This is a genomic window from Sphingomonas pituitosa NBRC 102491, from assembly GCF_001598435.1.
Lineage (GTDB): Bacteria > Pseudomonadota > Alphaproteobacteria > Sphingomonadales > Sphingomonadaceae > Sphingomonas > Sphingomonas pituitosa.
In genome coordinates, this window is the sequence record NZ_BCYY01000009.1 from 1 (window position 1) to 57,671 (window position 57,671).

At 65.3% G+C, this 57,671-nt stretch carries 45 protein-coding genes and 5 pseudogenes (1 of these 50 running past the window's edge); 22 read left to right on the forward strand and 28 right to left on the reverse strand.

Translation table 11 applies throughout. From position 1 onward, the window contains the following. The first annotated feature begins 122 nt into the window (after positions 1-122). Positions 123-212 carry an Arm DNA-binding domain-containing protein gene (locus tag SPI01S_RS22870; RefSeq protein WP_218017591.1) on the forward strand — a complete coding sequence of 30 codons (90 nt, stop codon included), beginning with the start codon at positions 123-125 and terminating at the stop codon, positions 210-212. 207 nt (positions 213-419) lie between these two features. On the opposite strand, the gene SPI01S_RS09385 is transcribed toward SPI01S_RS22870, so the two are convergent. The 4 genes from SPI01S_RS09385 to SPI01S_RS09400 all read right to left on the reverse strand — a co-directional run bounded on the left by SPI01S_RS09385 (position 420) and on the right by SPI01S_RS09400 (position 7,993). Then, positions 420-2,369 (reverse strand): sialate O-acetylesterase, encoded by a 1,950-nt coding sequence (locus SPI01S_RS09385; protein WP_066721517.1) that lies wholly within the window; start codon positions 2,367-2,369, stop codon positions 420-422. Between the two features lie 17 nt (positions 2,370-2,386). Further along, positions 2,387-3,391 (reverse strand): glycosyl hydrolase, encoded by a 1,005-nt coding sequence (locus SPI01S_RS09390; protein ID WP_084253353.1) that lies wholly within the window; start codon positions 3,389-3,391, stop codon positions 2,387-2,389. Continuing rightward, on the reverse strand, positions 3,388-4,614 hold the full coding sequence (locus tag SPI01S_RS09395) for a glycoside hydrolase family 27 protein (RefSeq protein WP_066721519.1): 1,227 nt from the start codon (positions 4,612-4,614) through the stop codon (positions 3,388-3,390). The genes SPI01S_RS09390 and SPI01S_RS09395 overlap by 4 nt, the downstream gene beginning before the upstream one ends. Positions 4,615-4,717: 103 nt before the next feature. Next, positions 4,718-7,993: a TonB-dependent receptor gene (locus SPI01S_RS09400; RefSeq protein WP_066721521.1), complete on the reverse strand. Its 3,276-nt coding sequence runs from the start codon at positions 7,991-7,993 to the stop codon at positions 4,718-4,720. 203 nt (positions 7,994-8,196) lie between these two features. Between SPI01S_RS09400 and SPI01S_RS09405 the strand changes: the two genes are divergently transcribed. Next, on the forward strand, positions 8,197-9,711 hold the full coding sequence (locus SPI01S_RS09405) for a tryptophan halogenase family protein (protein ID WP_066721526.1): 1,515 nt from the start codon (positions 8,197-8,199) through the stop codon (positions 9,709-9,711). Continuing rightward, the gene (locus SPI01S_RS09410) at positions 9,704-11,098 is read left to right on the forward strand and encodes a tryptophan 7-halogenase (RefSeq protein WP_066721531.1); all 1,395 of its coding nucleotides are present in this window, start codon (positions 9,704-9,706) and stop codon (positions 11,096-11,098) included. Before SPI01S_RS09405 ends, SPI01S_RS09410 begins: the two co-directional genes overlap by 8 nt. 317 nt (positions 11,099-11,415) lie before the next feature. On the opposite strand, the gene SPI01S_RS09415 is transcribed toward SPI01S_RS09410, so the two are convergent. After that, a complete protein-coding gene (locus tag SPI01S_RS09415; RefSeq protein WP_084253355.1) occupies positions 11,416-12,378 on the reverse strand; it encodes a FecR family protein in 963 nt (320 codons plus the stop codon). Continuing rightward, entirely contained in the window at positions 12,375-12,875 is a 501-nt protein-coding gene (locus SPI01S_RS09420; protein ID WP_066721748.1) for an RNA polymerase sigma factor, read from the reverse strand. The genes SPI01S_RS09415 and SPI01S_RS09420 overlap by 4 nt, the downstream gene beginning before the upstream one ends. A gap of 216 nt (positions 12,876-13,091) precedes the next feature. On the opposite strand from SPI01S_RS09420, the gene SPI01S_RS09425 reads away from it, so the two are divergent. Genes SPI01S_RS09425 through SPI01S_RS09435 form a run of 3 tightly spaced genes read left to right on the forward strand, consistent with a single transcriptional unit; the run spans position 13,092 to position 19,683 of the window. After that, the gene (locus tag SPI01S_RS09425) at positions 13,092-16,457 is read left to right on the forward strand and encodes a TonB-dependent receptor domain-containing protein (protein WP_084253357.1); all 3,366 of its coding nucleotides are present in this window, start codon (positions 13,092-13,094) and stop codon (positions 16,455-16,457) included. Beyond that, on the forward strand, positions 16,457-18,196 hold the full coding sequence (ggt, locus tag SPI01S_RS09430; RefSeq protein ID WP_066721533.1) for a gamma-glutamyltransferase: 1,740 nt from the start codon (positions 16,457-16,459) through the stop codon (positions 18,194-18,196). Before SPI01S_RS09425 ends, ggt begins: the two co-directional genes overlap by 1 nt. Positions 18,197-18,210: 14 nt before the next feature. Next, positions 18,211-19,683, forward strand: coding sequence for an amidohydrolase (locus tag SPI01S_RS09435; protein WP_373278314.1), 1,473 nt, complete (start codon positions 18,211-18,213; stop codon positions 19,681-19,683). 237 nt (positions 19,684-19,920) lie between these two features. Here SPI01S_RS09435 and SPI01S_RS09440 read toward each other — a convergent pair whose 3' ends face one another. Both SPI01S_RS09440 and SPI01S_RS09445 read right to left on the reverse strand, forming a co-directional pair. After that, positions 19,921-20,721: a gamma-glutamyl-gamma-aminobutyrate hydrolase family protein gene (locus SPI01S_RS09440; RefSeq protein ID WP_066721537.1), complete on the reverse strand. Its 801-nt coding sequence runs from the start codon at positions 20,719-20,721 to the stop codon at positions 19,921-19,923. Between the two features lie 4 nt (positions 20,722-20,725). Then, positions 20,726-21,367, reverse strand: a complete 642-nt coding sequence (locus SPI01S_RS09445; protein WP_066721539.1) for a peroxiredoxin — start codon at positions 21,365-21,367, stop codon at positions 20,726-20,728. A gap of 275 nt (positions 21,368-21,642) precedes the next feature. Between SPI01S_RS09445 and SPI01S_RS09450 the strand changes: the two genes are divergently transcribed. Further along, complete coding sequence (locus SPI01S_RS09450) at positions 21,643-22,161, forward strand: thioredoxin family protein (RefSeq protein WP_066721540.1); 519 nt, start codon at positions 21,643-21,645, stop codon at positions 22,159-22,161. Positions 22,162-22,308: 147 nt separating this feature from the next. Here the strand turns inward: SPI01S_RS09450 and SPI01S_RS23245 are convergent. Then, positions 22,309-22,704, reverse strand: a pseudogene (locus SPI01S_RS23245) (cytochrome c); the annotation flags it as partial. Continuing rightward, positions 22,704-23,555: an FABP family protein gene (locus SPI01S_RS09455; protein ID WP_245653531.1), complete on the reverse strand. Its 852-nt coding sequence runs from the start codon at positions 23,553-23,555 to the stop codon at positions 22,704-22,706. The pseudogene SPI01S_RS23245 and the gene SPI01S_RS09455, both read right to left, overlap by 1 nt. A gap of 28 nt (positions 23,556-23,583) precedes the next feature. On the opposite strand from SPI01S_RS09455, the gene SPI01S_RS09460 reads away from it, so the two are divergent. The 6 genes and pseudogenes from SPI01S_RS09460 to SPI01S_RS23005 all read left to right on the forward strand — a co-directional run bounded on the left by SPI01S_RS09460 (position 23,584) and on the right by SPI01S_RS23005 (position 28,112). Continuing rightward, complete coding sequence (locus SPI01S_RS09460; RefSeq protein ID WP_066721544.1) at positions 23,584-24,246, forward strand: sensor histidine kinase; 663 nt, start codon at positions 23,584-23,586, stop codon at positions 24,244-24,246. Beyond that, positions 24,243-24,605, forward strand: a complete 363-nt coding sequence (locus SPI01S_RS09465) for a response regulator transcription factor (protein ID WP_066721546.1) — start codon at positions 24,243-24,245, stop codon at positions 24,603-24,605. The genes SPI01S_RS09460 and SPI01S_RS09465 overlap by 4 nt, the downstream gene beginning before the upstream one ends. Before the next feature lie 70 nt (positions 24,606-24,675). Continuing rightward, positions 24,676-25,911, forward strand: coding sequence for a carbohydrate porin (locus SPI01S_RS09470; RefSeq protein ID WP_084253358.1), 1,236 nt, complete (start codon positions 24,676-24,678; stop codon positions 25,909-25,911). A 62-nt stretch (positions 25,912-25,973) separates the two neighbouring features. Further along, positions 25,974-26,891 carry a cation diffusion facilitator family transporter gene (locus tag SPI01S_RS09475; protein ID WP_066721550.1) on the forward strand — a complete coding sequence of 306 codons (918 nt, stop codon included), beginning with the start codon at positions 25,974-25,976 and terminating at the stop codon, positions 26,889-26,891. A gap of 199 nt (positions 26,892-27,090) precedes the next feature. Next, a pseudogene (locus tag SPI01S_RS21740) lies at positions 27,091-27,820 on the forward strand (hypothetical protein); the annotation flags it as partial. Further along, positions 27,813-28,112, forward strand: a complete 300-nt coding sequence (locus tag SPI01S_RS23005) for a hypothetical protein (RefSeq protein ID WP_066721553.1) — start codon at positions 27,813-27,815, stop codon at positions 28,110-28,112. The pseudogene SPI01S_RS21740 and the gene SPI01S_RS23005, both read left to right, overlap by 8 nt. A 69-nt stretch (positions 28,113-28,181) precedes the next feature. Here the strand turns inward: SPI01S_RS23005 and SPI01S_RS09490 are convergent, their stop codons facing one another. Then, positions 28,182-29,024, reverse strand: coding sequence for an alpha/beta fold hydrolase (locus tag SPI01S_RS09490; RefSeq protein WP_066721555.1), 843 nt, complete (start codon positions 29,022-29,024; stop codon positions 28,182-28,184). A gap of 421 nt (positions 29,025-29,445) precedes the next feature. On the opposite strand from SPI01S_RS09490, the gene SPI01S_RS09495 reads away from it, so the two are divergent. Together SPI01S_RS09495 and SPI01S_RS09500 are read left to right on the forward strand one after the other, a co-directional pair. Further along, complete coding sequence (locus SPI01S_RS09495; protein ID WP_066721557.1) at positions 29,446-30,168, forward strand: DsbA family oxidoreductase; 723 nt, start codon at positions 29,446-29,448, stop codon at positions 30,166-30,168. Continuing rightward, entirely contained in the window at positions 30,165-31,301 is a 1,137-nt protein-coding gene (locus SPI01S_RS09500; protein WP_066721559.1) for an FAD binding domain-containing protein, read from the forward strand. The genes SPI01S_RS09495 and SPI01S_RS09500 overlap by 4 nt, the downstream gene beginning before the upstream one ends. Positions 31,302-31,609: 308 nt before the next feature. Here the strand turns inward: SPI01S_RS09500 and SPI01S_RS09505 are convergent, their stop codons facing one another. Further along, positions 31,610-31,807 (reverse strand): hypothetical protein, encoded by a 198-nt coding sequence (locus SPI01S_RS09505; protein WP_066721561.1) that lies wholly within the window; start codon positions 31,805-31,807, stop codon positions 31,610-31,612. A gap of 536 nt (positions 31,808-32,343) precedes the next feature. Here SPI01S_RS09505 and SPI01S_RS09510 point away from each other — a divergent pair. Then, on the forward strand, positions 32,344-32,886 hold the full coding sequence (locus SPI01S_RS09510) for a cell wall hydrolase (protein ID WP_084253361.1): 543 nt from the start codon (positions 32,344-32,346) through the stop codon (positions 32,884-32,886). Position 32,887: 1 nt separating this feature from the next. Here the strand turns inward: SPI01S_RS09510 and SPI01S_RS09515 are convergent. The 3 genes and pseudogenes from SPI01S_RS09515 to SPI01S_RS23345 form a co-directional block, all read right to left on the reverse strand. Beyond that, positions 32,888-33,127, reverse strand: a pseudogene (locus SPI01S_RS09515) (integrase core domain-containing protein); the annotation flags it as partial. Between the two features lie 213 nt (positions 33,128-33,340). Then, a complete protein-coding gene (locus SPI01S_RS09520) occupies positions 33,341-35,536 on the reverse strand; it encodes a S9 family peptidase (protein ID WP_084253362.1) in 2,196 nt (731 codons plus the stop codon). A gap of 69 nt (positions 35,537-35,605) precedes the next feature. Then, positions 35,606-36,877, reverse strand: a pseudogene (locus SPI01S_RS23345) (helix-turn-helix domain-containing protein). A 753-nt stretch (positions 36,878-37,630) separates the two neighbouring features. Between SPI01S_RS23345 and SPI01S_RS09530 the strand changes: the two are divergent. Next, entirely contained in the window at positions 37,631-38,077 is a 447-nt protein-coding gene (locus tag SPI01S_RS09530) for a VOC family protein (protein WP_066721570.1), read from the forward strand. A gap of 19 nt (positions 38,078-38,096) precedes the next feature. Here SPI01S_RS09530 and SPI01S_RS09535 read toward each other — a convergent pair whose 3' ends face one another. Then, positions 38,097-38,399 carry a helix-turn-helix domain-containing protein gene (locus tag SPI01S_RS09535; protein ID WP_066721750.1) on the reverse strand — a complete coding sequence of 101 codons (303 nt, stop codon included), beginning with the start codon at positions 38,397-38,399 and terminating at the stop codon, positions 38,097-38,099. 62 nt (positions 38,400-38,461) lie between these two features. On the opposite strand from SPI01S_RS09535, the gene SPI01S_RS09540 reads away from it, so the two are divergent. Next, entirely contained in the window at positions 38,462-38,821 is a 360-nt protein-coding gene (locus tag SPI01S_RS09540) for a VOC family protein (RefSeq protein ID WP_066721572.1), read from the forward strand. A 276-nt stretch (positions 38,822-39,097) separates the two neighbouring features. Here the strand turns inward: SPI01S_RS09540 and SPI01S_RS09545 are convergent, their stop codons facing one another. Together SPI01S_RS09545 and SPI01S_RS09550 are read right to left on the reverse strand one after the other, a co-directional pair. Further along, positions 39,098-41,809, reverse strand: coding sequence for a PAS domain S-box protein (locus SPI01S_RS09545; RefSeq protein ID WP_084253363.1), 2,712 nt, complete (start codon positions 41,807-41,809; stop codon positions 39,098-39,100). Positions 41,810-42,009: 200 nt separating this feature from the next. After that, positions 42,010-42,771 (reverse strand): PEP-CTERM sorting domain-containing protein, encoded by a 762-nt coding sequence (locus SPI01S_RS09550; RefSeq protein ID WP_066721576.1) that lies wholly within the window; start codon positions 42,769-42,771, stop codon positions 42,010-42,012. 260 nt (positions 42,772-43,031) lie between these two features. Between SPI01S_RS09550 and SPI01S_RS09555 the strand changes: the two genes are divergently transcribed. Continuing rightward, a complete protein-coding gene (locus SPI01S_RS09555) occupies positions 43,032-44,021 on the forward strand; it encodes a sensor histidine kinase (RefSeq protein WP_066721577.1) in 990 nt (329 codons plus the stop codon). Between the two features lie 543 nt (positions 44,022-44,564). Then, positions 44,565-45,938 (forward strand): methyl-accepting chemotaxis protein, encoded by a 1,374-nt coding sequence (locus SPI01S_RS09560; protein WP_066721580.1) that lies wholly within the window; start codon positions 44,565-44,567, stop codon positions 45,936-45,938. 139 nt (positions 45,939-46,077) lie between these two features. Here the strand turns inward: SPI01S_RS09560 and SPI01S_RS23350 are convergent. The 7 genes and pseudogenes from SPI01S_RS23350 to SPI01S_RS09590 form a co-directional block, all read right to left on the reverse strand. Beyond that, positions 46,078-46,230 (reverse strand): annotated as a pseudogene (locus SPI01S_RS23350) (DUF6434 domain-containing protein); the annotation flags it as partial. Between the two features lie 234 nt (positions 46,231-46,464). Continuing rightward, positions 46,465-47,049, reverse strand: coding sequence for a recombinase family protein (locus SPI01S_RS09565; protein ID WP_066721582.1), 585 nt, complete (start codon positions 47,047-47,049; stop codon positions 46,465-46,467). Positions 47,050-47,326: 277 nt separating this feature from the next. Continuing rightward, positions 47,327-48,868: a DHA2 family efflux MFS transporter permease subunit gene (locus SPI01S_RS09570; protein ID WP_066721584.1), complete on the reverse strand. Its 1,542-nt coding sequence runs from the start codon at positions 48,866-48,868 to the stop codon at positions 47,327-47,329. Positions 48,869-48,881: 13 nt separating this feature from the next. Next, on the reverse strand, positions 48,882-50,033 hold the full coding sequence (locus SPI01S_RS09575; protein WP_066721586.1) for an HlyD family secretion protein: 1,152 nt from the start codon (positions 50,031-50,033) through the stop codon (positions 48,882-48,884). An 11-nt stretch (positions 50,034-50,044) separates the two neighbouring features. Beyond that, complete coding sequence (locus SPI01S_RS09580; RefSeq protein ID WP_066721589.1) at positions 50,045-51,460, reverse strand: efflux transporter outer membrane subunit; 1,416 nt, start codon at positions 51,458-51,460, stop codon at positions 50,045-50,047. Continuing rightward, positions 51,453-51,872, reverse strand: coding sequence for a hypothetical protein (locus tag SPI01S_RS09585; protein WP_066721591.1), 420 nt, complete (start codon positions 51,870-51,872; stop codon positions 51,453-51,455). The genes SPI01S_RS09580 and SPI01S_RS09585 overlap by 8 nt, the downstream gene beginning before the upstream one ends. A gap of 156 nt (positions 51,873-52,028) precedes the next feature. Next, complete coding sequence (locus tag SPI01S_RS09590; protein ID WP_245653535.1) at positions 52,029-52,877, reverse strand: AraC family transcriptional regulator; 849 nt, start codon at positions 52,875-52,877, stop codon at positions 52,029-52,031. 313 nt (positions 52,878-53,190) lie between these two features. On the opposite strand from SPI01S_RS09590, the gene SPI01S_RS09595 reads away from it, so the two are divergent. Both SPI01S_RS09595 and SPI01S_RS09600 read left to right on the forward strand, forming a co-directional pair. Further along, positions 53,191-53,589, forward strand: a complete 399-nt coding sequence (locus SPI01S_RS09595; RefSeq protein ID WP_066721594.1) for a hypothetical protein — start codon at positions 53,191-53,193, stop codon at positions 53,587-53,589. Positions 53,590-53,617: 28 nt separating this feature from the next. Then, positions 53,618-54,022 (forward strand): hypothetical protein, encoded by a 405-nt coding sequence (locus tag SPI01S_RS09600; RefSeq protein WP_066721596.1) that lies wholly within the window; start codon positions 53,618-53,620, stop codon positions 54,020-54,022. Positions 54,023-54,032: 10 nt separating this feature from the next. Here SPI01S_RS09600 and SPI01S_RS23250 read toward each other — a convergent pair whose 3' ends face one another. The 3 genes in view from SPI01S_RS23250 to SPI01S_RS09615 are tightly spaced (at most 5 nt apart) and all read right to left on the reverse strand, a layout consistent with a single transcriptional unit that may run on beyond the window. Continuing rightward, entirely contained in the window at positions 54,033-54,809 is a 777-nt protein-coding gene (locus tag SPI01S_RS23250) for an energy transducer TonB family protein (RefSeq protein ID WP_084253364.1), read from the reverse strand. A gap of 5 nt (positions 54,810-54,814) precedes the next feature. After that, complete coding sequence (locus tag SPI01S_RS09610; protein WP_066721600.1) at positions 54,815-55,498, reverse strand: Fe2+-dependent dioxygenase; 684 nt, start codon at positions 55,496-55,498, stop codon at positions 54,815-54,817. 4 nt (positions 55,499-55,502) lie between these two features. Continuing rightward, positions 55,503-57,671: the 3' portion of a TonB-dependent receptor gene (locus SPI01S_RS09615; RefSeq protein WP_066721602.1), read on the reverse strand. It continues 162 nt past the right edge of the window; 2,169 of the gene's 2,331 nt are visible here — the last part of the coding sequence; the start codon falls outside the window, past its right edge; its stop codon occupies positions 55,503-55,505.

A 57,671-nucleotide genomic window follows, 5' to 3' on the forward strand; every position in this document is an offset into this window, starting at 1 on the left:
CCCCACACACATACCAAACCGCTTCAGGAACGCCTGAGGCGGTTTTTTTGTGCCTGTCTTCCGCGGCGTCTCGGTTTGCTTCTGGGGGTATTCCCCGGGCTACTCTCCACAACCCCCAGCGGATGCAGTACCGCTTCGACGGCAAGGAGACGCTGATGGCCCTCGCCCGCTATCCCGACCTCAGCCTGTGGAGCCGCAACTGCCGGCGATAGACGAATAGCTGCCAGTCATCGCAGCCGATTGGAAAAAAGCTTTCGACCAGAACGCATCCTTAGCTGCACCGCCATTGCAAGGCTGCTTGTCTCGTAACCTGCTTGTGTTCGAGCAGTAGGTCAGAACAGTCCCCTACCATTTCCGCCGGTGGGCGCCGTCAACACCGCGCAAGACGGACATTCTGTTCCTTTTGCGACCGACGCGCCTCAGTCGGGACTGGTGACGGGCAGGTCGAACGGCATCGCCGGGAGGTCGTCGACGCTGTAAAGGTTGACGTAGGGCGCGTCCGACCAGGCATAGCGGACATGCGTCACGTCCTCGGCGCCAGCGCCTGGCAGAACGACACGCGATCTGTCGACGCTGCCAGGAACGAAGCGGCATCCAGTCTTGCCGCATGCCTCGAAGCCGATGGCGCTGCCAGCGCTGTATGTCTGCAGCCCGGCATCTGCGTAGCGAAAGTGCACGACGAGATCGCCCATTTCGCGCGTGACGCGGATCGCCTCGGGCCCGCTTGGCGCGACCGCGTCGCCATATACGATCGCCCGTGCAGCCCGCGCCAGCCGCTCCCCGACCAGCCGCTTCTGGGTCGGGTGGATGTCGAATCGGTCTCCCAGGTCGAGGGTAACGGCGAGCCCGGCATGGTCGTCGCTGCCGACCGCATCGGCCTGCGCTTTCCGCAATACGGCCCAGTCGGAATCCTGCGGCTTCGCAGACGGCGGGCCATAGGATGCCAGCTGCGCCACCAGGATCGGCAGCTGTGGCTGCCTCATGTGCCCTCGCCAGTCCTTGAACAGCAGCGAAAGGAGTTCGCCATACTCAGGTGCCTCGCCGACGTTCGATTCGCCCTGATACCAAGCACCCAGCTTGAAGCCGTAGCGGGCGATCGGCGCGATCATCGCATTGTACAGTGTCGAAAGGCTGGTCGGCACTTCCCAGGGCGGGATCGGCGGCTTCCTGTCCTTGAGTGGCGCGGCGAGCTGGTACGACCAGGGTCCGCCCAGCGGCACCGCCGATCCATCACGCAGCTTGAGCAGATGGTTCGCCTCCGCGCCCGTCGGCCCGCTGCCGCCCAGAACGCGGATTGCGATCACGTTGCGTCCGGCGTGCAGCGCCCCCGCCGGCACCGCATAGTCGCGCCAGAACCAATTGATGTTGTTCGAGCCCGTCCAGCGCCCGTTGATCCATACCGTGTCGCTGCTGTCGATCGGCCCCAGCTGCAGCCGATCGACCGCGGCGGCCTGCGCCTCGGTTAGCGTGACCATCTTGCGCAGCCACACAACTCCGTCGAACCCGGCAAGCGCAGGAATGCCCGCATCGCGCCAGCTGCCGCCGAGCGTCAGGGTTGGCCAGCGGCTGTCGTCGAACGCCGTGCTCGACCAACGCTGCGTGACCGACCAGCGCGGATCGTTGGCACGCCACCAGCGCTCGGTGCGCGCTTCTTCCAGCTTGCGAGCGGCCGCGGGGTCACTGGCGAGTGCGGCCAGCGAGCGCAGGCTCTCGGTATATTTTGGCAGCGTGCCCAGGCTTTCCGAGCTGATCCAGCTCTGGATCGTGGTGCCGCCCCAGTCGGAATCGATGAAACCCACCGGGATCTTCAGCTGCTGCTGCAGCGCGCGCGCCATGTAGAAGCACACTGCCGACGCCTCGCCCGCGCTGTCGCCGTCGATCACCCGCCAGCGCAGCGGCTGGGCGAGATCCTCGAGCGCGGCAGGCGCGCTGGCCTTTTCGACATGCGCGAAGCGGAGCATCGGCTGGGCCGCATGGGCAAGGCCTCCCCAGGCGCCGGTCGACAGCCGCGCGGGAAACTCCATGTTCGACTGGCCGCCGCACAGATAGACGTCGCCGAGCATCAGGTCGGAAAGCTGCTGCGTCCTGGCACCTGCGCGTACGGTGAGGGGGAAGGGGCCCCCGGCGGGCCGCGCCGGCAGCCGCAACTCCCAGCGGCCTTTGGTATCGGCCGTGGCCGAGCCGCTGTCGCTCCCCAGCGTCGCGGTCACCGTCTCGCCGGCGGGCGCATGGCCCCACAGCAGGATCGGGCGATCGCGCTGCAGCACCGCATGATCGGAGAACACCGTCGCAAGCAGCGGTGCGTCCTGCGCGGCGGCAGGCAGCGGCGCGCCGGCCAGGCAGAGTCCGAAGAGCCAGGGATGTTTCATGCGGTCCTCGCGGGGCGTTACTTGAACGGGGGCAGTTCGTCTTTGGTCAGATAGCGTGTCGAGGCGTAATAGGCCTTGAGCTGCTCGGGCGTGTTCTGCGACGGGTCGGTCAGCCAGCGCGTGTGCCAGGTCATGAAATACAGCCAGTCCGCGCTGGGGCCCAGCGTCATCGGATCGGGAATCGGGCCGTTCTCGTGCAGGCAGATCGGTACGCTGTCGCCGACGATGGCCTTCACCTGCGCATACATCGGCGCGAGATTGCCGTGATCCTCGACATAGAGGTCGGCGCCGGCGATATCGACCATGTCGCGCCCCGGCCAATAGGCGGGATCGACCTTCTGGCCTGCCCAGCCGAGCACCCAGATCAGGTTGTCGAGCCGGTAGCGATCGACATATTCGCGGTACATCAGCCGCCACAGCGCCTTGAATGCGTCGGGCCCGTGCTTGCCCCACCAGAACCAGTCGCCGCTGAATTCGTGGAACGGGCGCCACAGCACCGGCACACCGGCATCGCGCAGCACGGTGAGCAGCTTGGCCGTATGCGCCATCTGCGCCATCATTGCGGTGTTCTGCGGCGTGCCCGGAACCAGCGCCTTAGCGACGTCGAAATCCTTCTTCGCATTCTCGTAGCCGGTGCCGATGTCGGGTGCCCCCCAGTGCCAGCAGATCGTGACGATCCCGCCCGAGCGGTGCCAGGCGGTGGCGCGGGCGTTCACCCCGGCCTCGTCGTGGGGCTCGATATAGTCGAAGCCGACCAGCGCCGGCTGCTTGCCGGTGACGCGCTGGATATAGTCGAGCTCGGTGCGGGGGCCGGCGGGCGAGAAATTCTGCTCCTGCTGCCCGGTGAGCGTGCGACGACCGTAGATCGACCAGAGAGTGGCGTAGAGCGCCCGCGCTCGCGCGGAGGCACGCGGATTGCTGAGCACGCCGCGCGCCGGCAGGCCGGCGGCCCGTCCCAGCGCCGGGAGGAACGCGGCTGCGGTGCCGGCAGCGAGCGCGGCGCGGCGGGTGAGGCGGGTCATGGCTTCAGCGCCAGCATGACGACGCCGTGCGGCGCCACGGTCGCGGCGATGCTGCCGCGACGCTTGCCGAGGTCGCGATGCGCCCAGAGGTCGCGTACCGCGAAGGTCACGCTGGCGGGCACCTCGAGCATCGCCCAGTCGGCGCGGATCTCGGCGGGCGCTTCGGCGCGGTTGAACAGCACCAGCGCGCGGCCGCCGCCGGCCAGCGGCTTGGCCCAGACCTCGCGGTCGCCGTCCTTCCACACGCGCCGCCCCTGCACGCCCAGCGCATCCTGGTCGACCGCGATCACCTCGCGATTGGTCAGGATCTCGTGGGTGGCGGGCGTCATGTTCGGCACGTCGTTGCCGGCAATCAGCGGCGCGGCCATGATCGCCCATAGCGAGAAATGGCTGCGATATTCCACGTCGGTCATGCCGCCATTGCCGACCTCGAGCATGTCGGGATCGTTCCAGTGGCCGGGGCCGGCATGGGGCCAGAGCGGCGCGTTCATGTCGACGATATTGGTCAGGCCCCAGCTATAGCCGTGCTTGCCGGACCATTTGTCGGTGATGTCGCCCGAGGTGCGCCACGAATTGCCGATCTTCCGCGCCCACAGCCAGGGCTGGTTGTTGCCCCACTCGCACATCGAGAACAGGATCGGCCGGCCCGTTGCCTTCAGCGCATCGGCCATGGTGGCATAGGCCTCCTCGGCGTTGCGGGTGCCGGTGGAGCACCAGTCATACTTCAGATAGTCGACGCCCCAGCGCGCATATTGCAGCGCGTCCTGATACTCATGGCCCTGGCTGCCCGGGCGGCCGCCGCAGGTCTTGGTGCCGGCATCCGAATAGATGCCGAACTTGAGGCCCCTGGCATGGACATAATCGGCCAGCGCCTTGATGCCCGAGGGGAAGCGCGTGGCGTCGGCCTGGATGAAACCATCGGCATCGCGGGTGCCCTGCCAGCAATCGTCGATCACGACATAGCGGTAGCCGGCATCGCGCATGCCGCTGGCGACCAGCGCATCAGCGGTGTCGCGGATCAGCTTCTCGCTGACGTTGCAGGCAAAGCGGTTCCAGCTGTTCCAGCCCATCTGCGGGGTCTGGGCAAGGCCGTTCGCCGTGCGTGCCGGATCCTGCGAGGGCGGCATCCGGTTCGGATCGGGGGCGTCCTGCGCGGCGGCGGGCAGGGACGAGGCGAGCAGGGCGGCGGTGGCGAGGCCAGCCAGCAGCGGGGATCGGCGCATGGACGGCACCTCCGGAGAAACGGATCTAGGGAATGCTAGGCGGATGGCGTGCCGCCGACAAGAAAAAGGGCCCGGCGCAGTGCTGCCCCGGGCCCTTTCCGGATCACATCGTCAGGCGAACGCTGATCGTGTACTGGCGATCGCTCTTGAAGTAGTTGCGCGGCGCTTCCAGGCCGTTCTTGTTGAGCAGATAGGTCGTCTTCGTCGTCGTATCGAGGAGGTTGGCCGCCTCGAGGCCGATCTTGAAGGTCTTGGTGACCGTGTAGAACAGCGACGCGTCGAGCTGGCCCGCCGCCTGCGCATAGACCGGCAGGAACGGGAAGCAGCAGTCGCGGTTGCTCAGCAGATACTTGGACCGCCAGCTATAGGCCGCACGGGCATAGAAGCCGCCAAGGTCGTAGAAGGCGGCGACGTTGACATTGTGCTTCGACAGCCCGGCCAGCGGCAGATTGTCGTACAGGCCGGTCACGTCCATCACCGGCCGGTTGCCGTCGGCGGGCGTGTTGGCCGGCGGCGTGTTCGGCAGGCTGTTGGTCGAGACATAGGTGTAGCTCGCCTGCAGGCCCAGCCCACGCAGCGGTCCCGGCAGGAAGTCATAGGTCTGCTGGTACGAAAGCTCGGCACCCTTTACGCGGCCCGTACCTGCCGAATTGACCGGGCCGTTGCCGGTGACGGTGTAGGTCTGGCCGTTGTTGGTAAAGGTGCGGGTGAACGGCGAATTGTCGAGGATGATGTTGTCGAGCGTCTTGTAGAAGGCCGTGACGGTCAGCTGGCCGACGCGCGCGAAATACCATTCGGCGGTGAGATCGAACTGCTTCGATTCGATCGGCCGCAGATAGGGGTTCCGCCCTTGGAGCGAGAAGCCGAACAGGCCGGCACGGTTGCCGCCCGCCGGGGCGATGCCGATGAAGTTGCGCAGATCGCCGAAGTTCGGACGCGAGATCGCCTTCGACGCTGCGAAGCGCATCAGGAATTTCTGCGTCAGATCGAGCCGTACGTTGAGCGACGGCAGCCAATGATCGAACTTCTGCTTCGCCACGTCCGTAACCGATGCGTTGTTGGCGAACGCATAGGCGTTCAGCGCGTCCTGCAGCGGGATGGTGCAGAGCGGCGGCGTGGGGTTGAACTGGCCCGGATTGGCCGCGACATAGGTGCAGTATTGCGGGATGGTCTGCCAACGCGACGGGCGCGGCGTTCCATCGTTGTTCACGCCGGCAGGATCCGGCTGGAACACTGTGGCCGGGTTCGGGAAGGTCACGCCGCCATAGGCCTGGTCTTCGGTGTGCACCCAGCGCAGCCCGACATTGCCGCTCAGCTTGGTCGCCCCGCCGAAGGGCGCATCGACGCCAAAATCGGCGCGGACATAGGCGGCGTAGGTCTTCTCGCTGTTCCGGTAGATCTCGTTGTCGCGGAAATAGCCGTCGACCAGCGGCCCGCCGTTGACGTTGGTGCGATCCTGCAGCGGCACATAGCTGCCGACATTGCCGCCCAGCTTCACCGCGTTGCGGACATATTGCATCAGCTTGGCGTCATCGGTGAGGATGTCGCTGGGAATATAGGCGGCGCTCGGCGGCTGGGTGACATTGCCGCGCAGAAAATTGTCAAAGGTCAGCACGGACGTGGGGCCCGCCTGCGCGATCGAGACGGCGCCTGCCGGATAGGCCCAGTTGGCCGAAACCGATCCCCAGTTGTTGTAATCGTTGGTGCGCGCCACCTGCGAGCGATCCGAGTAGCGGCCGCCGACGCGCAGCTTGCGCAGGAACGACGTGTCGCTCACGTCATATTCGGCATCGGCCTGGAACGCCCATTCATGGCCGTCATTCTTGGCGCGATTGACGCTGGCGTTGTTGATCCAGATGCTGTTGCCGCTGCTGAAATAGTTCGCGGTGTTGAACCCGGGGGTCACGAACTTGATGTCCGGAATGTCGTTCGAGCGGTCGATCTGGATCTGCCCGTACGAATTGCCGTCCACCGTCGCATCGTAGTTGTCGGTCTTCGACGCGACATATTGCCCGTCGAAGTTGAAGCGCAGCCGATCGGTCGGGCGCCACTTCACGTTGAAGGCGAAGTCCTGGGTGATCGAGCGGGTGACGAAATTGCGGTTCGTCAGGTTCAGCACATAGCCGTTGTCGACGAACTGCGGCAGCGCGTTGGCATAGGTCGGCGCACCGGCGGCGTTGAGATACCAGCCGCCCGGCGAAATCGCGCGGCCGAAGGTGCCGGTCTTGGCCAGGCCGTTGCTGTCATAGGTGGGCGCGGTGGTGCCGAACGGCATCACGGTGGTGATGTCGCCATACCAGTTGGCGCCTTCGATCGTGTGGTCGACCCAGGCTTCGCGGCTGTCGGCGCGCAGATACTGCGCGGTCACCAGCAGCGAGCGGTCGGCATTCTCGAACTGCGTCGCGGCGGAAACGCCGATGCGCTCGCGATTGAAGTGCTGGTCGCGGAACCCCGGCCCAAGCGGCGAGTAGACCTGGGTCTGGCCCGCCGGCACCGGATAGGTGTCGAACAGCGTGGTCGCGTAGCTCGTGCCGGCGTTGATCGTGCGGCCTTCGCCCGGATCCTGCACGCCGTTGCCGTTCTTGTCGTCGTTCTGGCGCGGCAGCCAGCCCGAGAAATAGATCGACTGGCTCTGCGAGCGGATCTGCGAATAGGTGCCGCCGAGCAGCACGCCGATGCGGCTGCCGCCGGGCGTGGTGAACTGCTTGGAAACGAGGCCGACCACCGCCGGTGCGCCGCGCTTCTCCATGTCGCCGATGTTCATCGCCGCGGAGAAATAGGCGAGGTCCTTGGTGCTGTCGAAAGGCTTGCGGGCATTGATGCTCACCGTGCCCGCAATGCCGCCCTCGATCATGTCGGCGGTGAGGTTCTTGTAGACCTCGATCGAGCCGACAAGTTCGGACGGCACGTCGCTGAAGCCGATCTCACGGCCGCCGCCCACCGCGAAGGTGTCGCGGCCGTTGAATTCGCTCTTCACATAGTTGAGGCCGCGGACGACCACGCCCGAGCCCTGGACCGAGAAGTGCTGCGAGTCGCTGGGCGAGGCGAAGCGGCTGATCGCGACGCCGGGTACGCGCTGCAGCGCCTCGTTCACCGAGCGGTCGGGGAGAGCGCCGATATCCTCGGCGGTGATCGCGTCGACAACGGTGTCGGAATTGCGCTTGATGTTCTGCGCGCTGCGCAGGCTGGCCCGGATGCCGGTGACAACGATGTCATCGCCGGTTGCCTGGGCATCGGATGTGTCGGTCTGTCCGGCTGCCGTTCCTGTGGCATCCTGCGCGGATGCCTGGATCGGGGCCAGCGTCAGCGCGATCAGCGATGCGGTTCCGGCGAGCGAGAAAATCGTGGTGCGCGACAGGCGTGAGCGTGCGTAGATCATAGTCCTCTCCGATGGTCCGCTCTGGTTCGATAGGGTCGACGCACTGCGTCGGCGCTTCCAAGACGGCTCGCTGCCTTGTTGCAAAGCGTCACACGACTCCGCAATACAAAAACGTATTTGATTGATTTAATAGAAGCCCACACAAGCGGTGAAATGACGCAATTTCGGCCGGGTGTTGCGGAAATATCATAGGAGGGGCGCCAATGGGCCAGCGGGCAAAGCGCCGAGTCGTGATTGTCGGAGGCGGCACGGCGGGGTGGATGACAGCAGCGGCGCTGGTGGATGCGCTCAACCCACGGATTTCCGTGCAACTGATCGAGTCACCCGAGATTGGCATCGTCGGCGTGGGCGAGGCGACCTTCCCGCATCTTCGGCTCTTCCTCCGCCGGCTGGGCATCGACGAGGCGGCATTCATGGCTGCGACCCATGCCACCTTTAAGCTGGGCATCGTCTTCAACGATTTCGGGGCGTTGGGCGAAGAATATATGCACGGTTTCGCTGGCTTCGGCGAAGCCGTGGCGGGAGTGCCCTTCTACCATTACTGGCTGCGCATGCACCGCCATGCGAATGGTGCGGCAATCGGCGACTATTCGATTGCGGTGGCTGCGGCCCGGGCGCGCCGCTTCCACCCGCCCTGCGCCGAATTGGGGGGAGAAGCCGCATTCAGCTACGCCTATCAGTTCGACGCCACCCGCTTCGCCCCTTTCCTGCGCGATTTCGCCTGTGCGCGCGGTGTCGATCGGGTCGAGGCGACGGTACGGCGGGTGGAACGCGATGCCGATAGCGGCGACGTGGTGGCGCTGGAACTGGGCGATGGGCGGCGTATCGAGGGAGATCTGTTCGTCGACTGTTCGGGGTTTCGCAGCCTGTTGCTGGGCGAGACGCTGGAAGAGGGCTGGGAAAGCTGGAGCGATTGGCTGCCCTGCGATCGCGCCGTGGCGATGCCATGCGGCCGGCCAGCGGGCGAGATTGAGCCGTTCACCCGAGCGATCGGCATGCCCTCCGGCTGGCGCTGGCGCATTCCGCTGCAGCACCGGCTGGGCAATGGCTATGTGTTCAGCAGCGCCCATGTCAGCGAAGACGAGGCGACCGCACAACTCGCGGCGGTGTTGGAAGGCGAACCGCTGGCCGATCCGCGAATCCTGAAGTTCCGGCCCGGCCGGCGTATGCGAGCCTGGTCGCACAACGTCATCGGTATCGGCCTTGCTGCGGGCTTCCTCGAGCCGATGGAATCGACCAGCATCTATCTAGTGCAGGTCGCGATCGACTGGTTGCTCGAGCTGTTCCCGATCGATGCGGTGGACCCGCAGGATCGCGCGACGTTCAACGAGCTGATCGATTTCGAATATGCCCGCATCCGCGACTTCCTGATCCTGCATTACCACGCCACACGGCGTGACGATTCCCCGTTCTGGAATCGGATGCGCACAATGGAGATACCGGAAAGCCTCGCCGATCGACTGGCGCTGTGGCGGCAGGCGGCGCGAATACCCTTCTACGGGCGCGGCCCGTTTCTCGAACCGAGCTGGGTTTCTGTGCTGCTGGGGCAGGGCATTCGCCCGGAGGTCTGGGATGCCCGTGCGCAATTGCCGGATGCCGAGAAGCTCCGCGGCGCGATGTTGCATCTGAAGGGCGACATCGATCGTCGCGTCTACACCATGCCGGGTCATTCGCGGTTCCTCCAGAACCTGCTCGGCCAGGAGGACCGTGTTGGCTGAACCTTCCTTTGTCGAGCGCATCGCCGTTGTCGGCGGCGGCACGGTCGCCTTGCTGGCTGCGCTCGCACTCGCCCGTGCGCTGCCGCGCAGCACGGTGATGCACGTGCCGTCGGCAGTGCCTGATGAAGCGATGGCCGATCACGCCGTTTCGGGCGAAGACGCGCTGCAGGCATTGCACCGGCGCCTTGGGATCGCTGAGCAGCTCCTCCTTGCGCGTGCCGGCGCGAGCCACTGGTTGGCTACCTGTTATCGCGGATTTGGCGCGCGGCCGGAGTTCCTGGTGGGGCACGGCGCCGCGCCCCGCGACGAAGCGGGCGGGTTCGCCGCCGAACCGTCGCTTGCCGCCTTGCTCGCGGCGGAGGAGCGCTTCCTGGCCGCCGAGCAGGACGGCGGCGACGCCGTCGATCCACTGCTGCGATTTGCCCCGGATGCGTATCGCGAGGGGCTTGCGATACTGGCGGGACAGGCGGGGGTGCGGCGGACGCCGTACGCCGCCGGACCGGCGGCCTACGGTGGGGTCGCACTCGTGGACGGAACCGTTCTCCACGCGGATCTGCTGATCGATGCCACCGGGTGCGGTTGGCTGCGTGACGCACAGGGGCCGGCGGCGTGGGTCAATTGGCATGGTCACGATCAGCTCGTCTGGGGCGCCCGGCTGTCGGTGCCGGCGGCGGCGCTGCCCAGCTTGTGCGATACGATCACCGCCTGTGATTCCGGCTATCTGGTGGCACAGCCAGGACGGCACGCCATGTTCTGGACCGCGCTATGGGCCGGGAGCGATGCCGAAGCGCCGATGCTTAGGTCCCTCGCGGCGGCCAGCGGTGCGGCGCCGGGCGCTCCTTTTCGGATACGGCCCGGGCGGCGCACCACACCCTGGCAGGGCAAGGTGCTGGCGATCGGCGATTCCGCCGCCCGTTTCGCCCCCCTCGGCAGCGGGAACCTGCACCTGGCGGCTGCCCAGATCTCGCTGCTACTGGAGCTGCTGCCCAGCGGCACCGCGCCCTTTGCGGAGGCCGGCGAGTATAATCGGCGTGCGTCACTCCTGATCGACGATGCCCATGATTTCGTTCGGTGCCAGCAAGGTGGGGCAGGTTCTGCGGCGCTCGCCCAGCGCATCGATCAGTTCCGTCGACGCGGCTGGGTACCTGCGCTCTCCGAAGGGCTGATCGCGGTCGATCGCTGGTCGCAGCTTCTGATGGGCCTTGGGCACGGCCCGGGCGTGCTGCCGCGCGCGCGGGCGATACCGCAGGAGACCTTGGAGGGGATGGCGCGTCAACGCCACCAGCAGCGAAGCGCGCAGCTGGAGCTCGCGCGACCATATGCGGAGTGGATAGCCGCCCGACACAGCCGAAAAGCAGGCGGCGATCCCCATCCGCGCCCGCTGTAGACGGAGATCTTGCACGTTAGCCGTGCCTCCCAGCCAATCGTCTGCATCTAATGTAAAAACGGATAGCGGAAGGTCGCGGCGCGCACCTGATCGTCGGATTCGGCAGTGATGTCGAGGTTCAAGCTTTCGGGGCAGACTGTGCTGGTGATCTGCGAAGAGCAGGTTGGCGATGTCGCATATTGGGCTGTGGGCAGCCGAGTTGATTTGGGTGATCTGAACTCGAATTGCTCAACAGTGCAGCACTCATATTTACGGAAAAATTCAATATTCTAGAAACGCCATGTAAAAACATCATATGAACATTGCCAGATAGGCATTCATTTGCGGGCCTGTGCCGTAGGGTGCTCTCGATTTCCCGTATCCAGCGTCCTGGGTTCGATCGTCACAGCGTCCGGATTTGCGATCAGGTCGCGGATCGCTGCTGTATCCCCCTGATTTACGACGCCATACACGCGGGTCGAAGCGGCGCGTGAATCGCTCAGCACCACGCGATCGCGGGAATAACGGTTCACTTCCGCAATGACGTCGGCGAGTGGCTCGCCTTGAAACACCAGCCGCCCGCGGGTCCATGCAGTCGCGTTCTCGGGCGCGACATCGGGGACCTGGCGGATAAAGCCGGTGCTGCCGCTGGCATTGTCCGTGACGCCGAACGATAGCCGCTCGCCCTTGCGCGCTATTTTCTCGATCGGCTCGGCCACGCCCAATTGGCCGCGTTGAGGCAGGGCGACGCGAATGATGCCTTCGACGACGCTCACGCGCGCTTCCTGCCGTCCCAGGCTCACGTCGAACACCGTGCCCACGGCGACGACATTGCCGTGTTGCGTCTGAACAATGAAAGGCCGCGCCTTGTCATGCGCGACCTTGAACAGCGCCTCGCCGGCCGTCAGCCGCAAGTGGCGCGTACCGGGAGTGTAGGCGACTTCCAGCCGGCTGTCTGCGGCCAGCGTGACCACCGATCCGTCACCCAGTTCCACATGGCGGCGCTCGGCATGGCCCGTGGCCACCACTCGCGATGATTCCACCACGGGCGTGGGGCGGGTCAGCCATAGCGTGGCGCCTGGCAGTGCCAGTGCGGCGATCGCCGCCGCAACTGCGGCCGCGCGCCACTGCCGCACCGGACGGCGGCGCAACTCCGCGGGGCCCGGGCGTTCGAATTCGCCCAGCCAGCCCCAGAATGCCGCGGCTTCGGCCTCGTCGGCAGGGTGGAGGCCGGACCCTCTCCCTTCGAGAAATGCCTCGAACACCGCCGGTGCGCGCTTGCCCAGATCAGGATCGCTCATGCGCCGCGCTCCATCAGATGCGCCAGGCGGTCGTAGAGATGGGCCACCGCATGCGTCAGGTGCTTCTGCACCATGCGGGGCGAGATTCCCAGTTCGCGCGCGATCTCGCCGGTGCCGCGTTCGTCGAAACGGCGCATCACGAACACTTCGCGGCAGCGAGGGGAGAGTTCGTCCAGTGCCCGTTCCAGTGCAGCCTGAAGATCGGCGACGCGGCGGCGATCCTCTTGCGCCGCGCGCACCGGCGGGTCGATCTCCGCGGTCACCGGGACCATGGGCAGCATCCGCCGATGCCGGTCGGCGATCAGGTTTGCGGCGATCCGGAAGAGATAGGCCTGGGGTTCATCCACCGTGCGTTCGCGTGCGCTGGCGAGCAGTCTGGCACAGGCTTCCTGGACCAGATCGTCGACCTCGGCCGGATCGGCGATGCGGCGGGCGACGAAGGCGCGCAGCGCCGCGCGATAGGCATCGAACCCCTCTTCCTGCGTCCTGGACGACATGCGCATTTCCGGTCGTTCGGCAGCCGACAAGCCTGTTTCCCCCATCGGACGCGATGCCCGCATTTTCCCTGTCATGACGCGCCTTTGGCGCAAAGGCGAACCGTGCCGCGGTGCAACACCTCAAATTAATTCGCGGAGGCAGGTTCGCGTGTCGTGCTGCGCGGCGTCATGAAATTGAAATGCCGGGCAATCGGCATGGGCACAGGGGGTCACTATATGAACACACGCGGGTTGCTTCTCGTCACCGTTGCGGCCTTTGTCGCGGTTCCCGCTGCAGCGCAGGCCAATGGACCCGCGCGCCACGAACTGCATTTGCCGGGCGGGCGGCTCGACGCGGTGTTGCTACAGGTTGCGCAGCAGACGGGGCTGCAACTGGTGTTCACCGATCCCGCGATCAGCCGCGTGACCGCGCCGCGGCTGGACGGGCGCTACACGGCGCGCGCCGCGCTGGAGCTGTTGCTGGCCAACAGCCGCTATACCTACCGCTTCACCGGGCCCAACAGCGTCCGCGTGGTGCTGCGCGACGCGGCCCCGGCGATGCGCCCGGTCGCGCTGTACCAGGAGACCTCCGTAGCGGCGCCCGGCGGTGACCAGCAGGCGGCAGCACAGACCGCCGGTGCAGAGCAGGCAGCGAACGGCGATGCGCCAGCGGAAGACATCGTCGTCGTCGGATCGCAGATCCGGGGCAGCAAGGTGACGGCGGCACTGCCGGTGACCGTGGTGGACGAGGCGCAGATCGGCGCGACCGGCGCCACATCGGGCGACGAACTGTTCCGCTCGATCCCGCAGCTCGGCGATGTCAGTTTCAACAGCTCGTACCTGCCCAACAGTTCGAACGCGGCGCGCGGCGACGTGGGGTCGATCAACCTGCGCAATCTGGGCGTCGGCAACACGCTGGTGCTGCTGAACGGTCGCCGCGTGGTCAATCACCCGACCAGCCGGGCGGACGACAATCTGGTGCCGGTGATGACGGTGAACACCAATGCCCTCCCGGTCTTTGGCCTCGAGCGGCTGGAAGTGCTGCGCGACGGCGCTGCCGCCATTTATGGATCGGATGCGGTGGCGGGCGTGGTGAACACCGTGCTCAAGACCGATTTCACCGGCGTCGAGCTGGAAGGCCAGGTCGGCTGGGCCGAGGATTCGCAGCTGTTCGAGACCAATACCCACCTGCTCGTCGGCCATAATTTCGGCAGCCGCGGCAACCTCACGCTCTTCGCCAGCCACGACAAGCGCGACGGCGTGCTCGCCAGCGACTTCGATTACACGCGTTCGGCGGACAAGCGCCCGCTGTTCGCCGGCACGCGCTTCGATGGCGCGACGGCGCTCGACGGGCGCGCGACGATCACGCCCTGGGGATCGTTCCAGACGCTGAACAACGTCGTGGTGCGCCAGGGTTCGACGGGGATCACCAACAGCTCGGGCCAGTTCCACCTGCAACCCACCAGCTTTATCGGCTGTCCGGCCGGCGGCGCGGGCGTGCGCGGCAGCAACTGCATCGCCACCGGCACCAGCGCCACCGCCGGCATCCGCGAGCTGCGGTTCGATGCGCCCGTTGCGTTCAACACCAACGTGACGCCCAATATCCGCCGCATCAACCTGTTCGCGAACGGGCATTACGAACTGACCGACGGGCTCGAGCTGTTCGGGGAGGCGGGCTATTATAACGGCAAGAGCAACAGCGTGCAGGCATCGACCGGCACGCTCTCGTCCGGCCCGCTGACGATCGCGGCCAATGCCTATTACAACCCGTTCGGTCCGACCGGCAGCGCCAACCGCCAGCCCAATATCAACGCGCCCGCTGCCGGGCTGCCGGTGGTGCTGTCGAGCTATAACTTCGCCGATGTCGGCCCGAACCGCGTCGACGTCCTCAATACGCAGTACCGTCTGCTGGGCGGGGTCCGCTTCGGCGTGCTGGGCTTCGACTGGGAAAGCGCCGCGCTGTATTCGGAAGCGCGGGTGCGCGACACCTCCGACGGAATCAGCCAGACGCTGCTCCAGCGCCAGATCAACCTGACCACGGCGGATGCCTATAATCCCTTCAACGGCAGCGGCCTGAACCCGCCCAGCGGTGCGGATGCGACGCCCAGCAATGCCGCCGCCCTTGCCGCCATTCGGATCAAGACCACGCGCATCAGCCAATCGACGCTGGCGATGTGGGACCTGAAGGGGTCGACGACTCGCCTGATCACCCTGCCGGGCGGTGATGTCGGCATGGCGATCGGTGGCGAAGTGCGCCGGGAAACGCAGCGCGATGATCGCGATCCGCGCGTCGACGGCACCATCCAGTTCACCGATTCGATCACCGGCGCGGTCAACGGTTCCGACCTGGTGGGCACCAGCCCATCGCCGGACACGCAGGGCCGCCGCACGGTCGCTGCCGCCTATGTCGAGCTGGCGGTTCCGGTAATCTCGCCCGAAATGCGCATTCCGCTGGTGCGCAATCTGGAGCTCCAGCTGGCCGGGCGGTTCGAGCATTATTCGGACGTGGGATCGGTCGCCAAGCCGAAGATCGCCGGTGCGTGGGACATCGTCAGCGGGATTCGCCTGCGCGGCTCCTATGCCGAAGGGTTCAAGGCGCCGAACCTGGAGCAGATCAACGCCACCATGGTCACGCGATCGAACACGCGCACCGACTATGTCCGTTGCGAGGCACAGCTGCGCACGGGCGCGATTTCCAGCTTCGCCAATTGCTCGCAAAGCTTCGCCACCACGGCACGGCGCTCGGGCAACCCCAACCTGAAGCCCGAAGAGTCCAAGAACTGGACCGTAGGCATCGTGCTGGAGCCGCATTTCCTGGATTCGAGCATCGGGCGGATCACGCTCACTGCCGATTACTGGCATGTCGACCAGACCGGGATCGTCGGCCTGTTCGGCGAAGGAAATGCGCTCATCAACGATTACCTGCAGCGCGTGCAGGGCTCGAGCGACGCCAATGTCGTCCGCGCCGCGCCGACGGCGGAGGACGTTGCGCTGTTCGCCGGTTCGGGCATCGCGCCGGTCGGGCGTGTGCTGTACGTCAACGACAAATATGTGAACCTGTTGCCGCAGGAAGCCGCGGGCATCGATCTGGGCGTAAACTGGCGGCTGCCCGACTTCGGGATCGGCCGGATCACGCTGAACGCCAATGCGGCGTATCTGGACAAGTTCTTCCTCCAGCCTTCGCCGCCGATCCAGGAGCTGATCTCCGCCCGCGCGGCCGGCACGATCAATGCGGGTACGACCATCGCCGATGCGGGCGACCTGGTGCGGCAGAACGGCAAGCCGCGGTGGAAGGCCACCGGATCCGTCACCTGGGAAAAGGGAATGTTCCAGCTGGGCGCCTTTACCCAGTATACCAGCGATGTGGAGGATACCGGGCTGCTCGACAGCGCCGGCGCCGCGTGGCTCGTGGAAGACCAGATGACGATCAATCTGTATGGTCAGGTGACGATCGGCAACCGCGACGAGGGGCGGTACCGACTGCGCATCGGCGTGCGAAACCTGACGAACGAGGCGCCGCCGCTCAGTTCGAACGGATATCTCGGCTCGCTCTACAATCCCTATGCGCGCTATTGGTACGCCAACATGCGGGTGAGCTTCTGATGCGGGTGGGCTTCTGGCTTGCGCTGGCGTCGCTTTCGGCGCCGGCCCTCGCAATCGCGCAGGAGACGCCTGAAGCGGCGTCGCCCCAGCGGGGCACCGGCGGCGACATCGTCGCCTATGACCAGATCCACAAGCCCGTGATCGGACGCGAGGGGATGGTCGTCAGCCAGAATGCGATCGCGGCGCGGGTGGGTGCCGCGATCCTCCGCAAGGGCGGCAATGCCGTGGACGCGGCGATCGCCACGGCGTTCGCGCTTGCCGTCACGCTGCCGCGCGCGGGCAATATCGGCGGCGGCGGCTATATGCTGATCCACATGGCCGCACAGGGCGGCAAGCCGGCGCAGACGATCGCGATCGACTATTACGGCCAGGCATCGCGCAACACGACGCCCGATCTGTTGCTGGGGGCGAACGGCAAGTTCGACGCGGCCAAGGGCTATTCGATGAAGGGGGTGGCGATCCCCGGCACCGTCGCCGGGCTGTGGGAGGCGCATCGTCGCTTCGGATCGCTGCCCTGGGGTACGCTGATCGCGCCGGCGATCGCGATGGCGCAGGGCGGCGTGCTCCTGTCCGATGACGAGGCACAGGCCAATGCCGACCAGAAAAAGGCGATGGCCGATGATGCAGCGGCGCTGCGGGTGTTCTTCAAGCCCGATGGCAGCGCCTATGCGGCGGGGGAACGCTGGAAGCAGCCGGAACTGGCCCAGTCGCTCAAGATCATCGCCGCCAGGGGCCGTGACGGTTTCTACACCGGCCCGATCGCGCAGAAGATCGCGGCGGGGATGAAGGCGGGCGGGGGCGTGATCGACGAGAAGGATCTCGCCGACTACCAGCCCATCGTGTCGCAGCCGATCTGGTCCAGCTATCGCGGGATGCCGATCGCCTATATGCCGCCGACCGCGTCGGGGGTGAGCGTTGCCGAGGCGATGAACATCCTGGAGCGATTCCCGGTGCGCGAGCAGCGTTGGGGCAGCGTCGCCAACCTGCACCTCCTGGCCGAGACGCTGAAGATCGTTTCCGCCGATCGCCGGCTGATCGGTGGCGGCCCCGACTGGCAGACCCCGGCGACGGGGCTGGCGAGCAAGGCCTATGCCGCCGAACGTGCAAAGCTGATCCGCGTCGATGCGTCGCTCGACGCGAAGTCGCTGCCGGACGGAAATCCCTATCCCTATGAAAGCAAGGACACGACGCATTTCTCGGTGGTGGATGCCGCCGGCAATGCGGTCAGCAACACCTATACGCTGTCCGCCTCCTACGGCGCGCATGTCGTCGCGCCCGGGACGGGCATCCTGCTGAACAACTCGCTCGGCAATCTCGCCTGGGGGCGGCGCGGCGCGGACAGCAAGGCCACGCAGCCGGTGCCGGGCAAGCGCGTGGGATCGACGATCACGCCGATGATCGTGTTCAGGAACGACCGTCCGTGGCTGGTCACCGGCACGCCCGGCGGCGGCTATATCATCGCGACGATGGTCCAGATGCTGTCCAATGTGATCGATCACCGGCTGAACGTGGCCGAAGCGGCGGAGCGGCCGCGGATAAACCAGTCGGGTGGGGACGCGACACTCGAGTTGGAAGAGGGGTTTTCGCCCGATATCGTGCCGCTGCTGGAAGGCAGGGGGCACAAGGTGAAGCCGTCGAACACCATGGGATCGGTCCAGTCGATCATGGTCGAGGGGGACCGCTTCCTGGGCGCGGCGGACACCCGCCGTCCGGATGCTGCCGCTGTCGGCGTGAAATAGGGAGGATGCACGGAATGGCTTTCAAAACCGGGTTGCTGCTGGCGACCGCCCTTTTCCCGATGTCGGCCTTCGCGCAGGTGGTGCCCGAGGCGCAGCGCAGCGCGATCGTCGCAGGCATCGACAAACGTAGCCCGGAACTGGCGGCCACCGCGCAGACGATCTGGGGCTGGTCCGAAGTCGGGTATCAGGAAAACCGCTCTTCGGCCCTGTTGCAGACACAGCTGAAAAAGGCGGGCTTCACGGTCGAGGCCGGCGTGGCGGGAATGCCCACGGCGTTCGTCGCCCGCTTCAAGCAGGGCGAGGGGCCGGTGATCGGCATCCTCGCGGAATATGACGCGCTGCCCGGGCTCGCCCAGACGACGGACCCGACCAAGACCGGAATCGCGGGCAAGGCCGCGGGACATGGTTGCGGCCACAACCTGTTCGGCGCGGCCAGCGTCGCGTCGGCGATCGCCATTCGCGAGTGGATGATCGCCAACAAGGTCCAGGGCGAACTGCGCGTCTATGGCTCCCCCGCCGAGGAAGGTGGATCGGGCAAGGTCTATCTGGTGCGGGCCGGGCTGTTCGACGACGTATCTGCGGTGCTCCACTGGCACCCCGGTGACAGCAACGGCGTATCGACGGGCCGGAGCATGGCCAATATCTCGGGCAAGTTCCGCTTCCACGGCGTCAGCGCCCACGCCGCCGCATCGCCTGAAAAGGGCCGATCCGCGCTCGACGGCGTCGAGGTGATGGACGTGGCGGTCAACTTCCTGCGCGAACATGTCCCGTCCTCCACGCGCATCCACTACGTCATCACGTCGGCCGGCGAGGCACCCAATGTGGTGCCCGATTTCGCCGAGAGCTATTATTATGTCCGCAATGTCGATCCGGCGATCGTGAAGAGCGTGTGGGAGCGCGTAACCAAGGCGGCAGAAGGCGCGGCGATAGCCACGGGGACCACCACCGATCATGAAATCACCGGTGGCGTCTATTCGATGCTGGCCAGCGAGACGCTGGCGCGGGTCATGACGCGCAACCTGGAAGGGGTGGGGGGCGAGCAATGGTCACCGGAAGAAACCGCCTGGGCAACCACGCTTCAGAAGAGCCTGCCGACACAGAAGCCGCTGGCCTCGGTACAGGCCGTCGACGGCCGTGAGCGGGGCCCCGATGGCGGCGGATCGACCGACGTGTCGGACATCAGCTGGACGGTGCCGACGATCGGCCTGAACACGGCGACCTGGGTGCCCGGCACCCCGGCGCACAGCTGGCAGGCCGTCGCCGCGTCGGGCACCTCGATCGGCACCAAGGGCGCCGTGGTCGCCGCCAAGACGATGGCGCTCACTGCCGCCGACCTGTTCCTGAGCCCGCAGACGCTGGCCGAGGCAAAGGCGGAACTGCTCAAGGCGCGCGGTGCCGACTTCCGGTACGAGGCCCTTCTCGGCAACCGCAAGCCCGCGCTGGAGTATCGCAAGCCGACGCCCGCCTGGGAGGGCAAGACGCGATAAAACAAGGATGGCCGTGCCAAGGCCGCGTGGCCCGCCACTTTCGCTGCGTGGCGTGGCCCTGCCTTGGTCAGCCTGGCCGAGCGGCCCATATGGCCGGACCTGCCCCTACAGGCACTCATCCCACGCGATCATCGGCAGGTACTTCGGCCATTGGCGTGCCCAGAACGGCGCCACCGCGTGGTCGTGCAGACAGGCAGTGTCCTCCTGCCAAGCCTTGACCCGCCCACAGGTCGGCAATCAATGCCCTCGAAAGGGCCCCGCTCGCAAATTTCGCCCATCTGCAAGCCCGCTGATCAGGCTTGCTCCAACCCGCTCAAAAAAGGCGCGATCGGCCGGTGCCTGCGCCCCGTCCCATTCGGGGTGCCATTGCACGGCCAGCACGTCGGCGCCGCACGGACGAGCGGAGATCGCCTCGACCAGACCGTCCTCGGGCGAGAGCGCCTCGATGGCCAGGCCGCCGCCCAGTCGATCGATGCCTTCGCGGTGAACCGAGTTGACGCTGATCCGGGCATTCTCGGCGAGCCCACCCAGCAATCCTCCCGGGGTCAGCGTAACATCGTGGCGCTGGTCGAACAGGGCTTCGAACGGCATGTCACCGGTGCGATGATGTTCTTCGCCGAGGTCACGGCGCAGGGAACCGCCGAACAGCACGTTGATCTCCTGGAGCCCGCGGCAGATGCCGAATACCGGTCGGCTGCTTTCGATCATCCGCTCGGCCAGCGCGAGGGCGACGCGATCGCGCTGGGGGTCGACATGCGACTCGGGCACCGCGTGCCCGCCATAATGGTGCGGCTCGACGTCCGACCGTGAGCCGGTGAGCAGCAGCCCGTCCAGGCGCCCGGTGAGCGCCGCCACGTCGGCGACCTCCACCAGGGCAGGCACCAGCAGCACCGTCGCCCCCGAGATCCGCGACAGCGGCTCGATGAAGCGGCTGGCCACCGCCTGGATCGGCCGGTCCGCCACTTCGTTGCAGCAGAGGACGCCGATCACCGGCCGCTGGGCAGCCGGCGCGGGATCGCGGCGGACGAAGCGGGCCATGGGCTCAGTCCGCCACTTCGGGCTGGGGTACGGTGCGCAGATAGGGGGTGTGTTCGGTCCAGCCGGCGGGGAACAGCGCCTTGGCCGCTTCGGTGTCCGGCGACGGCAGGATGATCACGTCGTCGCCCTGGCGCCAGTCGGCCGGGGTCGCAACCTTGTGCGCGTCGGTCAGCTGGAGGCTGTCGATCGTGCGCAGCAGCTCGTCGAAATTGCGGCCGGTCGAGGCCGGATAGGTGAGGGTGAGTCGCACGCGCTTGGCCGGATCGACTACGAACACGCTGCGCACGGTGTTGGTGTCCGAGGCATTGGGATGGATCAGGTCGAGCAGCGTCGCGACCCGGCGATCCACATCGGCGATCAACGGGAAGTTGAGCGCCGTTCCTTGCGTCCGCGCGATGTCACCGGCCCAGGCGAGGTGCTGGGCGACCGCGTCGACCGACAGGCCGATCGCCTTGACGCCCCGCTTGTCGAACTCCGGCTTGAGCCTGGCGACCGCGCCCAGCTCGGTGGTGCAGACCGGCGTGAAATCCTTGGGGTGCGAGAACAGCACGACCCAGCTGTCGCCTGCCCAGTCGTAGAAGTTGAGCGGGCCCTGCGTCGATTCCTGGGTGAAGTCGGGGAAGGTGTCGAGAATCTTGAGCGACATGGGAATCCTCCTGTGGCCGACGACCGGCAGACATCAACCTCCACTATATAGATGGGAATTGTAGCGAAGAAATTATTGGGGTCCCAGAAGGGCATTGTTGGTCACCGCGAACCGCGCGCCCCAGCTTGAACCAAGGGATGCGGCGGCCGGGCAGGGGACCCGATATAAAGCCGGGCTTGGAGGCGTGTACAGATTTTGTACGTTCAAATCCTATCAACGCGATGGGAGGTTGTTGCGCATGTGTCGCGCTTCCCGCGCGCCTTCAGGGGGCAACCATGCACTCTTCCATTACCGCCGCACTGCTCGCTTGTGTCCTTGCGCTGCCCGCCGCTGCGCCGCCGCCGGATCGCGCACCGGCGGTCGGCGTCGCCAGTTTCGAAGCGCTGCCCAAGCCGCTGCCGCTGCCCTATGACGAGAAGGCCGATGCCGAAGCGGCCGTGAAGGCGGCGAAGGCGCGGGCGCTCAAGGGACACAAGCTGCTGCTGATCGATCTCGGCGGCAACTGGTGCCTCGATTGCCGCCTGCTCGCCGGTACGATCGAGCTGCCGAAGCTCAAGCCGTGGGTCGAGCGCCACTATGAGGTGGTGACGGTCGACATCGGCCGGCTCGATCGCAACCTCGCCATTCCGACCCGCTACCGCGCAGGGCCCAAGCTGGAAGGCGTGCCGGCGCTGCTCGTCGTCGATCCGAAGACCGACAAGCTGCTGAACGGCGGCCGTGTCTCGGCGCTGGCCGATGCCCGCAGCCTCACGCCGCAGGCGCTGGCCGACTGGCTTGCGCAATGGACGCGCTGAGGCGCCGTTCAGACCATTTGTTTCCGGGCGGAAGCCGAGCGGGAAGATCAGCCGGTTGGCCGGTGCGGCTTCGTGCACCGGGCGCCGCGTCATCAGGAAGGCGTAGAGCGCGTCCAGGTCCGCGTCGCGAACATGGGTGAAATGCTCATAAGGCAGCGCCGGGTAGAGGTGTGCGCCGGTGCGGCTTACCCCGTCCTTCATCGCCCGGCGGAAGGCCGCGGCGGACCAGTTGCCGATGCCGGTTTCCGGATCGGGCGTGAGATTGTCCGAATAGAGCGTGCCGAACGGCGTCGCCAGCGGACGGCCGCCGGCGAGTGGACGGCCGCCGTCGCGCGTGTGGCAAACGGCGCAATCGCCGAGCTTCGCCAGCATCGCGCCGCGCGCCACCTGTTCGGGGGCGAAGCTGGCCGCAGCGGGCGGGGCAATCGGGGCGATCGCGGGCCGCCAGCTCAGCGCCAGCGCGATCAGCATGCCGGCGACACCCACGAGCAGCGCTGCCGGCACGAGCCGGCGCCAGCCCAATCGTCGCAGCCAGCCGCGCATCACGCGGTCTTGCGCCGCGCCACAATAGCGGCCCAGGGATTGGGATGCGCCTCGCCCACCCGGTGCAGGGTGTTTCGATCCTGGTGCGGAAAGGGGGCGTCGTGGCCCTCTACCATCAACTCGGTATCGGTGACGTAGCTCCACGTCCCGTTGTCGTGAAAGCTGAGCGTGATCTGGTAGCTGTCGGTCCTGAACGCCTGGTCCAGGAAGGTCGTCGAACAGATGCCATATTCGGTTTCGCCGCGCTTGGCCGTGACGACGATCTCTTTTGCATCGGGCTTGGCGATGCCGGAGGCGATGGCGACCTGGCCGCGCGGGATCGCGATGGTCTGCAGCACCAGTCCCGTCGCCGGCTCCCAAAGCCAATAGCCCACCTGATCGTGGAAGGTGATGTCCTCTTCCTCGGTCGTGATGTGGATGTGGTAGCGCAGGCCATAGAAGAGCTGCGGGCCGTTCGCTTGCGGGTCGATCGCCTGGAAATCGATGGTCTCGATGAAGACGCGCCGCTCCGGCCCCTCCGGCTTGGGCGCCATGTCCACGCCCTTGCGGGCACGCCAGCGGCCGGCCAACGGGCGGAGCGGGCCAAGATTGGCAAGTGTATCGGGATCGACGTCACTGGGTTCGGTGAAGATGTCGCGCGGCGCGGGGATCATGATCGCTGTCCTGCTGAATGACCTGGATCCGCGCGGATGTGCGGCGCGGCTCGCGATCAAAAGTACAGACCAGCGGCCGGCGCGCACCCATACATTGGTATCAACGCCCCCCATCTCCGCCCAGGCTTTCCAGCAAACCGCATTGTTAAACGTGCGTATGATGGCGGCGCGGCGGCGGCGGCGCGAGAACCGGGCCATTGCTTGATCATCTAGGCAGGAGGGCGCGATGGGCGTCATGACGATGTCGAACTTGAACACCGTGGACGCGGCCGCCACGCTGCTCCCGCCGCTCGTGGCGCCCAGCGGCGCGGACGAGGCCAATCACCGGATCGCCAACAATCTGCAGCTCTTGTCGGTCCTGGTCGAAGGCGAGGCCCGGGGGGTTGCGGATGCAGCTGGCCGGGCCGCCCTCGACCGTATCCGCGCAAGGCTGGCTGCGATCGCAGGCATCCACCGCCAGCTCTACGCGATCGACACGTCGAACCGGGTCGACCTCGGCGCCTATCTCCGCGAGCTCTGCGCCGAGATGGGCCGCAGCCTTCCGTCGCACCGGCCGCTGCTCGTCTCCGCCGATCGGGCGGAGGTGCGCGGGGAGACGGCAGCGGCGCTGGGCGTGCTGATCGCCGAACTGGTGACCAACGCCTGCAAGCACGCCTATCCCGACACGATGCCGGGTGCAGTCATCGTCGCGCTGGCGGCGCTCCCCGGCGGTGCGTTGCGGCTGGCGGTGGAAGACCGCGGTTGCGGCCGATCGGGCCTGTCCGGCGATAGCGGTCTGGGCACGCGGCTGATCGACGCGACGGTGCGGCGGTTGCAGGGATCTGCCGTTTCGGAGCAGGCGATGCCGGGAACGCGCTTCCGCCTCCACCTGAACATGGACGCGCTGTGACCCCCCTCATCGCGATCGTTGACGACGATCCTGCCGTCCGCGGCAGCGTCGACAGCCTGCTGCGCTCGGCGGGAATGCGGGGACGGACCTTTGCCGCGGCCGAGGCACTGCTTGGACCGGACCGGCTGGAAGAATTCGACTGCATCGTCACCGACCTGCACATGCCCGGCATGTCCGGGATCGACTTGCAGGTGGAACTGGCCCGGCGCGGTTGCGCACACCCGCTGATCGTGATGACGGCGTTCCCCACCGAAGCGGCGAGCGCACGAGCGATGGCGGCCGGCGCGCGGGCCTTCCTCGGTAAACCCATCGATCCGGATGCGCTGCTGGATGCCATTGAGGCCGTAACGCCCCAATAGCGTTAAGCTATAGCATCTACAAATCTAAGTATGGCTGTGCTCCTATCGTTGGGTCGGAGATGATGCGGCCATGAAAACGTGTTGTATCTTTCCACGCCAGCTGCGTATCGGCACGGTACCGATCGCGCTGATCGTCGGCCATGTCAGTCCCGTCTACGGTCAGGAGTTGCCTCTACAGGCGGCACAGCATCGGGACGAGAATGGCGAGCAGGCGCGGCGTTCGCAAAAAGCAGTGACGGTAACGCTGACCTATACCAGCGACACCAATGCCGATGTGGACGGCGGCGGGCGGCGGGGCACGGCCTATCTTCAGCGACTGGGGGCGATCGCCGATGCCGATTTCGAGCAACTGGTGGCATGGCGCGGGGCGACGTTCCACGGCAGCATGCAGGCGATCCAGGGCACCGGCCTTTCCACAAGCCGAGTCGATAATCTGCTCACCGTAAGCGGGATCGAGGCTGCACCGGCGTTGCGAATGTTCAACCTGTGGGTCGAACAGAAGCTGGGCGGCGCGGCATCGGTGCGCGTCGGCCAGTTCACGGCCGGACAGGAATTCGCGATCGCGCCCACTGCGAACTTCTTCGTCAATTCCAGCTTCGGCTGGCCGGGCAGCTTTGCGCTGGATCTGCCCGGTGGCGGGCCTTCCTACCCGATCGCCGTGCCGGCTGTGCGGCTTGCAGCCAGCGGTGCGGCGGGGCGCACCACGTTCCGCACGGCCTTGTTCGCTGCCAACCCAACCGGCCGAGACCGTCGCGGCCTCGCCGGCTGGCGGTTCCGCGGGAAGCCGCTGGCGATCGCGGAATTCGTCCGCAGCGCAGGCGGCAAGGATCCCGCGTGGACCGTGGTGGCGGGAGGCTGGTGGAACTTCGCACCCGCGGCCGATCTGCGGCTGCCCGCCGGCACCTCGCATTCCGCCAACCGTGCGGTCTACCTGATCGGTGATGTTCGCATCCGGCCCAAGCTGCGGGGGTTTGTCCGGCTGACGCTGGCGCCCGAGGATCGCAATCCGGTCGCTCGCTATCTGGACGCCGGGATCACTGCGAAGGGCCTCCTCAAGGCCCGGCCGGACGACATCCTCGGGCTTGCCGTCGCCACCGCGTGGATTGCGCCGGCGCTGCGCCCGAATGCGTCAGGTGCCGAGCTGGCGTTCGAGGCGAGTTATCAGCTTGCCGTGCACGGCACCCTGTCGCTGCAGCCCAACGTCCAGTGGATCGTGCATCCCGTCTCCCCCGATGCGCTTGCCGGGCCCGCCCCCCGGCAAGGAAATGCGCTGGTGATCGGGCTGCGCACGGCGCTGCGGCTGTGAAGTTTCGATTGCCGATGCGGAGCGGCACGGCGCGAAACGCGCGAGATCGCTCGAACATGGGGATGGTGGCGATAGCCCTGGCGGCCGACCTGCTGATCGCACTCGCCAAATTCGCCGTCGCTGCCGCGACGGGCAGTTCGGCGATGCGCAGCGAGGGGATTCATTCCACCGTCGACGCGCTGACCGAAATCGTGCTGCTCTATGGGCTCCGCGCCTCCCGGCGACCCTCCAACCAGCGGCATCAATTCGGCTTTGGCCGCGAAATCTACTTCTGGAACTTCATTGTCTCGCTGCTGATCCTCGCCGTCGGCGCGGGAGTCAGCCTGCACGACGGCGTCCGCCAGTATCTGAAGCCCGAACCGCTGGGGGCGCCGCTCGCCATCTATGTCGTGCTGGCCCTGGCGTTGCTGGCGGAGGCCGCTTCGCTCTACGGCGCCCTGCGGGCAGCGGGTCTGGACCATCCCCGGCAGAACTGGTGGCGCTATCTGCGCAACAGCCGCAATGCGACCTCGCTGACCGTCATCTTCGGGTCGATCAGCGGCATATTGGGGCTGCTGGTGGCAGCGATCGGCACCGGCGCGGCAACGTGGTTCAGCGAACCGCGCTTCGACGGCATCGCCTCGATCGTGATCGCGGCAATCCTCGCCGCAACGGCGGTGATGCTGGCGCGCAACAGCAAGGATCTGCTGATCGGCCTGCCGGCAGCGCGCTCAACGGCCGATTCGATCCTGTCGATCACGGCCGGTCACGCCCTGGTGAAACGCGCGAACGGGCTGTTGTCGGTGCACATGGCGCCCGACCAGATCCTGGTCGCCATCAGCGTCGAGTTCGTCGAGGCCGGGACAACGGCCTCGATCGAGGTTGCCATTGGTGCGATCGAGCGGGCGATCAAGCAATCGCACCCGGAAGTGGTGACGTGCCTCATCAAGCCGCAAAGCCGCGCGCAATTCGCGCAAATCGCCCGCGGCCGGGGATGGTGAAGCGGATGCATATCGCGTCGGAAGTCACCCCGGAGATTGGCGGCTACAAACCTATGTTTCGCATGCAGCAGCTTGGTCTGCCGATAGGCTGAAACCGTCACGGCAGATCTCTTCCTTTGGGATCACCGGCTGCACGCGCTGCGGGCGGCTGGATTGCTGCGGCCGAGGAGGTTCCAATGCATGCAGCGGCGGGCCGGCCATGAGCCGCAAACGACCCGAAGGCATTCGCGCATACGACTCCCCCGCGGGCGGCTGGGGCGCGTTGCAGGCCGTGGCGGTCGCGCTGAAGCGCGAGCAGATCGCCGAGCAGGGCACCCGCGCGCTGCTCGCCAACAATCAGCCCGACGGGTTCGATTGCCCCGGCTGCGCCTGGCCCGATCCCGCGCACACCTCCGCCTTCGAATTCTGCGAGAACGGCGCAAAGGCGGTGACGTGGGAATCCACCGCCAAGCGGGTGCCGCCGTCCTTCTTCGCCGAACACACCGTCAGCCAGCTATGGCAGCAGTCCGATCACTGGCTGGAGGGTCAGGGCAGGCTGACTCACCCGATGCGCTACTACCGGGAGAGCGATAGCTATGTGCCGGTCAGCTGGGAGGAAGCCTTCGCCGATATCGGCGCGCGGCTGAACGCGCTCGACCATCCCGACTAGGCGGAATTCTACACCTCCGGCCGCGCATCGATCGAGCGCGGCGATCGTCTGCTACGGCATGGGGATCACCCAGCACCGCACCGGTACCGCCAATGTGCAGCAGATCGCCAATTTGCTGTTGCTGCGCGGGAACATGGGGCGGACCGGGCCGGGCATCTGCCCGCTGCGCGGCCATTCCAACGTGCAGGGCAACCGCACGGTGGGCATCACCGAAATCCCGAACGACGCGCTGCTCGCCGGAATCACCAAGGCGTTCGGTTTCGATCGACGTAGTGACCATCGGCCTGGCGATTCCGGCGATGCTGCTGCTGTGCTTCGTGCTGTCCGAAGGCTGGTATCTGTGGTGGACCAATGCGCCGGTACTGGGCTGGGCGCTGGCCGCCGCACTGCCGCTGCTCGCGCTGCTGTTCTTCCTCGAGGATCGCCGGGCGCGGCCGCTCTTGTGGGTGCGCTGGTACGCCACCCGTGACATCGCGCTGTTCGCCGCGATCGCGCTGGGGGCCTGGATGGATACCCGCCTGCAGGCTGCCGTCGCGCTGGTTCGAAGCCTGGGCGGCGGCTGGCATCGCTGACGCCCGCCGCGCCGACGCGAAAACGAAGGGCGACGTGCGTCGCTCTCCGCGCGTTCGATCCGGCGATCGTTACTTCTTCACGAAGGCCAGCAGATCGGGGTTGATCACATCGGCATGGGTGGTGAGCATGCCGTGCGGGAAGCCCTTGTAGATCTTGATCTCGCCATGCCGGAGCAGCTTGATCTGCAGCTCCGCCGCATCGGTATAGGGCACGACCTGGTCGTCATCGCCCTGCAGCACCAGCGTGGGGACGGTGATCGCCTTCAGGTCGTTGGTCTGGTCCGTTTCCGAGAAGGCCTTGATGCCTTCATACTGGGCGAGCGCGCCGCCCATCATGCCCTGGCGCCACCAATTGTCGATCACCGACTGCGACACCTTGGCGCCCGGACGGTTGAAGCCGTAGAACGGGCCCGAGGCAACGGCGGTGTAGAATTCGGCGCGGTTCGCCGCGAGCGCGGCGCGGAACCCGTCGAACACCGCGATCGGCGTGCCGCCGGGGTTGGCGGGGGTCTTCAGCATCAGCGGCGGGACCGAGCTGACCAGCACGGCCTTGGCGACGCGGCCCTGCGGCTGGCCGAACTTCGCCACATAGCGCGCGACTTCGCCGCCGCCGGTGGAATGACCGATATGGACGGCGTTGCGCAGATCGAGATGCTCGACCACGGCCGAGGCATCGGCGGCGTAATGATCCATGTCGTTGCCAGTATCGACCTGCGACGAGCGGCCATGCCCACGGCGATCATGCGCGACGACGCGGTAGCCGTTGGCGAGGAAGAACAGCATCTGGGTATCCCAGTCGTCGGCGCTCAGCGGCCAGCCATGATGGAACACGATCGGCTGTGCGTTGCGGGGGCCCCAGTCCTTGTAGAAGATCTCGGTGCCGTCGCGCGTCTTCACATAACCGCTGCTCATGATGTGGTCTCCAGATTGATAGGTGGGGTTGGCAGCCAAAGCGGCGCGGGTAATGCACGCTGCGGCGGCGATACCCGTCGTGGCGGTCAGAAGACCGCGCCGGGAAAGATGTAGCTCGGGTGTATTCATGTCAGCCTCCCGGATCTTCGGAAATGACGGGCGCACATCGGCTGACGCCGTAAAGTCGTTTCAGGCGCTGTGCAGGTCGATTTCTCTCGTTCCGCCGATCTATGCCGATCGGAGGGGCGGCGAAATCCATACAAAGGTTTGGCGGATAGCGCCGAAGCATGGTGGCAACATCGGAGCAGTCCCGCCGGCCCGGTAAAAGCAGCCGATTGGCCGCCAAACCATTGTATGATTTCAATGGGAAGCTCGCACGCCGAGGTTCCGGTCCGTTGCCGCAGACGGAAGGATCTTCGATATGGAACCGCGCGAATCACGACAGGCCAGCAACCGCTCCCAACCCGCCCTCGCATCGCGGAGCGCCGTGCTGTCGATCGTGTCGGACACGATCTGCCCATGGTGCTTTGTCGGCAAACGCAGGCTGGAGGCGGTGCTGCCCACCCTGCAGCAGGAAGGCTTCGCGCTGTCGGTCGAATGGCTGCCCTACCAGCTCAACCCCGACATGCCCGACAAGGGGATGGATCGCGCGACCTATCGGGCCGCCAAGTTCGGGTCGATCACCCGGAGCCGCGATCTCGATGCACAGATGACGGCGGTGGGCAGCGAAGTCGGCATCGATTTCCACTATGAGCGGATCGCGCGCACCCCCAATACGCTCGCTTCGCATGTCCTGATCGCCGATGCCCGCCGTGCAGGCGGGGAGCGCCTGCAGGACCGTACGGTCGAGGCCCTGTTCACCGCCTATTTCGTGGAAGGGCGCGATATCGGCCGGCAGGCGGTGCTGCGCGACATCGCCCGGACGCTGGGCTTCGAGCACGGACCCTCGGTGAGCGCGGACCTGATCGAGCTGGTGGACCAGCAGAGCCTGGTCGCGCGCGAGGCGGGCATCCACGGTGTTCCCACCCTCCTTTTCAACGAGCAGTTCCTGCTGAGCGGGGCGCAGTCGCCGTCGGTCTTGCTGGAGGCGCTTCGCCAGGCACTGACGCGGCCGGCCGGTGCGACGGCGGAGTTCGCGTCGTGAGCCCGGGGCAGGGGCGCAGGCCGCGCGTCGTGGTCGCCGGCGGATCGATCGCCGGTCTCGGAGCCGGGGTGGCGCTGCACCGCGCCGGAATCGACGTCGATCTGTTCGAACGGGATCCATCCACCCTGCGCTCCACCGGTGCGGGGCTGGTGATCCAGCCCGAGCTGACGGCCCTGGTGCAGGTGCCGGGCGGCCCGGGCCTGCCGATCACGCGCTGCGTCGGCCGGCGAACGCTGGAACCGGACGGCAGCGCAAGCCCGCTACAGGCGATGCCGCAGACCTTCACCTCCTGGCAGGCGGTCCACTCGGTGCTGCTGCGGCAGTTCCCGGCGGAGCGCTATCATGCCGGTGCGGTGGTGGGGGAGGCGGCGCCGCACGGCGATGGCCTCACGATCCCGATCGCCGGCTTCGGCACGGTGGAGGCCGATGTGCTGATCGCCGGTGACGGCGGCCGATCGGCGATCCGGCGCCGGATGCTGCCCGAACTGGAAGCCGGCTATGCGGGCTATGTCGCGTGGCGCGGGACGATACGGGAGGCGGACATGCCGCGAGATCTGGTCGCGGTGTTCGACGACGTGTTCACCTTCGCCGATGCGCGTTCCGGCGGGCATGCGCTTGCCTATTTCATCCCTGGCGACGACCTCGGCACCGGGCCCGGCGAGCGCCGGATGAACTGGGTCTGGTATGTCGGCGCCAGTCCCCGGGAGCGCGACGCACTGCTCGTCGATCGTGATGGCCAGCAGCGTGAAGCGTCGCTGCAGCGCGGGATGGCGCGGGAGGACGTCGTCGCGGCGTTTCCCGCGTTCGCCGCTGCCGAACTGCACCCGGCCTTCGCCCAACTGGTCGCGGCCACGCCCGATCCGTTCCTTCAGACGATCGTCGATCTGGGCGTGCCGCAGAGCGTGTTCGGGCGCACCGCCCTGATCGGTGACGCCGCGTTCATCGTCCGCCCGCACACCGCTGGCGGGGCCGCCAAGGCGGCGCGCGACGCCCTTGCCATTGCCGATCAGCTGCGACGGACGGACATCGGCATCGACGCTGCGCTTGCCGCATTCCAGCGGGACCAGCTCGCCTATGGGCGCGATCTGCTCGCTTATGGGATCGCGCTGGGGCGGCGCTGGGCGCGGCTCTGATCGAAGTGCCGCGGGGGCAGCATCATGCCTCCGCGGCCAGCAGCGGCAGGCCGAACTGGAAGATCGTGCCGCCCTCCGGGGGGGGGGATGGGCTTCCAACTTGCCCGAATGGGCTTCGATGATCGAGCGGCAGATCGCCAGTCCCACCCGGTAGATCAGGCCAGCGGCATGCGCATGGCCGAGCGCGATGGCCGCCGCACAGGCGATCGTGAGAAACCTCTCGATGGGGATCGGGTCGGTGAAGCGGCTGCGCAGCGATTGTCTTGCGTCGTCTGCATAGACCAGCGACAGGCTGTCCGCCGTTCGGATCAGCGCCAGCGGCACTCTTGCCCAGGAGGCATCAAGGCGAGCTTGTGCTGAGTGCGCGGTGGAGCGCAACAGAAGCGTGCAAGCTGCTGGACCAGGAAGCGCGATTCGCCGATGAGACCCTCGTCAATCTCGACCAGCCTGTGTGTCGTCCGGCTCAGCCAGGCATCGTCGAGCAGCCGATCGGCGGCGAACGTCACGCGGCGGACCTGCCGTGGAGGCGCGTCGACAAGGCGCGGATTGCTGGATTCGGCCCCATAAATCCTCGGAAGCGGCGATCGGCGATGGATAGGAGGGGGGCGCACGATCGACGATCATATGATGGATTAGCCGGACATTTCGGGCGTGCGCTGCGACGGTCGCAATCAAGATGCGTGTGACAGTCGCCGAGAGGGATGTTGTCCCCAAGGGCCGCGGCCAAACTGCCAAGCATCTCCTTGTTACCGCTTTGGAAAATCAGCGCGCTCCGGGAGCGAAGCCTTGTTCTGCAACGGTCAAGCCGCGGCCTCCGAACGCCAGAAGCCGCGCTGAACCACATCTCGTCCATGCGATGATTTTGACGCTCGGTGAAAAGACTGCTAGCGGCGTCGCCTCGTTCAGCCCGTCGCATTCCTGCGCGTAGCCGTTTGTCGGCAGCGCGCCGCGCGAGGGCGAGACGTGGGGGTTACCCGGCGTGTCTCCACCTGTTGCATTCTTCGATGCGCAGGGCGCCCCCGCGCACAGAAGATGAGCACGAATGATCAAGCGTCTCCCGGTGGTTCTTTGTCTGTTGCCGATCGCACTCGGTGGAACGACAAATATGCGAGTGTCGGCAGCGAGCCCCGTCCATAACGCGGTGGTGCCGCCCGTACCGAAGCCATCGATCGAGGCACTTCCCGCCGCGCCGGAACCTGCCGGTTTCGAGTCGGTGGCGAAAGCCGCTCCGGATGCGCGCGAGGTTGCCTGCGTGGCCAAGGTCATCATCCATGAAGCCGGTAATCAGCCGCTTGAAGGCAGGATGGCGGTCGCGCAGGTGATTCGCACCCGGATGGAGGACGGTCGTTTCGCCAAGAGCGCGTGCGCGGTAGTGAAGCAGCCTGGGCAATTCTTCGATGTAGATGCCTATCATCCCGAGCGAAGCGATGACCGCTGGGACTCTGCCGTCGAGCTTGCACGTGCAACGTTGAACGGGGAGGGGGACGACGTCGTGCCCGGAGCGCTGTTCTTCCACGCCGTGGGCACCGAGATGCCCAGCCGCACCCGTGTCGGGCGTGTGGCAGGACACGTTTTCTACCGTTGAGCTAGGTGTGTAGTCCCGGCATTTGATGGGTCGGATCGAGTGTGAGTCGTTCGGGCTCGATTGTCCAGATTTTGCAGATGTATTCGAAGGGCGTGAGGCCCTTGAGGGTCTTGAAGCGACGGCCGTACTTATAGGCGTCGATGAAGTCGTGGACGTGGGCGTCAAGCTGTTGGTGGCTGTCGTAAGGATAGCATTTGACGGTGGCTTCCTTGATCGTGCGGTTCATCCGTTCGACTTGGCCGATATGTTGCTCCAGTTAGAAAGGCACATTCCGCAGCCAGATAGAGATGGCATAAACCGCTGTCGGCAGCGGGGGCTGCGTGGAGCCCTCCACCTAGCGCAGCGCTGCCCCCGCTGATGCCCCAACCTCCCGGCTCCTGACCTTGGGCCCGCTGCGCACGCAGCGGGCCCGGTCACACGGCTTCAGCATTTGCCTGGGCTGATTAAGGCGCCGCTAGCGAGCGAGGTTTGCCTTTCCCAGATAGGTGTCAAACCAGTCTGCTGTCGCTGCATAAATGCTTCGAATGTTGGCGGGGGATTGCGCGAGGCTGTGACTCTCCCCGGCGTACCGCAGCAACTTGGCCGTCTTTCCCTGCGCGTACAGCCCATAGAAGAAGCGCGCGGCCTGCGAAGGAGGCCCACGATTATCGAGATCACCATGGATGATCAGCAATGGCGCGGTCACGCGATCAACATAGGAGAGAGGCGAAACCGCCGCGTAGCGGGCGGCATCCTGCCAAGGCGGCGCGCCAGTGCCGACGAGGTGCTCAAGCTCCGCCCAGTTATCGCTCTTTTCATGGGCGATGCCAGGGTATCCGACGGCTCCGGGATCCATCTCCCCGTAATGGCTCGAGAAATCGCTGATGCCGGCCATCGCGACGCCCGCCTTGAACGGGTTGTCTTGGGTAAGAAGAGCAAAGACGCTGTATCCGCCGAAGCTTTGGCCGAACACGCCCAGACGCCGCGGATCTGCAATGCCCAATTCGGTCAGCTTGTCGATTGCCGGCATCACGCCGTCCCGGATTCGAGCATAGGCGTTCGCGCCCTCCCGACGGTCCCCCAAGGGCATCGACGGTACCAGCACGACATAGCCGCGGGCCGCATAAAGCTGCAGATTGTAGATCCCCGGCATGAACGGGTCCGTGTAATACTCACCGTCCAGGCGGCGCACGACATAGCCGCCATACACCCAGACCAGGACCGGATAGCGGCGGTCTGCCCGATAGCCCGGCGGTAAGATCGCGACGGCGTTGAGGGTCGCACCATTCAGGCCCGTATAGGTGATCAGACGCCGCTTGCCCCAATCCACGGACGCGAGATGGCCATCCAGCTTCATAAGATCGCGGGTCTTGTCGGTTGCGACGCTTGATAGGTGGAGAATGAGGCCGGTTTGGCTGCTTTCCGTCCAAAGCAGCGTGTCGAGATCGGGCCGATCGTCCATCACCGCGCTTCCCGCGGGAAGCTCCAAGGTTCGTTCTGCTGCGGCCGGCGGCGTGTCCGTGCCGGCGGGGACGATGCTGCCATCAGCCGCCGCGAGGAACGGCGCCGCCTTGGAATCCCGCTGGCTCGCCCGCGCGGTGAACGCGATGCGACCATCCGGCCTCCAGCCGAGGATCGTCAGCGGATAGCGCGCCGCGGGGAGGCCCTCGATCCAATGGATCGTTGCATTTGGCGCGACATCCAGAATGCCGAGGCGCCGTTCCACGGTCCAATTGTCGTCGGTGTTGTTGGGCAGGGTCTGTCCCGCCTCGGGTTGCAGCGCACCCAGCGTCGCCAGCACCCCCATCCGCTTGCCGTCGGGCGATAGCCAGAGGCTGAGCGCGCTGCGAAAGGGATAGTCCGGAACCGTCGCGATCGTTTCGGCGCGGCCGCTGGCCGTGTCGACGATACGCAGGATGGCCTGATTGCCATCGTCGTGTGGCATGCGCGCTGCGCCGCTGCCCATCGCCAGCGCGGTCGGTTCGGATCCGGCGCGGAGCCGCGCAGCGGTTCGCGCCGCTTCCGCGAACGGACGACCATATTGGTCGAGAAGGCCGGACACCTGATCTGCGGCCAAGCTGACAACCAACAGCCGATGATCGTCGAGCCACAGGAACGGGGCCCCGTCCTCGTCGGGATTGCAGGCATGTGCCTTTATCCGGTCTATTCGACCTCCATGCAGGTCGAGTTTGTCCAGCGCTCCGCCGTAACGGCTTTGTGTCATCACTGGCGTGTCGCCCATGCGGGCCACGCTGCCGTCCTCGCTATTCCAAACGTAGAGGCGCACATTGTCGCCGCCGCGCGGCTCGGTTCCGGAAGGCTGCGTCGACAACAGTGCCAACCGACGACCGTCAGGGGACCAGCTGGCACACCAATAGCCGGCAGCGCTGGCGCGACCGTCGGTGAGGGCTCGATGCTTCCCCGTCGCGGCGTCGATCAGCCAGACGTCACTTCGGGTGGGATCGATCTCGTATGCAGTTCGCCCATAGACCTCACCATGCCGGGCCGGACGTTGAATGACAGCGGCAATCCACTTGCCGTCAGGCGAGAGTGTCGCCTGATCAATGCGTTGGACGTCGAGGACATCGTCGATGGTCAGCGAATGACGCTGCTGTGCCCTCGCCGCCGGCGCCATGATGCAGAGAATTGCGGCTAACAATGCTAATTTCATTCATGGCTCCCAGCTGAGGGAGTTACGTGGTTCATTAGCATTTTGTCAGAAGTCCGGCCGAATTTCGGTTCAGACCTCGCCGTTGGCGAATGTAGCTTCAATAGGGGGCCGAACGCGCTTTAGCTTCGGAGTGCATAGCGTCCTGCGGTCGATCTTCGGTTCCGCAGGGGTAGGGACCGCGAACACGCCCACCGACTTCGAACTGCGCACCGGCTCGCTGTTGTTCCGCTTGCGGTGGTGCGGTCTCGCCGCCTGCATCGCCTGCGCCATCGCGAGCGCCGCGCCGAGACGCTTGTTCTCCACGATCTCGGCCTGGTTCACCCGCTGCATCTTGTCGTAGACCCGGTAGGGGAGGACGACCTCGCAGTGCCGCACCTCGATGCGGCCGTCGGGGAACTCGCAGACATGGACTCGTTTGCGGGCCAGTGTCCGCGCCAGCGGCGTCGGCCTCCATGATGAACATCGCCTTGTTTTAGTGCAGCGCCAAGGCGCCGGTGCCCGAGCGCTCCACGCGCCAGACCAGCTCCGCCTCGACATTCTCGTGCGGGCCAAGCGGGCGATGCGCGTCCCGCGGATCCGTCGGCACGCAGGCGCAGCGGGCATTGTGCTGGGCGAGGTACGAGGGGAGGAAGCGGTTGGCTTCGGCGATGCTGGAGATGCCCTCGAACCGCATCGCTTTCACCAGCCTGTCCTGCAGCGTGCTGCTGGCGCGCTCGACCCGGCCTTTGGCTTGCGGCGAGTTGGCGCAGATGATCTCGATGTCGAGCGCATCCAGGGCCCGGCCCAGATGCGTCATGCCGTCGCTATCCGCCGAGGCGCGGTTGTTGCGGAACACGCTGTGCTTGTCTGAATAGAAGGCAATCTGCTTGCCGTGCCGCGGCCCTCGAACCAGTCATGGTCCGAGCCGTCGACCTGGATGAGCTCGCCGCAGCGCTCGTGCCGATTGCGGGTCTGGTGGAGCCTGGCGCGCTTGGCGGCCCTGGCTTTCCACAGGCCTGCGCCGATCATCAGTTGGCGCAGCGTCTCGTGCGACAGCGTGATGCCGTGGCGCTCGGCCAGATACTCGGCTGCCAGTGTCGGGCCAAAATCGGCGTAGCGCTGGCGCACGATGTCGACGACATCCTCGCGAAAGGCATCGCTGAAACGCCGGTTGCTGGGGCGTCCGCGCTTCCGTGATACCAGGCCAGCAGCGCCGTCAGCGCGTAGCTGGCGGAGCAGCCGATATAGCTGACTGCACTCCAGTCCGAGCAGTTGCATAGCCCGAGCTGGCCGAAGCTCGCCGCGCTCGAGCCGCATCAAGGTGTCAAACCGGTAGATCTCGGTATCGCCGCACACCCTCATTGTCGAGGGCGCCCATGGACACGATCGCCTCAGCGAAGGCACGGTTGTGCCATTTCTATTTTGCTGAGCTGTGCCATTTGTACGTTGCGCTTACACCCCGCTCACACCGTTGTTGCCGCCAGTTAGAAAAGGCACATTCCGCCGCAAGATAGAAATGGCACAAACGCCGTTGGCAGCGGGGGCTGCGTGGAGCCCTCCTCATAGCGCAGCGCTGCCCCCGCTGATGCCCCACACTCCCGGCTCCTGTCCCCGGACCCGCTGCGCACGCAGCGGGCCCGGTCACACCGCCTCAACGATGCAGCTCGTGCTATCGGGTATCGCGTCGCCGGTCGCTTCGGCGAAGAAAGCAGACAGGCAGATCCCGCCCAACCCGTTCGTCGGGGGAGGAGCTGCGGTTTCCTCTTAGCGGCCCCTGCCGGTACCCGAAAAACACCTGTTTTTCGTTCATCCCCCTACGAGCCGTGTGCCGCTTCGGTCCGAGGCCGGATGGCTGAATGTGGGGCGGAGCTGCCATGCGGGATTTCGCATTCCGGTGGAAAGCGGACGGCCGACATCCGGTCGAATAGCTTAACCAGCTGCCATCCCGATATAGGGAAAGAAGGAGCGTCTCAGAACCCCATTTGCCAGCTTTCTAAATGAGCCAGATTGCCGGGCTGCTATAGCATTTGCTGCTTCAATAGGCAGCGCTACCATATCCCAGTTAGCGTGCGGCCCATGAACGCTTCAAAGTTACGAAGAAGGAGATCGGAATGTATGATCTTGGCATGGAGCTTAGGGATCGTCGCGCTCGTCACGTCGTTTGCCTGGCAGGCCAATGGCATGGCTGAGCAGCCCGGGCACGTCACCGGCATCGGTGGAATTTTTGTCAAAAGCAAAAACCCCGAGGCACTGGCGCGATGGTACAAAGAGGTGCTGGGCCTCGACGTCGCCTCATGGGGCGGCGCGGCTCTGCCGTTCGACACCCCTGGCCATCCGCCGAAGGTGTCCTGGATGGCTTTCCCGGACACCACCGATCACATGATGCCCTCGACGCGGGAGTTCATGGTGAATTTCGCGGTCGACGATATGGACGCGATGATCGCGAGGCTGACGGCAAACCGCGTCCCTATCCTCAAGCGGGACGACACCGACGCCTTCGGCAGGTTCGTTTGGATACGAGACCCGGACGGCACCAAGATCGAGCTCTGGCAGCCGAGGTAGGTGGTAGCCATCGTGCCGATCAGTGCGCGGGCTTTCGCCAAGGCGTGATAAGTTTGTAGCGGGTCACGTCGGTCGCGCCGGTCTTTTCGGCCCTCAAGAGGCCTCGGTCGATCAGGTGAAGCACAGCGTCTTGCGCGCTTCGCTTGGAGAGGCCTGTGCGCTCGGCGAGCTGAGCATGGCTGACGCGCGTCAAGCCCGACTCTGCCGAGGCAAAAAGCGAGAGGTAGACCAGGAAAGCCGATGTTCGGCGATCGTGACCCACCAGGTCGCGCATCAGGGTGTCGAGGACGTAAGCGTCCAATGCATACTGCTTGTCGACCATCGCTACGGAAATTAGCATATGAGGGGCGGGCCGCAACTGATCGGCGTCAAGGGAGCTCGGCCATGATCCGAAAGCTGAACTATGTCGGCATCGTGACAGGCGATCAGGATCGTGCGATGGCATTTTGGACGGAAATCATTGGCTTCGTGGTCGCCACCGATCGCCCGCTCGGCGAGAAGCGCTGGATCGAACTGACGATCCCCGGCGCACAGACTGGCATCCTTCTGTTCACGCCGGAAGGGCACGAGGAGAGGATCGGCACTTTCTTCAACGGATCGTTCGGCTGCGACAATGTGCAATACGAATATGAGCGACTGTCGGCGAAAGGCGTGTCCTTTCTCGGACCACCTCTGGCCAAGCCCTTTCCGCACGTCTACTTCAACGATCCGGACGGCAACACCTTCTTCCTGTCTAGCAGATAACAGGGGGCTGCCCGCTCCGATCGGGAACATATGGGCGAGGGCGCCCCGGCGCTGAGGCGCGATGCGGATTAGGCCCGCGGCTCTCCCACAAGCTCTTTCTGGTGCCATCCGAAACCACCTGTTTTTCGTCATCTTCGCCACAGCGCGTGAACGTGGTGGAAAGCAGAACTACAGCTTCCGGTGAGCGGATCCGCCGAAGCAGCCCTTTGTTGACGTGGGCGAGCAGCTAGCGACTCTCGACCAGCGGCCGGCTAAATCCCGTTTCGGTATGGACCTTCAGTTCGCCATAAGTGCTGCGAGGCACTCCTCCAGTTCGACGCTTCTGAACGGCTTTGTAAGCCGCGGCAGGCTGGGAGCGATCCCCTCGATTTCTGCATATCCAGATACAACAAGCACCGGCAGCTCGGGGAATCGTTCGCGGAGCGTCAAAGCCAACTCCACTCCATTCATGCCCGGCATAAGGTGATCGGTGACGAGGAGGTCGGGCCTGATGCCTTGGGCTATTAGCGCCAATGCGGCTTCGCCTGAGTCCGCTTCCTGTACCTGGTAGCCTAGCTCTTCGAGCATATCTGCAGTGCTCGCTCGTACGAATTCCTCGTCGTCGACGAGAAGCGCAAGCCCGCGCGCATCGCTGGTGAACACTCGGGCATCAGATGCTTCGTCGCTATCTGGAACCATCGTGCTGATGGGAAGCCACAGCTCGACGTTGGTGCCCACGCCCTCTCGGCTGTGTATGGTAAGTGCGCCGCCCAGCTGGGCGGCTAGACCGTGTGCCATGGAGAGGCCGAGGCCTGTGCCCTTGCCAATCCCCTTCGTGGAGAAGAATGGCTCGATAGCGCGGGCGAGCGTCGGCTCGTCCATGCCAACACCGGTATCAGCCACCGAAAGTCGGACATAGTGCCCACGCTTGACAGCGCCGCGCGGGCTGCGAACACTTTCACGCGTCGCGGTGATCCGCAGCGTGCCGCCTTGCGGCATCGCGTCGCGCGCGTTTACTCCCAAGTTCAGCAGCGCCATTTCGAGTTGATTTGGATCGGCCTTTGCGGGCGGCAGGTCGTTCGCCACTTCGACCACGACACGGACCTGAGGGCCGGTCGTGCTCGCGAGCAAATCCGCCATGCCGTTCACGAGTCTTCCTACATCGACTGCCGCGGGCTGCAGTGGCTGCCGGCGCGCAAACGCGAGAAGACGCTGGACTAGCGTCCTTGCCCGGTCCGCCGACTGAAGCGCACCTTCGATCAGCCGCTGCTCACGCTCACCGCCCACCCCTTTGCGCTGAAGGAGATCGAGCGACCCGATGATCGGGGTAAGCAGATTGTTGAAGTCGTGCGCAACACCACCGGTCAACTGGCCCATCGCTTCCATCTTCTGACTTTGACGCAGCGCTTCCTGAGCATGCTCCAACTCCAAAGCCGCCTCCTTCTCGGATGTCACATCACGGCCGACCGCATAGAAAACCTCACCTTCGGGAACGAACGTCCAGGAGATCCAGCGCCATGATCCATCCGCGTGGGCAAACCGGTCCTCGAACCGCTCGACAGTCTCACCGCGGAGAAGTCGCCTCATCGTCTCCTCACCCGACGCATGATCTTCAGGATGCACCTGTTCTCTGAAGGACAAGGACAGCAAAGTGTTCATGTCTCGCCCCAGCGTGCTCTCCCATGCCGGGTTGATGGCCTTTAGCATGCCATCGAAGCCCATGACGGCGAGCAGGTCTCGACTCATCTCCCACACCCGATTGCGCTCAGCCGTCCGCTCGGTGACTTCGAGCTCAAGCCGGTCATTTAGCTCGCGCAGACGAAGCTCATCCGCTTTGCGCGCCGTTATATCGATGGCAGTTCCGATTACCCGAAAACAGGTGCCTTGGGCACTGAACAGGCCGCGCCCCTTTGCAGCGACCCAACGGATAATCCCGTCTTCCTTCCCCACCGTTCGATACTCGACGTCATAAAGCGCTCGGACGTCAGGGTCGCTTGCGGCCTCATATGCCGTTCTGGTTCTCTCCCGATCCTCAGGATGCACCCCGTTGAGGAAGTCGTCCAAGGTGACCGGTACGTCAGGCGAGATGCCGAACATGGCCTTCACTCGAGGTGGCCAGAACATGCGGCCGGAGGCCTGGTCGACATCCCACTGGCCGATCTCCGCCACCTGGAGGGCAAGCCGTAGCTGCTCTTCGTTTAGCGCGAGCTTCTCCTCCGCATCTCGCCGCTCATCGATGTCGATGACTGAGCCGACATAGCCAAGGAATTCTCCATCATCGCCGAAGCGTGGGCTCGCGGCATCTATCGCCCACCGATAAGCGCCAGAGGCGTGGCGAAGACGATATTCCACTCGGAACGATGTCTGACTTGCGTTCGCCTGCGTGAACGCGTGCTCGGCACGCTCCCTGTCCTCCGGATGTGTCGCCTCCAGCCAGCCATGACCTTCCGCCTCTGCGGCAGTCTGGCCAGTGAACTCGTACCATTGGCGATTCAGGTAGGTGCAAAATCCGGTGGGATCAGTGACCCACATCATGACCGGAGCATGGTCCGCCATGTTGCGGAAGCGGTCTTCGCTCTCCCGCAGCGCCGCCTCGCGCGCCTTGTCCTCGGTTAAATCGCGCGCTTCGATGACCGTGCCGACCGGCTGACCATCATCACCGGCGATGGGCGAAGCTGTAAATGCGACAGGGTAGAAGTGCCCGTCCTTGTGAACGAAGACCTCTTCCCCCCGCATTCTCTCGCGCTCGGGAAAGGCTTGATCGATGGGACAATCCTCGATCGGGTACGGTCTGCCATCAGGGTGTTGGTGGTGAACCACGTCGTGCAAAGGCCGGCCCATCACTTCCTGCAGCCGATAGCCTGTGAGTTCCTCTGCCGCCGCGTTCATAAAAACGCAGTGCTGCTTTTCGTCCATCAGGAAGAGGGCCATTGCAGAGTTGTTCACAATGGCGTTTAGCCGCCGTTCGGTAGATTGCACCTGCCCGCCCTTTGTATCGAATTGGCTCATCCGACCGTGCTCCGCCGTTCAAATAGTGAACTGACAACCTGTCAGCGTTCGTCAAGCACTTTGAAACGCGCCGGCTATGCCGGAGGCATTGGGTTAAGAGTCAGCTGCCATATCGATGTTGTCTGTGGCAGCATAATTTTGCTTGCTACGGATGATGTGTTCGCCGCTTGGGCGAGGCATATTGGATGTTGGCTGACATACTAATTGCGGCCGAAGCGGATGCCTATCGGCATGCACCTAGCCAGCCCTCCGAAGGCTGAGGTATTCCTGCGTCGGCGAACGATGCCACCGGTGATGCCGATGCCGGCGATAAGCAAAGCCCAGTGATCAGGCTCCGGGACCCCACTCGAGAATCCGCCGGCATAAGACCCGCGAAGAGAGCCGGACTGCCTGATGGCCGGGTCGCGCGCTCCGTATTCGAAGTTTGTGTAGTAGGTCGCGCCTTCAACGAAAATGCTGTCGAGAGTGAGCGGCTGGCCGTTATTGGCCTGTCGAAGAACGCCACCAATTGAGACCAGCTGCGTTTTTCCCGCGCTCCCGCCGAAAGGTTCAGCCGCGTCGCCCATGGTCGGCTTGCCGGCCAGAAAGAATGTGAACGCAAGCGCCTCTTCGCTCATGTTTGACCCGGGGAAGAAGGAGAAGGCGCGGTAGAGTTCGATGAAGGGGGTGTACACGGCCTCGGGCGATAACGGGTATGAGTAGCTACCAAGCGTAATGGCCGCATTCGAGAGGGCCAAATCATATATCGCATAGCCGTCCGAGCTTTCGAACAGCGCTGCTTTCGCGGGATCGAACGTAAAGGAAAAGCTGAACGAGCTACCGACTGGAACCGAGCCGGTAAGCGGCAGTTTGCCTAGGACTTGCGACAGCGTGCCGGATCCGCTGTACGTCACGGGCGCTGCCGCAGCCCCGGAGCCAGCGGTAATGAGACAGCTGGCTGCAATCAAAACAGATATGCGCATGAAATGTCCCCTTTTTTCTCGAAGTTCGCTTAGCATGCGTTCTTCGGCTCTGCGGTACAAGCAAGGATGAGGGTACGTCAGCGGTTCGACGGGCAGGCTGAAAAAGCCGTCTTTCCCCGACCCCGTCCAAAAAGCTGCCTGTCGCACATTTAGCTATGAGGCAGGTGGGCGCCTCGCCAGCGGGATTTGCCCATTCCTTTCGGAACGGTTACGGAACAAACCTGCATGATTGATTGATCGGGGAACGATACGTGCCTGAGATGCCGAAGTCCCACGTGTGGCAACCGCACCACCTCCAGCTCGCTGTCACTGCCGCTGGCGTAGCTTTGTGGGCCTGGAACGTCGACACGGACGCTCTCACGCTCGATGAACAGGGCTTCGATTTGTGGGGCCTGCCATGGTCGGATTACGTGACCTTCAGCGATTTGTCGGCCCATATCCACCCTGCCGATCGCGACCGCGTGCGTGCCGCATTCGCGGCAACCCGCGCCGTGCTGGGCGCCTATGAGACCGACTTTCGCATAATTGTCGGCGAGGAAATCCGCTGGATTGCCGCCCGCGGCCAGGGCGAAGACGTCGGTATTGTCGGCCGCACGATGTTCGGCATCTTTCTTGACGTCACCGCCCGCAAGCAAGCCGAAGAAGGGCACGAATTGCTTGCCGGCGAGATGAGCCACCGGGTGAAAAACCTGCTGGCCATCGCCTCCGGGCTGACAGCGATCACGTCGAGAACTGCCGCCAGCACGGAGGATATGGCGCGGGAGTTGGCGCAGCGCCTTGCGGCCTTGGGGCGGGCACATGATCTGGTGCGGCCGTTACCCAACGGACAGGGCCGCGCCACTCTACTCGGCGACCTCTTGTCCGTGCTGCTCGCCCCGTACGATGATCTGGGGGCTTTCAGTGGGCGCATCCGGGTTGCAGTAGAGCGGATGGGCGTCGGCGAGAAGGTAGCGACCGCCCTGGCGCTTATCGTCCATGAGCTGGCAACCAACTCTGTGAAGTACGGTGCCTTAGGTTCGCCGACGGGCACGCTCGACATATCCAGCTCTTCTGGCCCGGGGCAGGTCTGCCTCACCTGGCTTGAGCGAGGGGGACCAGAGGTCAAGGCGCCGGATGCGCTTGCAGGCTTTGGCAGTGAGCTCGTCAGGCGAAGTGTCCATGCACAGCTCGGCGGCTCGATCGACTATAACTGGTCCGAGGGTGGCGTCATCGTGACGATCCTTATGGCCCGGGGCCGCTTGGCAGCATGAGGACGCGGATTGAGGTCGCCGCTCGGGAGGGGGGGGCACATAGGTATCGCCTGACGGAAGGAGGATGTCGCTCCTCCCATGGCAATGGCGGCGTCGGAGGGACAGACGCGCATTGGATAGAAGCGACCCTGTGACGCTAGCAAATTGCCGGGAGCCGTTGAGACACCCATTCGTGCACCCTTCAGCAATGCCGAAGCGGACGACGAATCGGCTTCGGCGCCGGACAAAGAAGCAGGATGCGGCTGCTTAGCTTGGTAGCGCAAACATGGCAGCGACCACGCGTTGAGAGACTTGGTTTACGAACGGCAGGATGAGCGCATTGACGGCTGCCGATGCGCACTAAAGAAAAGTCGTTGCGTGATAAATCATTATGGCCTGATTTTACCTAGTCTCAGCGGTTCCAACTGCATCGACCAAATTAACTATTCCCCAAAAAGAGCAGCGAAATTCGGAAGATACTGATGACCTTAGGGGAAGGATCATAAACCAAGCCTCTATATCCACTGCAAACGTCACCAACGTGGATGAAGTTAGGAGATTTGGATGGAATGGTTCAAGGCGGAGGCGCCGATCAGGAAGAAGCTTCAGGTTGCCTTCGGGGCGATGATCGCCGTGATGTTGATACGGGAGATTCTGTCGTTCTTTGATGCCGGCTGGATCAGCGTGGCCGTCGATCTCGCAGCCATCGGCATCGCGGCCCTGATTGCCGCGAAGCTCCGTGCCGCCATCGCCGACCCCTATGTCGCGACGGTCGTCCGCATGGAAGGATTGGCTGACGGCGATCTTGCGAGCCCGATTGCATTCACCCACTACAAAGACTGCGTTGGTCGGATGACGAAGGCGATGCTGACGTTCCGCGATGCGGCGATCGAACAGCAACGGCTCGCGAATGAACAGGCAGAGGTGGTGAAAACGCTAGGCGAGCATCTTCGCCGCCTCCGCGCAGGAGATTTGACAGCGACAATCGACTGTGAATTTCCGTCTGACTACGCAGCGCTGCGCGATGACTACAACCTCACGCTGGGAGGCCTGCGGGAACTGATCGGAGCGGTATCGCTCAGCGCGACTACCATCGAAAGTGGCGCGAACGAGATTGCAACAGCTTCGGAGGACCTCGCGCGGCGAACGGAGGCGAACGCTGCAAATCTGGAAGAAACAACCGCAGCGATCACGCAGATGGATGGCCGCCTCAAGCAGACCGCCGCAGCAGCTGCCAAGACGGTGTCTCGTGCGGATGCCGCGATCGCGACCGTCGCAGGCGGGCGCGTGATCGCCGACGACGCAGTATCGGCCATGGGCAGGGTTTCGGATAGCGCCAAGGGCATCGACAGCGTCATCGAAGGCCTGGACAAGATCGCCTTTCAAACGCGTGTTCTGGCCATGAACGCTGCCGTGGAAGCCGGACGCGCTGGCGAAGCTGGCCGTGGCTTTGCCGTCGTTGCCGATCTCGTCTCTGCTCTCGCGATGCGGGCTGAAGAGGAAGCCGGACGCGCGCGTGATCAGCTCACCACCACGCAGACGGAGATTCTGTCGGCGGTAGATATGGTGCGAAAAGTGGACGGGGCGTTCGTCGGGATTTCGGAGGATGTCGCGGAGGTCCACGACCTTCTCGGCAATATCGCGAAGGACAACAGCGCACAGGCGAACGCCGTCACCGAGATCAGCGACACGGTCAATGCCATGGACCACACGACACAGCAGAATGCGGCGATGGTCGAGCAGACCTCCGCTGCAGCGCGCAACCTCGCCAGCGAAGTCGGTCAGCTGACCCAGGCGGCGTCGCAATTCAACATCGGCCAGCAGCAGGAACGCGGGTCAAACCGCTCCGGGTGGAACAAGGCGGCAGCGTACGCTCCGCAGAAACCAACCAGAGCGCGGGCACCCGTCCCTAGCACCGAGGAATGGTCTTCGTTCTAACCGCAGCATCAGGACACGCGATGCCGGTCGCGTGCCCAAGGCTGTAGGCACTTGCAATCCTAGCGACCCTTGCTCGCAAACAGCGCGGTTTTCTGCTCACGCTTTTTGCCAATCGTACGACCCAGTGAGAAGCCGACGTTTATCGCGATGAATTTCGACGGTTCGTCCATTCCCTTGCCGCGTCACCCATCGTCTTCGCTTGTCCGTCCCTGAGATAGGCCATGAAGTCGCGGTCGAAGGTGAAAGAGGCTCCGCAGACAGTTACGAAAAACCGTCGAGCATTTTGGGTGTTTCTGTAGTTTTGTCCACCGGGGTGGTCGCTTCAATAACGCCGCCGTGCCAGTCGAAACCTGTCATCTCTTTACCCCGGTTGTTAGCTGAACCGCTGCGCCCGAGCCTCGTACCGCAAGGTTGGCCAATCATGCAGAAGGCGTGAATGTCTGACGTTGGGGCGGGAGCGGACCCGGCAGCTTTGCCACCAAGCCCAGCAAATTTCGCTGCCAAGAGGGACATAACGAACGGGCGGCTAAGCATCTGAGGAGCCATTCCACCCGATACGGGCAAGGCTGCCCACGAGGGTCGAGCGAGCGATGCCGAAATTCCTGCACACTGCGGCCTTGCTGGTGCCCGTTGCCAGCGCCGTGGTGATAGCTTCCATCTTTTCGGCATCGATCGTCGGCGGCCTGCCGCCCCTACGCCCTCTGCGTCTAGCGGCCGCAAGACCGGCCAGCACCCGTTCCCGGGTGAGGGCGCGCTCGTACTGCGCCAACGCACCGAACAGGGAGAACAGCAGCTCGCCATGGGGTGTGGCGGTGTCCATCTGCTCCGTAAGCGAGCGGAATGCGATGCCGCGCTCCTTGAGATCCGCAATGATCGACAGGAGGTGCGGCAAAGATCGCCCGAGCCTGTCCAGCTTCCAAACTACCAGTGTGTCGCCTTCAGCCAGGTAGCCGAGGCAGGCTTTGAGGCCAGGCCTATCATCCCGCGCGCCAGATGCTTTGTCCGTATGAATGTGCCGTGCATCGACACCCGCCGCGATCAGCGCATCACGCTGCAAATCGACGGTTTGGCGATCATCCGACGACGACACCCGCATGTATCCGACTAGCATGTGCGACAAACCCTCAAAACCACGTTGTCGCACACTGTACCAAAGCGACAGGATTTGTCGCGCACTCAATGACGCGGAACGCCCCGGCCAAATATGTTTGTGGATCAGGTGTCGGAAATCATGTGTTTTCCGACAGGGAGGGCACGGCGGCTTGCGACCAGATTAGGACGTTCCGTCCTGGCAGGCGAAGGACTGCTTGTATCAAAAGCTGCCAACCCAGCCGGGTTCTGGAAAAAACGAATTCGCAAGCAACTTGCCGGAGGGCCGTATCCCTGCCTCAATGCCCGCCGCTCGTGTCGATCGGACCCTTCGGCCTGGGGGCGAACCAGATCAGCACGCCGGTGAAGGCAAGGCACAGCGCAACCGCGGCGAACATGTCGAGCGTGGCGAGCATCACGCTCTGGCTTTCGACGACATTGGCCAACAGGGCCGTCGCCGTCTCGCGCGACATACCCGAGGCGACCATCGCCTCGATCGTGGCGGGCCCCTGCTGCATGGCGTCGACCAGCGCGGACTGATTGATCCGCGCGGCATTGGTCCAGCCAGTCTGGACCAGCGAGGCGGCGAAGGCGGCGACCAGGGTGCGCAGGAAGTTCGAGATGCCGGCCGCGTCGGCATGTTCGTCCGGATCGACGCTGGCGATGCACAGGCCGGTTACCGGAATGAAGAACATCATCAGGAACGGGCCGGTCAGCAGCATCGGCCAGGCCATCTGCAGGAAGGTCATGTCGGGTGTGAAACTGGTGCGCCACAGCGAGATCAGCGCCATCCCGGCAATGCCGGTGGAAATGAGCAACCGCACGTCCATCTTGGCGGCGGCGGCACCGATCGCAGGCGAGGCGAGCACCGCGAAAATGCCCATGATGCCGGTGGCATAGCCGGCCCAGGTGGCGGTGTAGCCCATATTCTGCTGCAGCCACAGCGGGATCAGGACGACCGTCGCGAAATAGGCGGCGAAGCTCATCGCATAGGTGATCGACGCGACGACGAAGCCGCGGTGACGGAAGACGCGCAGGTTAACGATCGGGTGTTTTTCGGTAAGCTCCCAGATCAGGAATGCGACGAAGCCAATCGCCGCAACCGCGGCGAGGACGCGGATCTCGGTCGCGGCGAACCAGTCGCGGTTGCGCCCTTCGTCGAGCACGATTTGCAGCGCGGCGACCCAGACGACGAGGAGGACGAGCCCGACCACGTCGATCGGCGACCGCGCCGTTTGCTCGCGCCGCCCCCGCAGCAGATAGAGCAGGCCCGCAGCACCGATCGCCGCGACGGGCACGTTTAGGAAGAAGATCCATTGCCAGCCCGCATTGTCGGAAATGACGCCGCCCAGGATCGGCCCGGCGATCGGCGCCACCGTGGTTGTCATCGCCCAGACGATCGTCGCGAGCGTCGCTTTTTCCGGCGGGAAGACGCGCAGCAGCAGGGTCATCGACAGCGGGATGATCATGCCCCCGGCGAGGCCCAGCAGCACCCGGCCCGCGATCAGCATTTCGAGCGAGCGCGACAGCCCACACAGCGTCGAAAAGATCCCAAAGGCCATGAACGCCGCGATGAACACCCGCTGCTCGCCGAAGCGGCGGGCAAGAAAGCCCGCCAACGGCACAGTGATTGCGTCGGCAACGGCATAGGAGGTGATGACCCAGGTCGCTTCCGTCACCGATACGCCGAGCGACCCGGCGATATGCGGGATGGAGACGTTGGCGATGGTCGTGTCGAGCACGACCAGGAAATTGCCCAGCCCGATCAGCAGCGCGGCGAAGATGAGCGCCGCGCCGGTGAGCGGCTTGGCCACGCCGGGCGCGGCAGCAGTGTCCGTCATGTCCCGGTTCCGCTTAGTTCGAGAGATTAACGGTGGCGCTCATCGACAGGCCGACACGCAGCGGATGTGCTGCCAGTTCCTTGGGATCGAGCGTCATTCGAACGGGCAGGCGCTGGACCACCTTGATCCAGTTGCCGGTAGCGTTCTGGGCGGGAACCACGGCAAAGGCCGCGCCGGTGCCTCCCGAAAAGCCGATGACGCGGCCGTGATATTCGACACCTTCACCGTAGAGATCCGACGTAAGCGTGACGCGCTGCCCCGGCTTGACGCGGGCGAGCTGCCCTTCCTTGAAATTGGCGTCGACGAACGCTGCCTGGACCGGCACCACCACCATCATCGTCGCGCCGGCCTGGACGCGCTGCCCGACCTGCACCTGCCGCCGCGAGACGATGCCGTCGACCGGCGCCCGCACCACGGTACGCTCGAGGTCGACGCGTGCCTGGTCCCGCGCAGCGCGCGCCGCCAGCACTTCCGGATTGGCGTCGGGTGCTACGTCCGCGATCAGCGCGCGATTGGCGTCGCGGCTGCCCAACGCCGAGGTTCGATTGGCACGGGCCTGCGCGTTCTCGGCCTGCGCGACCTTCAGATTGGCCGTGGCTGTGCTGTAGGCGTTGCGCGCGCTGGTCAGTTCGTCGCCGGAGACCGAGCCCGAGGCGGCGAGCGCCTCGCGACGGTCGAGATCGATCTTCGCCTTGGCGAGGTCCGCGCGCGCTGCGACGAGCCGAGCCTCCGCCCGCGCCTGATCGGCCGCGCGCGCCGTCACCTGCGCGCCGAGCCCGCTATCGGTCGCGACCAGCCCGCGAACTCTGCGTTCGGTCAGCGACAGCTCGGCCTCTGCTCGCGCGAGCGCGAGGCGGGCATCGGTGTCGTCGAGCCGCACGAGCACGTCGCCGCGCTTCACCTGCTGGGCATCGTCGACCAGCACCTCGCGGACCGGGCCGCCGACCAGCGGGGTCACCTGGGCAACATTGGCGCCGACATAAGCATTCTCGGTCGAGACGTAGCGCGATGCAATGAAGTGCACATAGCCCCAGTAGAGAAGGCCTAGGCCAGCCAGTGCGACGGCGAAAATGGCAAACAGGTTTCGCCGCTTGGTTTTGGCGGCGGCGTGCTCTGCAGTGTCGGTGGTCAGCGGATCGGAAGCGGTCAGGGGGTGGGTGGACATTGGGAAATCCTTCAGGAACGGAAGCCGCCGCCGAGCGCGCGGACAAGGGCGACATCGATTACAAACCTGCGGTTGCGGAGCGTGGTGAGGTTGCGCCGCGCGTCGATCAGGGAGTCTTCGGCCACGAGCACGTCGAGCGACGTGGCGAGACCGCCCCGGTAGCGGTTGTTGGCGACCGTCCAGGCCGCCGAGGCGGCGCGCTCGGCTTCGTCGGCCCGGCCGATCCGCTCGGCGAGCGCCCGCTCGCTGGCGGTGGCATCGGCAACCTCGCGCAGCGCCTGGCCGAGCGCGCCGTCATATTCGGCGACCGCGCCGCGATACTCTGCCTCGGCGGCGCGATAGGCACCGGTAAGCCGGCCGCCATCGAAGATCGGCAGGCTGAGCGCCGGTCCGGCGGTGCCGAAGCTGGAGCCCGACTTGACCAGGTCGCCGATGCCGAGCGACTGCAGGCCGATCAGCCCGGCAAGGTTGACGTTCGGGTAGAAGGTGGCGCGGGCTTCCTTGATGCGGCTCGCCGCGGCCTGTGCCCGGAGCCGGGCGGCGATCACGTCGGGGCGGCGCCCGATCAGGTCGGCCGGCAGGTTGGCAGGGAGACCGAAATCGGTGGCCGCACGCACCGTCGACGGCACGATGGAAAGGCCGCGATCGGGTCCTGCGCCGAGCAGCACCGCGATCCGGTTGCGGGTGAGCGCCATGGTTTCGTTCAGCGCCGCAAGCTCGCCCTGCGAGGCGGCGAGCGCCGCACGCGCCCGTTCGACCGCGCCGACATTTTCGAGCCCCTGGACGCGTCGCCCGTCGATCAGCTCGACCGTGCGCTGTCGCACCTCGATGGCGCGCTGGGCGGCATCAGCCTGCCCGAACAGATCGGCGAGATCCGCATAGGCCGCAGCGATGCCGGCGGACAACACCAGTCGCGCCGCCGCCGCCTCAGCCTGCGCGGCCGCGGCGTCCGAACGCGCGGCGGCGAGCGCGGCCCGGTTGCGGCCCCAGAAGTCCAGCTCCCAATCGATCCGCGCGGACGCCAAGCCGTAATCCGGCCAGCCCTGGGGCGCTAGCGCGCGCGGGAAGAGATTATTGTAGCTCTGCTTGGTTACGCCCGCCTCGCCATTTGCCTCGACGGAGGGGAGCAGCCGGCTTCGCGTCTGCCGCACCAGCGCGTCGGCCCGGTCGAACCGCGCTTGGGCGGCGCGGATATCGGTCGCCGTCGCCAGGCCTTCTTCGATCAGTGCCGTGAGCTGGGGGTCGCCGAAGCTTTCCCACCAGCGATCCGATGGCCAGTCTGCCTCGGCCGCTGCCAGGCTAGCGGTGCTGGCAAAGCTGCTTGCCGGGCGCAGCGCTGGCGCCGCGCCGGGCTTCGGCATAGTGGCGCAGCCGGCGAGCAGCGGTGCCGCCAGGCCGAGTGTCGTCCAGGCTAGGCGCTTATCCATTGGCCTGCTCCGCTTCGATCTCGACGGCTTGCGCGCCTGCCAGCAGCCGTGCGGCGACGGCGTCCGCCTCCGCTTCGGACGCGACGACGAGCATCGGGTAGCCCCAGAATTTCTGAAAGACGGGGGCGGCGCTCTTGGCGAGAAAGCGGTTGGCCGGGCTGGGCTCGACATACACCATCGCCAGAACATGGCGGTGGAGCGCCGCACGGTTGCGCTTCATCCACAGCGTCAGCCGCTTTCGCTCTTCGTTCGACTGAACCCTATCGGATTCGGCGCCAAGACCGATCAGAACAAAGGATTTCTCACATGCTAACAGGTCTTCGAAGATCTGGAAGCTGACCGAATCTCCTCGGTCATCCGCGCGATTATAGTGCATCCGCACTATCGGGAATTTCGTATCATCCACCAGCATGGCCAGAATCCAACAAGTTCATCATTCGGAGCCGTGATAACCGCTTCCGGTCTTGTTGAATTTGGCGAGACGGGCAGATGATTTATCGAAACTGCCAATCTTCGAGGTTCGTGGGATCCCCCGGCGGCGGTCGGCCGGATCAAGCGGGGCTGGTCGTCAGAGCCCCAGCGCCCGCTGCGCCTGCTCGATCGACGAGATGAGCTTCAGCTTTCCCGGTTGCTGGGCCGCCAGGGGGCCTGCGCTCCGCCGCGCCGCCAAATACTGGCCCGGCGGCTGCCCCATGACCTTCTTGAACATGGTGATGAACGCGCTCGCGCTTTCATAGCCTAGATCGAAGGCGACGGTCTGAACCGAGGCGCCTTCGGTCAGCCGCTCGATCGCGAACATCACCTGGAACTGCTGGCGCCACCGCCCGAAGCTCATGCCGGTCTGGCGCAGGATGAGCCGGAACAGGCTACGCTCGCTCATCGCGACGATCCGGGCCCATTCGCCGATGGTCGAGCGATTGGCGGGATCGGAGAACAGGGTCTTGGCGATCATCCGCAACCGGGCGTCGGCCGGCATCGGCAGGTGGAGGCTTCCCATCGGCGCGCGCTCGAGCTCGTCGAGCATGGTCTGGACGACCCGTCCGCCCGCGCCATCGACGTCGTACAGCGACGGGAGGCGGGACACCGCGATCAGCAGCTCGCGGAGCAGCGGCCCGGTCGAGAAGGTGCTGCACACGGCAGGTAGATTAGCGGCGAGCTCGGGATCGACGAAGAGCGTGTAGACCTCGAGATCGCCGGCACAGCGCACGCTATGCTCCATGTCGCCGGGGATCCACAGCGCGCATTGCCGCGGCACCATCCACAGGCCTTGCGCCACCTCGCAGGTGATCAGTCCACGCACTGCCAGGATGAGCTGCGCCTTGCGATGCCGGTGGGGCGGCTGCTCGAACCCTTCGGTGAACAGCTCCATGCCCACCGCCGAGACCGGCCGGGGAATCTCTTCGGGTTCAAAGACCACATACTCATCGTTCGGCATCGTTCTGGTCCACAAAGGTCGATCTTCGCTTTGCCAGCATAGCGCAAGAAGTGCGAACGATTCGCAAATGACTGGCGGGATTGCGCAACATTTTGGCCGGACTGCTGCGTCCCGCGTGGTTTGGGCGCCCGTACTCCGTTCCGATGCGCGTCCGGCCGACCAGTCGTGTAGTCTGGCTTTACCGTCTCGGCCGGATCGCAACACCCAATGGCGGGATCGCGCAATGCTCCTTCGCGGCCGCTGACCTATGCCTTCTGTCAAGTGGGAATGCGCCCCGATCAGAAGGAGTGGTGAGATGGTCAAGAAGCAGCCGGTCGAGCTGGCATTGGCATGGCTTGTTCCCGTTGCGGGGGCCGGGATCTTCGTGACGCTGCAAAGTTTCTCGTTCCTCAACGACTATGTCCGCAGCGGCGGCACGCTGAAATCCATCACCTTCGGCCCCGGCGCCTTGCTTGCCATCGCCATTTTCTACGGCGCCTGGGTGCTGCCGCCGCTGCTGGCGCTTGCCGGGAAGCGCGCGACCGACTGGGCCATGCTCGTCCTCGGCGGCATGCTGGTGCTCCTGAACACGCTGGGCGGCGTGACGGACGGGCTGCGCGACGGCGGCCATCTCGTCGTGCTGGAGCTGCTGGCGGTGACGCTTCCCGGCGCGGTCGCGCTGGTCCTGTCGTGGCGGCACCTACGCGCGAACTGAAGACTCCCAACCCGAAAAGGAGAGGCACATGCCTTTGGATAGCAGCAATTTCCCGCTCGTCTGGATGCACTATGACAGCGGCCCCGATCACGACCACGACAAGGACTTCGCGGCTTTCGAGGCCAGTCTGGAGCGCGGCGCGCCGTTCGTGATCCTGACAGATTCTGCGCCGTCCGAAGATCATGCGCACAACCAGGAAGAGAAGAAGCGCACCTCGTTGTGGATGAAGAAGCATAAAATGGCGCTGCGCACGCTGGTGCTCGCGATGATCGTGATTGAACCGAGCGCCGCCAAGCGGCTGGCGTTCAAGCCCTTCGGCGTCGCCTTCGCCAAGTTCTGGGGCTATCCGTTGCGGCTCGCCGCTACCCGCGAAGAGGCTCTCGGGATTGCTGCCGACCTGCTGGCCGAGCGCGCGGGCCGCGCGCCGGCCTGACGGGGCAGAATTACCGGCGGCCGAGAAGGAATTCGATCGGCACGACGAGCTCGATCTCGTCCCCACGCCCGACGGGGATCGGCGGATAGGGTTGGGCGCGGGCGACGGTCGCCAGCGCTCCCTGATCAAGCAGCCGGCTTCCCGATGTACCGACCAGTGACGAGGCTAGCAGGGCTCCCTGCCGATTGACGCGGAAGCGTACGGTCGCGACGCCCTGGTCGCGCCGGCTGCGCGCCGCGGGCGGGAAGCGCTTGAGGCTTTCGAGCCGCGCGACGACGCGGGCCTCCCAGCTGTCCTTGCCGGCAGACTGGGCGGGCGGGCTCGTCGGTGCGGCCTCCGGGGCGGGGTTGGCGACCGGAGCGGCGGGCGGCACCGGCGTCGGCGTCCCCACGGCGATTGTTGGGATTACAGGAACAACGGGGGCCGGTGCCGGTGAGGGTGCCAATTGCCTTGCCTGCCTCTGCATCGGTTGCGCGACCACGGGCTTGGCTGGGGCGGATGTCGCCTGCTGGTGCCGAACGGGTTTGGGTTCGGCACGCGACGGCGAGGGCAATGGCAGCAAGGTCACCGTCAGCGGCGGCGCCACCGGCCGCGCCGTCACCATCCCATGCCAGGGCAGGAAGGCGAGCACCACCCCGACGGCGACCGGCGTCATCCCGAGCATGGCCGCAGCGGCGCGCTGGCGGTGCGGCTGGTAGCCGTGCCGTGCCGAGACGATCTGAAGGGGCGACGGCGCCACCACCCCAGCTTGCGAGACGCCCGGGTTGGGGCGTTCGAAGGCAACCATCGGCGTCACAGCTCGATCGCGCGGCGGAGCAGGTTGTGGTAGACTCCGGTCAAGGCGAGCGTGCCGTGCGTGTCCTGCTCGAGCTGCCGGCGCACGTCGATGATCGCCATGTCGAGATCGTAGAGCAGCGCGCGCAGCCCATCATCCTTGAGCATCGACTGGGTCCAGAAAAACGCCGAGGTTCGCGCGCCGCGGGTGACCGGCGCGACCCGGTGCAGGCTGCCCGCAGGGTAGACGATCATCGCGCCTGCGGAGAGCTTGACGCTGCTGGTGCCATAGGCGTGCTCGATCAACAGCTCGCCCCCGTCATAGTCCGCCGGATCGGTGAGGAAGAGCGTGGACGAGACGTCCGCGCGCATCCGCGGACCGCCCCAGGGCATCGCCCGCACCGCGCCGTCGACATGCGCGTCGAACGCCATGCCAGGCTCGTAGCGGTTGAACAGCGGCGGCAGGACCCGGAACGGCAGCGCCACGCTGTTGAACAGCGGATTGCGCCCCAGCGCCTTGAGGATGATCTCGCCCGCGTCGCGCGCGGCTTGTCCTTCCTGCGGAAGCTGGAGGTTGCGCTTGGCCTGCGCGGCCAGTTCGCCCGCCGTCTCGCGACCATCAACAAGATCCGCCGCATCAATGATGCGGCGGATTTCGGCGAGCTCGGCCGTGGTCAGCACGTCCGGTATCTCGACCAGCATGGCGTCAGAACTTCACTGCCACGGTGCCGGTGAAGGCCCGGCCGGGCGCCACTTCGGCGCGGTAGAAAAAGGCGGAGGTGTAGCTGAGCTTGTCGGTGACGTTGCTCACGTTGAGCGTCACCTTGTAGCGATCGTCCTCCCACGAGATCATGCCGTCGAACGTGGTCGCCCCCGGGATACGGTAAACCTCGGACGGGTCGGCATTGTAATGGCTGCGGTAATTGGCGCCGCCGCCGACCAGTAGCTTGCCAGGCAGGCCGGGGATCAGCGTGACGACGTCATACGTCGTCCACAGCGCCGCATTTTTCTTGGAAACATAGGCCACGTCGTTCCCCGTGGTGTCGACCGGGACGAACACGCTGGGAGTCGACCCGGCGAGGATCTTGCTGTCGTAGAGACTGTAGGATGCCTGGACCTCCCACGCCTTGGTGATCTTGCCGGTCAGGCCGAGTTCGATGCCCTGCACACGATCCCGTTCCCCGCTCGCCACGGATGCGCCGGTTAGCGGGTCGCTATAGCTGCCGCGGTTCTTGACGGTGCGGAACAGCGCCGCGGTGGCACCAAGCTGGTCCCCGATCAGGCTCCATTTGCCGCCGATCTCAAGCGTGTTGTTCTTGTCCGGCTCGAGGTTGGGCGTGCCCGCAGAAACGGTGCCCTGGAAGCTGATATTCTGCCCGGCCGGAGTGAAGGACCGCGCATAGCTGACATAGTAATTCTGGCCGGGCGCCGGCTCCCAGTTGAGCGAGGCCTTGGGGCTGAGGAAGTGGGTGACGCTGCGCGCATAGGGCGGATAGCTGCCGTCCGCGTCCTGCGTCGTCGACTTGGCGGTGTAGCTGTCCCAGCGCAGTCCGGCGGTGACCGACAGGGTCGAGGTGAACCAGGCCTGGTCGCTGGCGAAGAAGCCGATGTCCCAGGCGCGCGCGCGGGTCCGCCCGCCGGCTTCGGCAATGGTGAAGCCGGGCGGATTGGCGAAATCGGGCGCGAGCAGCGTGCCGCCGGCGCGGGCACTGGAGCCGGTCAGGCTGCCAAACAGGTTATGCTGATAATAGGCGTCGATGCCGGCGATCAACTCATGCTTGATGCCGCCCGTGTCGAAGCGAGCCACAGCGGTGGTGATGTTCTGGCCGCCGGTGCTGGTCTGCGTGGCGCCGATGACGGGCCACACCGTGTAGGCGGTATTCAGATTCCCGGCGAGCGCGTCGGTGGAACAGGTGCCGAAATTCGCGAAGCCGCCAAAGCCCGTGCCACAGATGGTGGGCGTGAACGCCATCCAGCGCGTGTAGCGCGCCCAGCGGGTATCGTTGGCGATGGTCAGCCAGTCATTGACCTCGGCGTGGAAACGGCCGGTCACCATGTTGACGTCAGTCAGGTCGCGATCGGACTGCTTGCCGAAATAGCGATCCTTCGGCACGCCATATTCGGTGACCGGCAGCACATAGCCGGTATAGCCGAAGGGCGGCATCGGCATCGGCACGCCCATGTCCGGGCGGCGATCGTCATGCTGGTGCATATAGTTGAGCGTGAAGGTCGTCGACGTGCCGAGACCCAGCCCGAGCGAGCCGAGCACGCCCCAGCGCTTGGCATAGACATGATCGCGATCGACCATGTCCTGATCGTGCCACATACCGATGACGCGCACGGCGGTCGTGGCGTTGATCTGCTGGTTGACGTCGGCGACGACGCGCGCCTGGGTGCCGCTGCCGAGGGTGCCGGTCAGGGCGTAGCTGTCGCCGAGATGCGCGGTCTTGCTGGTCTGGTTGATCACGCCGCCGGTGGAGCCGTTGCCGAAGCTCTCCGAGCTCGAGCCCTTGAACACCTCGACGCTCTCGACCGCGAAGGAATCGCGCACATAGGCACCGAAGTCCCGCAGGCCGTCGACATAGACATCACCCTTTGCGTCGAAGCCGCGGATGCGGAAGGCGTCGCCGTTCATGCCGCCCCCGCCCTCGCCGGTGGCGACGGTCACGCCCGGCACATATTTCAGCACCTGGTCGATCGTGGTCGCCTGGCGTTGCTCGATCATCACCTGCGGGATCACCGTGACGGTCTGCGGCGTGCCCTGGATGTCGCCCGACAGGCGATCGAGCTTGGTGCCGTGGCGAAGTGTGTTGGGGCTGCTGTCTACCGCGTTGTCGGCGTCGTCCGCGCCGACGCGAACCCGGCCGAGCTGGAC

Excerpts from the sequence above, each read along its gene's own strand:
- SPI01S_RS22870 (WP_218017591.1), top strand. The coding sequence starts at position 123 with ATGCAGTACCGCTTCGACGGCAAGGAGACGCTGATGGCCCTCGCCCGC.
- SPI01S_RS09385 (WP_066721517.1), bottom strand. The coding sequence starts at position 2,369 with ATGAAACATCCCTGGCTCTTCGGACTCTGCCTGGCCGGCGCGCCGCTG.
- SPI01S_RS09390 (WP_084253353.1), bottom strand. The coding sequence starts at position 3,391 with ATGACCCGCCTCACCCGCCGCGCCGCGCTCGCTGCCGGCACCGCAGCC.
- SPI01S_RS09395 (WP_066721519.1), bottom strand. The coding sequence starts at position 4,614 with ATGCGCCGATCCCCGCTGCTGGCTGGCCTCGCCACCGCCGCCCTGCTC.
- SPI01S_RS09400 (WP_066721521.1), bottom strand. The coding sequence starts at position 7,993 with ATGATCTACGCACGCTCACGCCTGTCGCGCACCACGATTTTCTCGCTC.
- SPI01S_RS09405 (WP_066721526.1), top strand. The coding sequence starts at position 8,197 with ATGGGCCAGCGGGCAAAGCGCCGAGTCGTGATTGTCGGAGGCGGCACG.
- SPI01S_RS09415 (WP_084253355.1), bottom strand. The coding sequence starts at position 12,378 with ATGAGCGATCCTGATCTGGGCAAGCGCGCACCGGCGGTGTTCGAGGCA.
- SPI01S_RS09420 (WP_066721748.1), bottom strand. The coding sequence starts at position 12,875 with ATGTCGTCCAGGACGCAGGAAGAGGGGTTCGATGCCTATCGCGCGGCG.
- SPI01S_RS09425 (WP_084253357.1), top strand. The coding sequence starts at position 13,092 with ATGAACACACGCGGGTTGCTTCTCGTCACCGTTGCGGCCTTTGTCGCG.
- ggt (WP_066721533.1), top strand. The coding sequence starts at position 16,457 with ATGCGGGTGGGCTTCTGGCTTGCGCTGGCGTCGCTTTCGGCGCCGGCC.
- SPI01S_RS09435 (WP_373278314.1), top strand. The coding sequence starts at position 18,211 with ATGGCTTTCAAAACCGGGTTGCTGCTGGCGACCGCCCTTTTCCCGATG.
- SPI01S_RS09440 (WP_066721537.1), bottom strand. The coding sequence starts at position 20,721 with ATGGCCCGCTTCGTCCGCCGCGATCCCGCGCCGGCTGCCCAGCGGCCG.
- SPI01S_RS09445 (WP_066721539.1), bottom strand. The coding sequence starts at position 21,367 with ATGTCGCTCAAGATTCTCGACACCTTCCCCGACTTCACCCAGGAATCG.
- SPI01S_RS09450 (WP_066721540.1), top strand. The coding sequence starts at position 21,643 with ATGCACTCTTCCATTACCGCCGCACTGCTCGCTTGTGTCCTTGCGCTG.
- SPI01S_RS09455 (WP_245653531.1), bottom strand. The coding sequence starts at position 23,555 with ATGGCCCGGTTCTCGCGCCGCCGCCGCCGCGCCGCCATCATACGCACG.
- SPI01S_RS09460 (WP_066721544.1), top strand. The coding sequence starts at position 23,584 with ATGGGCGTCATGACGATGTCGAACTTGAACACCGTGGACGCGGCCGCC.
- SPI01S_RS09470 (WP_084253358.1), top strand. The coding sequence starts at position 24,676 with ATGAAAACGTGTTGTATCTTTCCACGCCAGCTGCGTATCGGCACGGTA.
- SPI01S_RS09475 (WP_066721550.1), top strand. The coding sequence starts at position 25,974 with ATGGTGGCGATAGCCCTGGCGGCCGACCTGCTGATCGCACTCGCCAAA.
- SPI01S_RS09490 (WP_066721555.1), bottom strand. The coding sequence starts at position 29,024 with ATGAGCAGCGGTTATGTGAAGACGCGCGACGGCACCGAGATCTTCTAC.
- SPI01S_RS09495 (WP_066721557.1), top strand. The coding sequence starts at position 29,446 with ATGGAACCGCGCGAATCACGACAGGCCAGCAACCGCTCCCAACCCGCC.
- SPI01S_RS09510 (WP_084253361.1), top strand. The coding sequence starts at position 32,344 with ATGATCAAGCGTCTCCCGGTGGTTCTTTGTCTGTTGCCGATCGCACTC.
- SPI01S_RS09520 (WP_084253362.1), bottom strand. The coding sequence starts at position 35,536 with ATGAAATTAGCATTGTTAGCCGCAATTCTCTGCATCATGGCGCCGGCG.
- SPI01S_RS09530 (WP_066721570.1), top strand. The coding sequence starts at position 37,631 with ATGATCTTGGCATGGAGCTTAGGGATCGTCGCGCTCGTCACGTCGTTT.
- SPI01S_RS09535 (WP_066721750.1), bottom strand. The coding sequence starts at position 38,399 with ATGGTCGACAAGCAGTATGCATTGGACGCTTACGTCCTCGACACCCTG.
- SPI01S_RS09540 (WP_066721572.1), top strand. The coding sequence starts at position 38,462 with ATGATCCGAAAGCTGAACTATGTCGGCATCGTGACAGGCGATCAGGAT.
- SPI01S_RS09545 (WP_084253363.1), bottom strand. The coding sequence starts at position 41,809 with ATGAGCCAATTCGATACAAAGGGCGGGCAGGTGCAATCTACCGAACGG.
- SPI01S_RS09550 (WP_066721576.1), bottom strand. The coding sequence starts at position 42,771 with ATGCGCATATCTGTTTTGATTGCAGCCAGCTGTCTCATTACCGCTGGC.
- SPI01S_RS09555 (WP_066721577.1), top strand. The coding sequence starts at position 43,032 with ATGCCGAAGTCCCACGTGTGGCAACCGCACCACCTCCAGCTCGCTGTC.
- SPI01S_RS09560 (WP_066721580.1), top strand. The coding sequence starts at position 44,565 with ATGGAATGGTTCAAGGCGGAGGCGCCGATCAGGAAGAAGCTTCAGGTT.
- SPI01S_RS09565 (WP_066721582.1), bottom strand. The coding sequence starts at position 47,049 with ATGCTAGTCGGATACATGCGGGTGTCGTCGTCGGATGATCGCCAAACC.
- SPI01S_RS09570 (WP_066721584.1), bottom strand. The coding sequence starts at position 48,868 with ATGACGGACACTGCTGCCGCGCCCGGCGTGGCCAAGCCGCTCACCGGC.
- SPI01S_RS09575 (WP_066721586.1), bottom strand. The coding sequence starts at position 50,033 with ATGTCCACCCACCCCCTGACCGCTTCCGATCCGCTGACCACCGACACT.
- SPI01S_RS09580 (WP_066721589.1), bottom strand. The coding sequence starts at position 51,460 with ATGGATAAGCGCCTAGCCTGGACGACACTCGGCCTGGCGGCACCGCTG.
- SPI01S_RS09585 (WP_066721591.1), bottom strand. The coding sequence starts at position 51,872 with ATGCTGGTGGATGATACGAAATTCCCGATAGTGCGGATGCACTATAAT.
- SPI01S_RS09595 (WP_066721594.1), top strand. The coding sequence starts at position 53,191 with ATGGTCAAGAAGCAGCCGGTCGAGCTGGCATTGGCATGGCTTGTTCCC.
- SPI01S_RS09600 (WP_066721596.1), top strand. The coding sequence starts at position 53,618 with ATGCCTTTGGATAGCAGCAATTTCCCGCTCGTCTGGATGCACTATGAC.
- SPI01S_RS23250 (WP_084253364.1), bottom strand. The coding sequence starts at position 54,809 with ATGGTTGCCTTCGAACGCCCCAACCCGGGCGTCTCGCAAGCTGGGGTG.
- SPI01S_RS09610 (WP_066721600.1), bottom strand. The coding sequence starts at position 55,498 with ATGCTGGTCGAGATACCGGACGTGCTGACCACGGCCGAGCTCGCCGAA.